The organism is Occallatibacter gabretensis (assembly GCF_001449115.1).
Classification (GTDB): Bacteria; Acidobacteriota; Terriglobia; order Terriglobales; family Acidobacteriaceae; genus Telmatobacter; species Telmatobacter gabretensis.
The window spans coordinates 1-57,671 of record NZ_LAIJ01000008.1; the positions used below are offsets into that span (position 1 = coordinate 1).

Genomic DNA, 57,671 nt, shown 5'->3' on the forward strand with positions numbered 1-57,671 from the left:
TGCAAGCTCGGCATCAAAGGTAAACGCCTCCAGGCCGGATGGGACAATGACTACCTCCTGCAGCTACTCGGCAATTAAGATGCGTCGGCCCTGGAGGAAGAGCCTTGTCGTACGGGTTGTCATCCACTTGCAGATCATGAAGTACTTGACTTAACGGCTCACTGAGGATCTTCGAATAAATTTTCGTGCGGGTGCTGGCGGTCCCGAGCATGGGCGGCGGCGTTTAGAGCGTCGAGCCCCGAGCTTAACGTGGAGGCATTGAACGACTGGTCCGGCGCAGTGATCGGCCCGGCCCAGTCGAAGCCGATCTGGTCGTAGATGTTGCGGTCGTTCTCCCAGATGGAAGACGCGTTCCGGTCTATGAACTCCAGGTAAGTCTGGTCGCCTGTCACCTGGTAAAGAGCGTCCAGGTTACGGACGAAGATGCCTTTGAACTGGGTTTGGTCGGGGTTCTGGCTGGGGCAAGGCGATCCGCAGGGCTCTGTCAGGATGCCGTTTGAGCTGACCAGGGTGCTGATGGCGGCATTCGCGATTCGCCGTGCCTCCGTAAGATACGTCTGGTCATTGGTGGCCTGATACAGGGCGGTGAGACCGCCGAGGATGACGCCCTGGTTATAGGTCCAGGTTGTCTGGCCATTGTTCTGGCAGGACGTGGTGAGGCCGTCGTTGATGAGGTTGGACGAGTTGATGAGGCCGCTGGCGTTGAACCAGGCCAACTCTTTCTGCGCCCACTGCAGGTACGACACCTGGTGGGTTTCGAGGTAGAGGCGGGCGGACAGCTCCAGGAAGAGTTCGTTTGTGACGGAGTTTTGGTAGGCGTTTGTGGTTTGCCATATGAGCCCGCCGCCGCACTGGGAAGGCGTCCAGGCCTGGGTCACGTAGGAGTGTATCTTTTCCGCCATCTGCAGGTAGGCGGGGTTGCGCGTGAGTTTGTAAGCGTTCACCCAGGTAAGCGCCCACCATTGGGTATCGTCGTAAGCGGTGTCGATGAAATTGCCCGGAGTCGGCGGCGGCGCCTCGTTGACGGCCTTTGTGAACGTGTTGGAAACATCGCTCATGTACGCCCGCGAACCTGTGCGCTCCATGTAGTCGATGACCGCATCAAGAGCGTTGGCGGAGTTCCACCAGCCGGTGGTGTTGAACAGCCCGGTCGAAGGGTCATAGTACGTCTGCAGCTCCTGCACGGCTGCCTGCGCTTCTCCCTCATCGCCGGTGAGCTGAACGGTGGAGACCTGTGGGCTGGGGGAGGAGTTACCCTCGGCGCTCGTGGCCACAACTGTGGCGTAGAGAATCCAATTGCCGACGGCTCTGCCGCCGGGGACCTGGACTATGGCGCTGGTAGCGCCGCTGCCGCACCCAGAGACCGTTGCGCTCGGGCGTGAATAGTTCTCAGCAAAAGGTTGAGCGGTGACATAGACGTCGTAGCCGGTGATGGTGGGCAGGCCGGCACCGCTGCACTGAGCGGGAGCGCTCCAGTCGACTTTTACGTTGTCGCCGGACCGCTGCTGGGCCGATACGCCGGTGGGTGGCATTGGAGTCGGTGGCACCTGCTTCCACGTCACGTTCTGGAAGTACAGCGTGAGTGCAGACGAACCGTTGATGGCGGGGTCCACCAACTGGAACTGTGGGGTGCTGGGCGAGACGACGACAGTGTTCGGTGCAAGAGCCAGCACTGTTTCAGTGATCGTCTGAAAATTCGGGGTCAATGTAACTGGCGGCCCGGAGACATTTTCGTTCCCGTCCCATGCATTGATCTCGACGGTCCCACTGCCGGCTACCTGCGCGGAGATCTGGTAGGTGTTCCCCGGCAAAAGCGGTGCGTATGTGTAGATCCAGTCGGAATGGCCTAGCGCTGAGTCCACCTGCCATTCCAATGCCGGCGCATCGTTGTAGGTTGTCGAAGTCAGGGTCGAGTCCTGCCCCCCGTACGCCGTTTGCCACAGCGGGAGACCGCTGGCCGGGCCCACAGGAGACACGCTCGGCTTAGTGAAATAAACATTCACGGCCGATGTAGTGCTATCCGGGTCGAGGATTTGAAACTGCGGGTTCGGCGAAAGGACAGCGACGGTCTCGCTGACCGTCTGGAATGTGGATGACAGCTGGATGGGCGCGGACGTAACGTTCGCCTCCCCGTTCCAGATGTTGAGTGTGGCGGTGCCGGTGCCGGCCAGTTGGACCGTGAACGTATACAGCTCATCCGTGGGCAGCGACAGCGTGTCACTGACCCAGTCCGAATGGCCGAGAGCTGAAGTTACCTGCCATTGCAGGGAAGGTTGACCGGCATACGTGACCGAAGAGAGCGAAGCATCCTGGCCGCTGTAAGCCAAAGACCAGTCAGAGGGCGAGAGCGGCAGAGTTGTGGTAGCTGCCTGACCCCAGATCGGCTGGGGGAGCGAAAGACTCGACAGAAGAAAGATTGCCGTCAGAAAACGGAAGAGCTGCGAATATGGCCCTTGAAGCAAGGTCTTCTTCAATTGCATCGGGCAAAACTTGATGATCCGGCGCATGCCAACCTCCAGAAGGTCCTTATCTCTTGCAACAACTCACCACTGACACAGCGCATTCCCTACGAGAACAGCGCAATGGTAACGTTTCCATATGGGATGGTATCGTTACCATAAACGAGGGAAATTCTGATCCGCACGACTATGAACTGTCAAGCACTTTTTGCGGAGATGTTTGTGACACTGCTCTTGAAAACAGAACACGGCAGTTTTTGGGGGGCGTCAGCCTTACAGCAGGGTTGCTGGCCTCAATCTGAGGATGTCATACCGTGAGCAACGCTGACACGCGAATGCTATTGCTCAGGCAATCTGCACCATGACTAGCGATTCGAAGCCTGAACTTAGTCCGGTATCGGTTTGAAATCGAAGTAACCGAGGTTCATCTGGCCGTTGCTGAGGATGTGCACGGTTAGGACGTTTTTGCCCTTATCGAGATGGACTTTGAAAAGATTTGGGGCGAGGTTCCAATGGTGCCACTGACGCCAGGCTACCGGATCGGCGGAATCGTAGGTGGATGCGATGCCGAGGGGCGCTGTGGCGCTCTTTCCATTGACATCGATTGAGATGGTTGCGCCGCGATTGGATGTGTAAAGGAAATCTGCGGTGTAGGTTTCGGTTTTGGCTGCGTTGACCGTGATGTTGAACCATTCACCGGGCTCGGTCCAGCCGACGTAGAGCATGTCGCGCGGAGGAAGAGCCCTGTCATACGGGTTGTCGTCCACCTGATCCGGCTTGCGGTCGAATTTGACGAAGGAGGTATCGACGCCTTCGTGCATGCGGAATTCGTGCAGGTAGGTGCCATCGGCGGGATTCAGTTCTCCGCTGCCGTGATTCTTCTCGTCGATGTCGTGATATGCGATGCCTTCACCGCCGAGATCGTAGTAGGCGCAAAAGACGCGGCCCGGGATTTTCTGTGGGCCATCCTGATAGCGGCTGTCGCCATAGGGCGTGCCTTTGTATTGACTCTGGAAGGATTGAGGGTGAGCGGCTGCGGTGATGCATGTGGCGATAAGGCATACGGAGAAGATTTTCGTTCTCATTGTTCAGTTCCTTTGAGCAGCGGTTATTTCGTGTTGCCCGGACGCAGGTTTTGCGAGTTCTGCTTCATGTACTCGGCAAGGTCTTCATACTGATCGCTGGCGACAAAGTTCACGCCTGCTGCGATGGCGGCCTTCCAGCGCGGAATGACGGCTTCCCTGCTGCCGTAGTTATAGTAGTTGCCCCAGCCGCGATCTTCACTGGGTGAGAATCCATCGAGCGTGTAGAAGCGAATCCAGTAGCCGAGCTCGTGCGCGTGATTGACGAGTGCGCGGAGGCGCTTGTCATCGGCATCGGTCCACGTGATGGAGCCGTGCTGACCGCCTTCTTCTACTGTGTACCAACTGCTGTTCCACCAGCGACGGTAGTTTGTGGGGCGCTCGCTGAAGAGGTCCTCCACCGGGGCTGTGGCCTCCCAGTGCTGAATTTCTTTGCCGACCAGGCCAGCGGGCGGGTTCTTTGTGTGAGCGGAGCCGAAGACGCGTAGCTTTGCCCCGACTGGCACGTCATCATAGAAGACTTTCTGCTGTGCGTCGGATTCTTCTGTCACGACCAGCACGGGCTTGCGGTCCAGCGGAGAGAGCGCATTTGCATCCTGCGTCTTGATTGCTGTTGAAAGCCAGGGCTCATTTTCGCCGAGTAGCTTCCAGACAGCGGCGAGGATTTCCGGCCGGTTGTCTTTGAAATCAAAATGCAGAACGATTACCGGCCAGCGGTCTTTGTGATTCTCCTGGATTGCCTTCTCAATGACTGGACGGGCTTGATCGAAGAATGACTCCTTGAGAGTGGGCTCAGCTCCGGTGGGCTTTGCTGAGTGCGAGACCACTACGCGGCCTGCTCCTGTGGCGGGATCGACATACCAGGCGAGGTCCTGCTCGATGGATACGGGATAGCCGGAGTTGAGCGCGCGAGGGACGCGGTCGGTCCACTTGCCGTCGTATGGGTAGCAGTTATGCGCGTCGAGGATTGGCTGGTTGTGGTTCAGTAAATCGAGATGCGCGTTGGGATTTTGCGCTGCGGCTGAACCGGCGATGAGCAGGGATGATGCGAGCAGTGCTAACTTCACGAGATTCTCCGGACGGTGATCTATTTATGCTTCGACGGGGATGTCTGCGATGCCTTCGAGGCCGAAGACGCGACGGTAGCGTTCCACTTCTTCCGGCGGTCCCATTGCTTTGCGGTAGTTGTCTGAGAGCTTGACTGCCTGACGGCCATCGACTTCGACCAGCTTGCATACCAGGCTGATGGGATCGAAGCCATCGCCGCCCTGCGGATCGCAGTTGCGGAAGTCATTGGTGAGGAGCGTACCCCAGCCGGCACTGAAGCGAATCCTGCCAGAGAAGTAGGCGTGCAGCTCCAGGATTTTGTCGACATCGAGTGCGTCGGAGGCGATGAGCCGCTTACGGCGTGGGTCGCGGTTGCGCTGCTCCAGCCATGCGATGTATTCATCGCCTGCAACGAACGGGTCTTTGCTATCGATGCGCTGCCCGGTCCAGTCGGCTACCCAGTCGGGCGCGTTCCGGAGGAACTGCGTGGTGCCGAAGGTGTCCGGCAGGAGAATCATCAACTCGCCCTGATAGGTGCGCTGCCAGAGATCGAGCAGACGATACTGCGCGGTGCGGAGGTCGTCGTCTGTGCCGGCCAATGCGGCCAGAGCCATTGGCAGTTCATGCGCGTTGGTGCCGATGGCTTCAAGATCGTGGTTGTAGGCGAGGTACGTGTTGGAGCTGCCGGTGAAGTTTGATCCGAGCACATCGCGCATGGCGATCACTACATATTCGTGCCAGAGATAGCTGTGGCGGCGTCGGGTGCCGAAGTCACTTAGGCGAAGCGAAGGAACGCCGCGGAGACGCTCCATCTTTTCCCAGAGCCGGGTCTTGGCGCGAGCGTAGAGGATGTCGAGATCGAACTCACTCAACTTCTTCATCGCGGCGCGGGTCTTGAGCTCATCGATGGTGGAGAGGGCGTAAATCTCCCACAGCGTTGTCTCCGTCCACAGGCCGTCGAAACGGAGGGAAATTTGCCCATCCTGCACGGAAAGCTCGTAATCGGAGAGGCGGAAATCCTTGTCGAGCCACTCCAGAAACTCCGATTCGAAGATTCCCCGCTTGCCGTAAAAGGAGTTTCCCGCGAGCCAGATCAGCTCCGATTTATGGAAGCGAAGCTTGCGCGTGTTTTCTAACTGCTCACGCAGTTCGTCGAGGACGATGATGTCGCCGAGCCTGACTGTAGTGGTGCGATTCTGCAGTGCAAACGAGGCGCGTGTGCGCGGAAAGTGCTTCCAGATGAACTGCAGCATGAGCAGCTTGTAGAAGTCGGTATCGAGGAGCGACCGCGTGATTGGGTCAAGCTCCCAGTTATGGTCGTGCGCGCGGCGGGAAATGTTGACGATCACGATGCTACTAATTTATGGCATTGGAGCGGGATGTGTCCTGAATGATTGATTACAGAAATCGGCTTTGGCAGTCGTATAGTTCGGCGAAGAATCTTCAACCGCCTTCAATAGGTGATAGAGTGAGCAACCCGAATCAAAGGTATGGGCTAATCGTGCCAGTGGCATAAAAAGTGTGCCATACTACCGGCGCTGCATAGAATTTGCACTGGCAATGTCGAAAGAAGGAAGATGGAACGAGGCCTCGTAAGAGGAAGGTCATCTGAATCCCAGAGCAGCGAGGGAATGGCGGCGCGGATGTCCTGTTTTGATTGCAAGGAGCAACCTAATACGAGCACCGCCGGGTCGAACCGGGCTCTGCGTACGCTTCTTGTTTTAGTCGCAACCATCCTCTTGCCTGCTTCCATCGAAGCCGCTGAACCTCAGCCTCTTACTACGCTTGCCGCCATCCACGCCTTGTCAAACCAGGAAGCCGGCAATGCTCTGCCGGTCGCCTTCGAAGCCACCGTCATCTACTCGCGAGGCTATGCATGGATACTCTTCGTGCAGGACGGCAATGACGCACTTTATGTCAGCGCCGACACAACCAATCCCTGGCAAGCCGGTGATCGCGTCTTCATCAAGGGCAAAACCCAAGGAAGTCTTCGGCCTATAGTCCAGGCCGAGAACATCACACTGCTCCACCACGGCGACTTGCCGCAACCGGTTAAAGCGTCCTGGAGCGAGATGATCCGTGGCCAGTTGGACTGCCGCCTGGCACTGGTTCGAGCGAGGGTACGGGCTGTCGATCTTACGAGGATTCCGGGGGGATCCGTTCGCAGCGGCCGTATTCAATTGTCAATGGATGGAGGGCATCTTGAGGCCTATGTCGACAGTGATGATGGAACGGCACTCAAGAACCTGCTCGACGCCGATGTTGAGATTACCGGAGTCGTCGCGGCCAAATTTGACGACAAGATGGATCAAACGGGAAATACTCTCTATGTTTCTACGCTTAGCCAGATTCGAACTCTGGGGCACGCGAGCAGCAGCCCATGGTCCGCTCCGCTCATGCCGATAGAAGAGATTATGGGCGAGTCCCAAATTCAGGATCAGACGGAACGAGTACACGTTTCAGGCACAATCACCTATTACGAGCCCAGCATGGTGGTGGTGCTCCAGAACGGGTCTAAGAGTTTGTGGGTCTCAACCCAGACGCGAGATCCATTGCGAGTTGGCGACCAGGCCGATGCTACGGGGTTTCCTACGGAGCACAATCGTCAACTCTCTCTCTCCGATGGAGAAATCAGAGATTCTCATATCTGGGCCCCGATCCAGGCTCATGAGGTGTCGTCGTGGCAGGAATTAGCCTCCTGGACCAACCAACCCATCGGACATCAAGGCGATCTGGTTTCACTCAAAGGCCACTTAATAACACATGTTCGAGAGGCCTCACAAGATGAATACGTCCTGAGTTCCGGAGGCCAACTTTTCACAGCCATCTATCGCCATGCTGACGCCAAGCACGCTCCTCCTATACGAAACGTGCCTCTGGGCTCGGAAGTTCGCGTGACTGGCGTATGCACTATTCCCTACATGAATACTGTAGATCCACTAGGAGACGATGTACCCTTTGACATCCTCTTGCGTTCTTTGGACGATATTGAAGTTGTCTCCGGCCCTTCTCTTTTGAACGTCAGAAATCTCCTCATGGTAGCCGGTTCTCTGACCGTTCTCCTGTTTATCGCCGTCGTCCGAACCCTGATCGTGGAGCGCAAGATACGACGCCAGAATGCTGCGGCGGCCTATCTCGAAAGTTGCCGAGCCAGAATCCTTGAAGATATCAACGGCACTCGACCACTGAGCGAAATTCTTGAACAGATTACTACCCTGGTATCGTTCCAGCTCCAGGGTGCGCCTTGCTGGCTGCAGACGACTGAGGGGGTGGAAATCGGGAACCGTCCTCCCGCCAATTTGGCCTTACGAATCGTTGAGCAACCAGTTGCGGGACAGCAAGGGCAGGCTCTCGGAATCTTGTATATTGCAGTGCCCGAACGCGCACAAAACTCAACCGACCAATCCCGGACGATTGCAACGACCGTTTCTCTTATTACTCTGGCGATCGAAACCAGGCGTCTTTACTCGGACCTCCGTCATCGATCGGAGTTCGATTTACTCACGGACATTCCCAACCGCTTTTCGCTTGAAAGATACCTCCAGGAACTGATTGACCGTACCCGGCAAAGCGCCGACGCTTTTACCCTGATTTATGTGGACCTGGACAACTTTAAGCCTGTGAATGACTATTACGGCCATATGGTCGGCGATCTCTATTTGCGCGAGATTGCCGCGCGTATGAAACACCAGCTACGAACGGATGATATGCTGGCGCGCCTGGGCGGAGACGAGTTTGCCGTACTGATTCCAACCGTGCAAACAGAGGACGGCGCGCGTGAGGTCATTCACCGGCTTAAACAGGCATTCGAGCAGCCATTTCAGATTGAGGGACTTACCCTTCGTGGATCGGCAAGCTTTGGCTTCGCCATTTATGCCGACGGCGACACAACGAAAGACTCACTTTTGAGCGCCGCTGATGCATCGATGTACGCGGTCAAGCAAAGTAAAGCTTAAAAAGAAGGGCTTTTCTAGAAGCTATAGATTAATTCCCCAAACGGCCATAACGTCCTAGCTAGAATTGGATTTGGCTGCCATAGTACGCGAGCGATCCTATCCACAGTACCTGCGGGTGAGAAGACCAAGCTCAAGGGCTGATGTACCGGCTGAAGCCCGTACTCTTCACTAAAGCGTTTCTAACCGCACCCACTACCAGGCTTTTGATTCCCCGGTCTGGTCCTTTACACTGGACATTGCGGCCCCTCTGATTCCCCTGATAAGGATTTCCGCAACCGATTCGAATGGCGACCATCCAACCAACTGCAGGAGAGCTCGAACCGCCTCACCCAGACGTTGCCCTTGTTGAAAGGGTACGCGGGGGGGATGTTTCGGCTTACGACGAACTTGTCCGCAAGTACGAGCGGCAGCTTTTTCGCATTGCTCAGCATATTACGCAGAACCGCGAAGACGCCGAAGACGTAATGCAGGACGCATTCCTGAAGGCGTACGAAAAGCTTGAACAGTTCCAGGGAAACTCGAAGTTCTACACATGGCTGGTTCGAATTGCAGTAAACGAGAGCTTGATGCGGCTGCGGAAGCGGCGATCAGGCAGGATGGTTTCGCTGGACGAGGACGTGGAGACCGAAGAGGGCTCCGTTCCGCGCGACCTGGCCGACTGGGATCCCGATCCGGAACAGAACTACTCGCAGACCGAACTGGCCGAGATACTGCGCAAGACCATCCAGGGGCTTCCGCCAGGGTTTCGCGTGGTCTTTACCCTGCGCGACGTAGACGGACTTTCCACGGAAGAAACGGCAGAAACGCTGGGTTTGAGCGTTCCTGCGGTCAAATCAAGACTTTTGCGCGCCCGGCTGCAGCTGCGCGAGAGATTGAGCCGCTACTTTAAGCGGCGCAAAGCATCAACTACTAGTGGAGGCAGCAAGTGACGTGCACTGAGTTTCTAGCAATGCTCGATGATTTGATCGATGACGCAGTGACCCCACAACTGCGCGCCGAACTACAGGAGCATCTGCACGGGTGCGATCACTGCGAGGTAACCCTCTCCACGACGCGCAAGACCATCCAGATTTATCGCTCGCATGAGCTGTATGACATGCCTTCCGGCCTTCGCGAGCGGCTTCATGCGGCGATTATGGCGCGGTGTAAGAAGGGTTGCTGAAGCACCCTGGAAGGGATGCTTCAGCTTTATTTAGAGCAACTACGGATTAAAATTCTTTTCATACCTGAGGTCCCAAGGGAGCAAAGCTGGTCATATTTCCTGGCTTATGCTGTGCAACCGATGGGCAGGCCCCTCCTTGGCCAGTAATAATCGATAGAATGTTGTTGCCATACAAACTACTATGATCGATGACAGCACGAAGAGATACGTCCCGTAACTGAAGATTATTTCGATGGCTCCCATCGACGCCAAGACACCTACTGTCAGTAAAACAACTCTTTTAGCTAAAGCGCTGTTTGACGATGCTCTTTGATATCGCTGAATCACCATGCCAGTTGACGCCAGCGAGAATATGCAAGCCAGACATAAGCCTACCTGCGGAGGCTGAAATGGAGCTGGAGATGGCTTTGGCAAAAAGAATACCCTGAGACCGACTACAAAGATTGGAAGCAGTACATAACAGAGACCATAGAAGAACAGGATTCTGGCTCTGGGGCGTCCAAAGTAGTTGATCGGAATAGATCCTCCCTCCTGTTCTTGACTATCAGCAAATCGAACCACGAAAAAACAGCAGACAACGAAGGCAACGGTGAACAGGTAGCTAAGCGCGAAGATAACAAGATTGCGAGAATAATTCACGGCCCAGATATTAAAGAGGCCTACCGTGGTCAACTGCCAAGCAGTAACAATCAATACATATGCCCTAGTTCGCTTCGCCCAACTAGAAGGCATTGCTATATCCCGATCTCGCCTAACCCGCAGACTGGCAGTCAGCAGTATTGAAGAAAAGCACAAACAACTTGCCAAGACCAGAAACAAAGACCCTTCAACCGTTATGCGAGCCGAACGACTGTACCATACAACTGCGGCGAGAATTATCAATCCAAGAAGCGATCCTGTTCTCTCAATACTCTTTGCCTGCATTCTTCTGTCCTTTGTCAAAAGCATTGCCCACCAGGCTAAGTGCTGTCTGCCCGATAGCAGACCCGCAGCCAGGATTCTTCTTTTCCGGTGAATTACTTGGGGCTGGCTTAGTTCCCTTTCGTCGCGCCGCTTACTTCTCAGTCCATGTTTCCACGGGGGCCAGTTTCAGGTCCTTGAGGCTGCCTTCGATCTTCGCTTTATCTCCCACGGCAATTACCAGCATGTTCGCGGGTTTCACGTACTTTGCCGCGACCTGCTGCGCGTCGGCTGAAGTTACTGCCTCAAGCCGGGCTGGCAGCTTCTCGTAGTAATCGAGCGGGAGTCCGAAGGTCCACAGGTCCTGAATCTGGCCGTTGACGCTGTCGGCGCTTTCAAAGCTGCCCGGCATCGAGCGAATGATCGAGTCCTTGGCCATCCGCAGCTCTGTATCGGTCAACGGCGTGGTGTGGATCCCTTCGAGTTCCTTGAATAATTCATTTGTAGCCAGCGCCGTTACGTCTGTGCGAACCTCCGCCCCGGCGATAAACGGACCAACTCCGCGATAGAACGAGTAAAACGAGAAGGCTCCGTAGGTGTAGCCGTGCGCCTCGCGGAGATTCATATTGATGCGCGAGGAGAAGAGGCCGCCGAGCATGGTGTTCATAACCGTTGTGGCCGGGTAGTCAGGAGAGTTCTTCTCGAGGCCGACGCCGAAGGCCAGCAATGCTGTCTGCGGCGACCCTGGCTTGTCGAGGATAAGAATCTTGCGCTGCGGCAGTGCCGGTGCCGGCGGCAGCTTGGGTAGCATGGCCGCGGAGGTCCATTTTCCGAAGGCTGCTTCTGCCATACTGCGCGCCTCTGCAGGCATTACGTCTCCCGTGATTTCGAGAAGACTACTTTTCGGACCATAGTGGCTCGCGTAGAAGCTGGCTACCTGATCGCGCGTCATGGCCTTGAGTGAATCCGATGTGCCGAGCGAGTCGTACGCGTATGGATTCGATTTTCCATACAGATTCAGCGCGCCCGCGCGGAACGCCATTTGCACCGGACTGTCCTCCTGCTGAAGCAAGGAAGTTAATCGCCCTGTGCGGGTCCGATCCAGATCCTTTGACAAGAATGCTGGACGCTCCGCTGATTCCGAAATTAACTCAAGACCGCCGGGCAGATTGCGTTTGAGTACAGAGATATACATCAGGGCGATATCGGAATCGCTTCCGGAAGAAAGATCCGTGCCGAGCATTGCGGCGCGGATGGCTATTTCGTCAGCCGAGCGTTTGGCTGTTCCTTCGGTGAGCATGGCTGCGGTCATGCCGGCGAGCCCCGGCTGGTCCGCAGGATTGCCTGCTGCTCCAGCGAGCGTGACAAAACGGGTGCTGACGATCGGAAGCTCATGCCGCTCCACGAGGTATACGGTCATGCCATTGTCGAGCTTGAATACATTCGGCTTGGGCAGAATGAGCGCGCGTTCTGGGCCGGGCTTGGGAGCATTGGCGCGCCACGCCTGAGCTTGTTCGAACTCCGCGGTGTGCGACGGGGTGATCTTCACGTTCGCATCGGTATCGTCCGGGCTGCGAGGCACATCGGTCAGCACTTTTTTGCCCGGGACGCCGTAGACCACCACGCGCTGATCTTTGCCGAGCGTTTTACCGGCGAGATCGCGCACGCTTGCGGGCGTTACCGCGTCATAGCGCGCCAGGTCTTTGGGCAGGTAGCCCGGGTCGCCCGTGTACTGGTTGTACTGGTTGAGCATGTCAGCAATGCCACCGAAACCGCCCAGCCGTTGCAGCCCGGAGATCATCTGCGTCTCCGTTACATTGCGTGCAGCCTGGACCTCTTCAGCTGTCGGGCCGTTCTTCACGAAGTCGTCGATGACCTTCTCGGCTTCAGCCTCGAGTTTTTCCGGCGTGACATTCTGTTTGGCGATCATTTCGCACTGAAAATTCGAGGCCAGCGCCTCCGCATCGTCGTAGCAATTGATAGATTGCGCAATCTGCTGCTTCAAAACCAGTTCGCGATAGAGCCTGCTCGCCTTGCCTGATCCCAGGATCAGCGACGCGATGCTTGCGTCCGCGTCGCCCGGTTTATATGCAGGCGGCGCAAGCCACGCCAGCGTCACCTTCGGCAGCTGGACCGCATCCGCGACCGTGGCGCGCCGTTCTGAGGTGATGGGTGGCGTTGTCACCGGTGTGACGTCCACCTTTGGGCCGGTGGGAATAGGCCCGAAGTACTTTTCAAGCAACGACTTGATGGTGGCCGGATCATAGTCTCCGGCGATGGCGATGGTGGCATTGTTCGGCGTGTAGTACTGCGCAAAGAACTCACGGATGTCAGCCAGCCGCGCTGCTTCCACGTCTGCGTGAGAGCCCATCACGTCCGCATAATAGGGATGCGTGGACGGGTAGAGCAGATGAAAGACCGTCTCATCGACGATGCCATATGGACGGCCTTCGACGCTCTGCCGCCGCTCATTGCGCACCACATCGCGCTGATTGGTCAGCTTGGCGCGATCCAGCGTATCAAGCAGAAATCCCATGCGATCGCTCTCAAGCCACAACGCCAGCTCCAGCTCATTTGCAGGCATGGTCTCGAAGTAATTCGTGCGGTCAAACGAGGTGGTGCCGTTGATGTCCGTTGCGCCGGCTGCCTCAAGGTATTTGAAGTGCGACTTCTCGCCGACGTGCTTTGAGCCTTCAAACATCATGTGCTCAAAGAGATGAGCAAAGCCGGTTCGTCCGGCGCGCTCCTTAACAGGGCCGACGTGATACCACAGATCAATCGCCACAATGGGCAGTTTGTGGTCCTCATGCAGAATGACTTCAAGCCCGTTGTTCAGCTTGTAGCGCTCGTACTTGATCTCGGGAGCTGCTTCAGGCGCAGCCAACGCCGGGATGGAAGCGGCGAACAGGCTTATGCAGAGTAACGCTGGAATTGAGAGCAATCGACGCATTGGAATCTCCTTGTAGTGCGAACCGCGATGGGCGAATTGAGAAGCTTTCGGCCTCATCAGAACGAAAATTACCTGGGAAAGATTGCCCCAAAAGCATACATTGCCGAAGGTTACAAATAAATACCCCTCTTTCCATGGCTTTGCGCAACTTCCTGCCAATAGTAGCGTCATCAATAAGTGGCAGGCCGAGCCGCGATATAATCCGGCCCATCCCTTGCGGAGTAGTGAAATGCAGTCACCTGATCGCTTTCTGACCCGCTCGCTGGCCACAGCTATGTGCCTTTGTTTCTGCGCATCTACGCTGCCGCAGCCCGCGTTGGCCGCCTCTGCGGCGTTTGACCGCTCTGCGCCCAAACCCGGTGAGTTGAACTCAGATGAACGCGTTCTGCATGCGCTGAATCGCTTTACTTTCGGTGTACGCCCTGGCGATTTGGAAGCGGTTAAGGCTATGGGCCCGGGTTCCGCGGGCCTTGACCGGTGGTTTGCGCAGCAGCTTCACCCGGCCTCCATCGACAACTCTGCCCTTCAAATCAAGCTTGCCGAATACCCGGCTATGCAGTGGAGCAGCGAGGACATTCTGGCGCGCCTGCCCAGCGGCGCTGTCATCCGCCAGGTTATTGACGGCAAAGCTGCCATGCCGTCTGCCGGAGCAGTCCACACCGTTTATGCCAACCAGGTGGCCCGCGTGAGCTACAAACGCGAGCAGGATAAGGCGAAGCAGCAAAATGCTGCGACGAGTGCCGCACCAGGGCCGAATGCGATGGCGGCGGCGAGTGCAATGTCTGCCGCCCCGGTACAGCAGCCGCAGATGGCCGCAAACTCCATGAATGGGCAGGCCAGCAGCGCACAACCCGCTGCTGTGAATGGCATGGCAGCGCCAGTGGCACAGCCTGCTGAACCGCTCATAGAACCTGGCTTCGTCGACTCCATTCTGGCTCTCCCGCCAAGTCGGCGCGTGCAGGCTCTTACCGCGCTGCCTGAGCCTCGTTTTGACGCGTTTCTCAAGGCGCTTAAAGGGCCTCAGCGTGCCACTCTTCTTGCCGGTCTTTCGCCTGACCTGAGAGAGACCGTCGGCGCGCTTGAAAATCCTGAGAAGGTGGTTGTGGATGAGCTTCTTTCGCAGCGGCTGACCCGCGACATCTACTCCGAGGCTCAGCTGCAGGAAGTGATGACCGACTTCTGGTTCAATCACTTCAATGTCTATCTCCGCAAAGATGAGGCGACGCCTTACTACCTCGTCTCCTATGAGCGGGACGTTATCCGCCCCAACTCGCTGGGCAAGTTTGAAGATCTGCTGGAAGCCGTTGCCCACAGCCCGGCCATGCTGCTTTACCTCGACAACTCATCGAGCACTGGCCCGGACTCAACCTCAGCCGAAAAAGCTGCGCAGACTGCAGCCAAGAAAGGCAACAAAAAGTTCAAGGCGGAGGGTCTGAACGAGAACTACGCCCGTGAGCTGATGGAGTTGCATACCCTCGGCGTGAACGGGGGTTACAGCCAGGCGGACGTGATTCAGGCTGCGCGCATCCTTACCGGCTGGACCGTCGATCGCCCCCAACGCGGCGGAGGGTTTAAGTTCGACGCCAACCGTCATGAGCCGGGCACAAACAAGGTGATGGGCAAGAAGTTCAAGGACAAGGGCGAGCAGGAAGGCCGCGACCTGCTGCATTACCTCTCTACGCGCCCGGCCACAGCGAAATTTATTTCGCGGAAGCTGGCGATTCGCTTTGTCTCCGATGATCCACCGCAATCGCTTGTCGATCGTATGGCCAAGACTTTTCTTCACTCAGATGGTGACATTGCCGCGGTGCTTGAGACTCTGTATCACTCGCCTGAGTTCTGGTCCGCGAATACGTATCGCGCGAAGATCAAGACTCCGCTTGAGTACGTGGTTTCGGCAGCGCGTGCTTCAAACGCGAATATCGCGAGCATGCAGCCGCTCATGAATGCTCTGCGCGATATGGGCATGCCGCTTTATGGATCGATTCCGCCGACGGGGTACAAGTGGGACGCCGCTGATTGGGTCTCTACTGGCGCGCTGGTGAACCGCATGAACTTTGCGCTCTCACTCACAGCCAACCGGCTCAACGGCATCACCACCAAGTGGCCGGAGCCTGTGAATGCAGTTCCTTCGGCTGTCATGCAGCCGGATGCGCAAAGACCGTCGCCTGAATCCGAAGAGGCTCGCCTTGAATCGTTGCTCGTCGGTGGCGGGGTCAGTGAAACTACGCGCTCTGCTGTGCTGCAGCAGTTTGCAGAGCAGGCCGCCACAGTGCAGCCCGCTGCGCCGGACACACCCATGCAAGCTGACAGGCTTCGTACGGGTGGCAAACAAGTTGTAGTGGTGCCTTCCGTCTTCAGGGCGCAACCCAACCATCTGCCGCCTCCGCAGCCAATTGAGAAACAGGATCAGATACTCGCCGGACTGCTCTTAGGATCACCCGAGTTCCAACGCCGATAAGGAGGCTCTCCCTCATGCAGTTCAATCGCCGATTCTTCCTCCATAAAGGCGCGCTCGCTCTTGCCGGAACCACTGCTATTCCGAATTTTCTTGTCCGCACTGTTATGGCGCAGACGGCAACAGCGCCGAAGAAGCGTCTCGTCGTCGTATTTCAGCGTGGCGCGGCAGACGGCCTCAACATTGTCGTTCCGTACCGCGAGCGCAACTACTACGCCATGCGGCCTTCGATCGCCGTCCCGCAGGATAAGGTGATCGATCTCGATGGCACCTTTGGTCTGCATCCTTCGATGAATACGTTCAAGCCACTTTACGATCAAGGGCATCTCGCCATCGTTCATGCTGTTGGATCGCCGGATATGAGCCGCTCTCACTTTGACGCGCAGGACTTTATGGAGTCCGGCACGCCTGGCGTTAAGAACACGGATGATGGCTGGCTTAATCGCGCGCTGCAGGCCGAAGACCTGAACCGCCGGTGCGCAGGGACCTGCGAGCACACTGCTTTCCGTGCGCTTGCACTCAGCGCGGATGTTCCGCGTACGCTTGCGGGCAAAGTTCCCGCAATCGCGCTTAACAACGTGAACAATTTTTCTGTTGCAGGGCAGAAGCCTTCGCCTGCTGCTTCAGCCTTTGAAGCGATGTACGGTTCCAGCGGCGATCAGATTTTGCACGCTACGGGCGAAGAAACCTTTGACGCAGTCAAGATGCTGCGCGCCGCGAATCCCGGCTCCTACAAGCCTTCCGCTGATTATCCCAACACCGAATTCGGCAACAGCATGAAGCAGATTGCGCAGCTTCTGAAAGCGAATCTTGGCGTGGAAGCCGCATTCACAGATATCAACGGCTGGGACACGCATCAGAACCAGGGCTCGGTCAACGGACAGCTTTCCGACCGCCTCCGCGAGTTCTCGAATTCAATTGCTGCTTTCTGGAAGGACATGGGCGACCAGGCCGAAAACGTAACCGTCGTCACTATGTCCGAGTTTGGCCGCACGGCCAAGGAGAACGGCACCGGAGGCACCGACCACGGCCACGCGAATGTCATGTTCGTTCTTGGCGCGGATGTCAAAGGCGGCAAGGTTCATGGCAAATGGCCAGGCCTTGAGCCGGAGCAGTTGAACGAAGGCCGCGATCTTGCCTTGACCACGGACTACCGCCAGGTTCTCGGCGAAGTTGTCACGAGCAAGCTTGGCGCGAGCAACATGGATCTCGTCTTCCCGGGCGCGCGACTGCAGCCGAACGGCTTTCTGAAGCTGGTGTAATTACTCGGCTCGCAGCGCTTCCGTCGGATTCACAGAAGCCGCTCTGCGCGCAGGTAGAAAGCTTGCTGCCAGCGCTGCAACTGCAAGCACAACCATCACGCCTGCAAGCGTTGGCACATCCCACGCCCTCACTCCGAATAGAAGTTTGCGCATCAACATCGACGCGCCTACGGAGCACACCAGCCCCAACGAAAGCCCAACAGTCGTCAACACTGCAGCCTGCCGCATCACCATTCTGTACACTGTGCCGCGCTGCGCTCCCAACGCCATGCGAACGCCAATCTCCCGCGTGCGCTGGCTTACCGAGTAAGCGATCACACCGTACAATCCAACCACGCTGAGTACGAGCGCGACTATAGCAAAACCCGCCACCAGCCACGCCGAGGAGCGGCGGAGATACGTCGACGGTGCATCGTGGATCTTCTGGTCCATGGTCATTGGACTGTAGATAGCCATGCCCTTGTCGATATCGTGAAGCGTAGATGTGAGCGACGACAACATGGCCTTGTCATCCTGCGATGTGCGCGCAAGCACTACAAAGAAATCGAATGGACGCTGGTAAAACGGGGCGTAGGTTGCGCCCCGTGGACCCGCGTCAAGCTGCCCTTCCTGAATGTCATTGATCACGCCGACAATCAGCATGGCATCCTTGTCTTCGTTAAAGGAAATTCGCTTACCAATAGGATCTTCCCCAGGGAAATATTGTTTGGCAATCGTCCGGTTGATGATGACAACCTTTGGCTTTGAATTGTCCTCGTCATCTGTGAAGTAGCGTCCGCTGATCAGACGCGTACGCAGCGTCGTCATATAACCGGCACTCACGTAGCGAACCGCCACTTCTCTAGGCGCTGCGTTGCTCTTACGACCAAGAATATAAAAGGACGAGGTCCAGTCCGCATCCTCGATAGGCATTTTCGTGGTAATGCCTACGGACTTCACGCCGGGCAATGCTCCCACGCGCGCAAGAACTTCACGCGCAAGAGCTGCCTTCTGCTCGTCTTTCGTATATTTTTCCGGTGGCGCGTTCAGATGAACTGTTGCAATGTGATCCGGCTCCATGCCGATATTGCTATGCAGCAGCTGATAAAAACTTTTACCCAACAATCCCGCTCCGGCAAGCAGAACCATGGCCATGGCCAGTTCCGCAATGACCATGTTTGCGCCAAATCGCCGCCACATCAGCCCCGCAGCCGTTCTGCCGCCTTCGCTGAGTCCATCACGAATTGCGCTGAACCGGAAGAGGACAAGCGGCGTGAGAGCAAAAAGCACGCCGGAGAACGCTATCAGCGCTACTGCAAATGCGAGCACGTGTGTATCCAGACCCAGGCCGCTTAGAAACGGCATGGAAGCCAGCATGTCCTTCGGTATCAAAAGCGCAAGCAGCTGCATTCCCTGCTGCGCCAGCACAAGACCAAACGCTCCGCCGATGAGTGCCAGCAGAAGTCCCTCTGTTATGAACTGCAATACAAGTCTGCGCGGAGAAGCGCCGAGTGCGCCACGCACCGCCATCTCACGCTTGCGGCTTTCTGCACGGACCAGCAACAAGCTGGACACGTTAACGCTTGCAATCAGCAGAAGGATTCCAGCGCCGCACAATACCGTCAGCAGGATCGGACGAATGTCGCCTACGATGCGTTCCGTGAGGGGCAGCATGAATGCGTTTTGATCACGGTTTGAATCGGGATATAGCTTTTGAAGATTGTCCGCGATGGTTTTGATGTCTGCGAAAGCTGCGGCGAAGGTCACGCCATCCTTCAGTCGCGCGACGCCGAAGAGAGAATGGCAGCCGCGGCAGGTGTTACCTGACTTTTCAATGGACCAGAATTCAGTGGGCTCAGCCGGAGCAAAACTGAACTCGCGTGGCAACACACCGATGATGGTGGAGCTATTCCCGTCGAGGACTAACGACTGCCCAAGCACATTTGGATTGCCGCCGTAGCGTTGCTGCCATGTGGAGTAACTGAGCAGTGTGGTTCGCGCAGTCTCAGGCTTGTCTTCCCCATCAAAGAAGTCGCGGCCCAGCATGGGCTTGACGCCGAGCGTGCGCAAGAAGCCGGAGCTTATCATTGAGCCGTTCACTTGGCGCAATCCTTCGCCGGTCTTCATCATCATCGGCCCGGCGTCATACACATCCAGCGAGCTGAAGACTTTATTCTCGCGCTTCCAATCAAGATAGTCAGGATACGAAAGATGGAAGCGCGGCCCCAGAGGAATGCTTTCAAAGAGCATGACCAGGCGATTGGGATCGGTATACGGCAAAGGCTTGATGAGCGCCGCATCTACAAATGCAAAGATGGCAACGCTGGAAGCAATACCCAGCGAGAGAATAAGAATTGCGGTAAATGCAAAGCCGGGATTCTTCTTCCACTGCCGCAGCGCAAAGTGCAAATCCTGAATGATGGTCTCCATACGAAATCCCACGACCTCCTCGCTTCGCTCTCTCAATCGTGTCGGATTGCCGAATTGCCGCATTGCAGCGTAATGCGCTTCTTTCGGAGCCATGCCTTCGTTCACAAATTCCTGCTCGGCCTGCTCGCGATGAAACGCCATCTCCTCGTCCAGATCACTGCGGAAGCGATGGCGTCCGAACAACAGCGAAAGCTTGCGAATCAAATGCTGCATTGCGTCTCTCCCAATCTTCAGGAAGCGTCTTTTGTCCCAACGCTACTCTGCCCGCAGCGCCTCCGTAGGATTCACGGAAGCTGCGCGCCACGCAGGAATGAAACTCGCTGCCAGCGCTGCCAGGCCCAGTATCAGAGCCACAGCCAACAACGTAGGCGCGTCCCAGGCCTCCACCCCGAAAAGCAGCTTGTGCATCAATGTTGAAACTCCCACGGAGCAGGCCAGCCCCAACATCAATCCGATTGCCGTAAGCCAGACCGCCTGACGCATCACCAGCTTGTAGACCGTGCTACGTTGTGCGCCAAGAGCCATCCGTACGCCAATCTCCCGCGTTCGCTGGCTCACCGAGTACGCGATCACACCGTACAAACCGATGACGCCAAGCACCAATGCCAGCCCCGCGAAGATGCCTACAAGCCACATGGCGAATTTATGCAGCAACGCGGACTGTGAGCCGTCAATCTGCTGTTCCATCGTCTGTTCGTCGTAAATGCCAAGGCCCGGCTCGACCTGCCGCAGCGTGCTCACCATCGTCGGCAGGAGCGCTTTTTCATCACCGGCGGTTCGAACTGCTATCGAAAAGTAAGTATCAGAGGAGTGATAGATAGGTTCATACTCGGCGGGCCACAGATCCTGCTGCAGGCCACCTTCGCGCACATCGGCAATGATGCCCACAATCTCACGCATGGAATCCGGTGCAAGATCCGTGTTGCCTATCTTCTGACCGATTGGGTCTTCGCCCAGAAAATAATTCTTTGCCAGAGTCTCGTTAATGATCATTACCTGCGGATGCGATGCATCATCCTGCGCTGTGATCATGCGGCCCCGGATGAGTTTCGCCTTTAGCGTAGAGATGAGATAGTTGGGGCTTACCTCGCGCTGATCCGTCTCGTTGTGCTCGCCATGATAGGGCTTACCTGCAATGCGAATCCAGTCCGTATCGCAATTGCATTGCACCGGAAGATCGGTCGTCATACCCACCGACTGTACTCCGGGCAGCGCCATCAACCTGCGTTCGATTTCAAGATAGAGCTGCCGAGTGTCGTCGGTAGTTTTGTATTTGCTGTCCGGCGCAATGACGTTCACCGTCGCCAGATGCGTTGGATCGATACCTGTCTCCACATGCAGCAAGCTATAGAAGCTTCTGCCCAGCAGTCCTGCGCCCGCAAGCAGCACCACCGCAACAGTCAGCTCAACAACCACGAGGTTCGCACCCAGCCGTTGCCAGAACCTGCCTGCGGCGCCGCGACCGCCTTCGCTCAAAGCATCCTGCAAATCTGTGCTCCCAAGACGCAACGCTGGAGTAACGGCCAGAACGAAGGCCGCAAGCGTGGCCACTGCAACGGCGAAGATCGCAGTGTGCGCGTTCAGCCCTACCTGGCGCAAGAACGGCATTCCATCTGCCATGGTCTTTGGCACCAGCTTGCCCAGCAGCGCCATTGTCCACGCTGCTACAAACACACCTGCAGTGCATCCAAATGCGGCCAGCAGCAATCCCTCCGTCACAAACTGCCGCGCGAGCCGCGCCTTTGTTGCGCCCAGTGCGCCGCGTACGGCAATCTCCCGTCGCCGACTCTCAGACCGCACCAGAAGCAGGCTTGCCACGTTTACGCACGCAATCATCAGCAGCAGTGCTGCTCCTCCGAGCAGCGTGAGCAGAATTATCCGCACATCGCCAATGATGAATTCCGTCAACGGTTGCACAACCGCGCCCTGATCCCTGTTCGAGCCCGGATAGAGTGCAGCAAGCTGGTTGGCAATGCGCTGCATCTCCGCACGAGCCGCATTGACGGTCACGCCATCGCGCAGCCTACCTACGCCAACCAGATTGTGGCAGCTTCGCCGACGCTCGCAGCTGCTCTTATCCAGCAATGTCGTAAAGAACTCTGCATTGGCGCGCGGTTGCCAGATGAACTCCCGCGGCAGCACGCCCACAATGGTGTAATTTTCTCCGCTCAAATTCGCTGATTGGCCGATCACATCCGCCCGTCCGCCAAAACGCTTCTGCCACGTGCTGTAAGGCAGCATCACAATCTTTGCGCCGCCCGGCTTGTCTTCGCCGGGAAGAAAATCTCTCCCAAGAATTGGCTTTACGCCCAGCGTGCGGAAGAATCCATCGCTCACCCGTAGTCCCGGCGCCGGCTCCGTTACGCTGCCCACGTGCAGGAGATACCCCTCAAAGGCGTAGACCTCAAGCGAACTAAGAGATGAGTTTATTCGCTTCCAGTCTTCGTAATCGGGGCGTGAAAGATCGGCATGTGGAACCGCAGCCGCGCTCTCGGTTACATCCACCAGCCGATCCGGATGAGCGAATGGGAGGGGCTGAATCAGCGCCGCATCCACAAAGCCAAAGATTGCTACGCTGACGCCTATGCCAAGCGCAAGAATCAGCACAGCCGTCACGCCGAAGCCTGGGTTTTTTCTGAGCTGGCGCAGTGCAAAACCCAAATCCTGTATCACTGTCTCCATACGGAACCCCACGACCTCTTCGCTCTGCTCTCTTAATCGCGTTGTATTGCCGAACTGCCGCATTGCGGCGTAATGAGCTTCTTTCGGCGACATGCCTTCGCTTATAAATTCAGATTCGGACTGCGCACGATGGAACGCCATCTCCTCATCCAGATCGCTACGGAAGCGTCTACGCTGTACAAGCAACGAAAGTTTCTTCAAAAGCCTGGTCAGCATGGCTCACGCCTCCTCCGGCGCGGACAGTACACGGCCAATCGCCGCAATCATCTGCTCAAACTCGGAGATTTCAACACCCAGCTGCTTACGCCCGGTTCGCGTCAGCGTGTAGAAGCGCGCCCGGCGATTCGTCTCGCTCATCTTCCACTCGGCCTTCAGCCAACCTGCCAGCAGCAGCCGCTGCAGTGCGGGATAGAGCGAGCCTTCTTCCACCGTCAGCACATCGTCTGAAGAACGCTTGATGGAAAGCGCAATGCCGTAGCCGTGCAGCGTTCCGCGCGCCAGCGTCTTGAGGATGAGCAAGTCAAGAGTGCCGGGAAGAAGGTCGGATTTTTTCGCCATGCGGCTATATATAGATTATCTATGGATAGAAAGTCAATGGCGATACTCGGGGACAAGAAAAGCCTCGAAGCATTTCTGCTCCAAGGCTTTTCTGTCTTTGTTCTCTGTTTTAGTGCTTTTCCATCATATCCATCACATCTTTGCGCAGCGCCATGCGGCTTGCTTCTCGCGTGTAGAACATGTGTCCTCCGGGATACTCCTTCACCATAACCCGAGCCGGATCGCCCATCACCGGCATCTCGTCCACCGTCAGCACCGATCCCATGAAGGGGCAGGAGAGATCGTTCCATCCATGCACAATCAGCACGCGCAGCTTGGGATCAGCTGCAACCGCTTCGCGCAGGTCCGGCACTGAGCCGCGGCGTAGATCGTCGCCGCGATCCCACAGCCGGCCTACTTCATAGGAGAGCGCGTTGTAGCGTGCATCGATCTTCCAGCCGACAATGCGTGTGTCGAAATCCACCATTGCCGTAGTCAGCGGAGCCACAATGCTGGCGAGAATCGGATCGTTTGCACGCTGCTCGGGCGCAAACGGAAAGGGATCGAAGGAGGTCACATTCGAGTCGTATACAGACGCCAGTTTGCCCTGCTCCCTGTGTGCCTCGCGCAGGTACGCGCCCGTGTCAATTCGCCCGCCCGAGTACTTCACGAAGGAGGGATCGAGCCCGGTCATCTCTGTTACCTTCTGAATCATCTTCTGCTGCCCAGCTTCATCCGAGCGGCCTTTCAGCAGTGCCGTCGCGTATTCGCCGCGCGTGTACGCAATCACTTCGGCCATTGCGTCGGGGGTCAGTTTTTTCTCGCGTTCCAGGTGCGCCGCAGAAATAGAAGGCAGTGTCATCATCCACGGCAGCGGCGACATATCCTCATAGTCGTCCTGACCCGGGTTGAGATACGGCGAAACCAGAATGACGCCATTCAGCGCCACACCAAGCTGCGACTGCAGGTAGTGCGTAACGCGCGGACCGCGGAAGCCGCCGTAGCTCTCGCCCACAAAATATTTGCGCGAGCCAAGCCGAGAGTTCTCCACCAACCAGTCGTAGATAATCCGCGAAAGGTACTGAATGTCCGGTGTCGTCGAATAGAACAGCTTCTTTGCCTGATCCTCCGACACCTCCGAACGGCTGAAGCCCGTCCCAATCGGATCAATGAACACCAGGTCGGTAAAATCCAGCCAAGTTCCCGGGTTGTCCATCAGAGCCACAGGGTCCGACGGGCTATCTCCCTCGTTGCCGGCGTTCATGTGCTTTGGTCCGATTGCGCCCAGATTCAAATATACGGTCGATGCGCCCGGGCCGCCATTCATCGCAAAGGTTACCGGACGGTTTTCGCCTGGCACCGTGTATGCAGTAACGACGACCTGGCCTGCAACCTTGCCATCCTTGTCTCGAACCGGCAGAGCGCCCACGGTTACCGTGTACTTCAGTGGCTTGCCGTTCAACTGAATCGTCTGCTCTGTGTGAGCCGCAGCAGGCAACGGCGGTAGGGCTGTTTTATCGGCCGCAGGCTTGTCTGCCGGCTTTTCTCCCGGCGCCTGTGCCTGCATTGCAGAACAACAACCAAAGCTCAAGACACACGCGAGCACCGCGGCGCGTCCACCTATTCCACGCAACTCTGAAATGTTCATGCGACTACGATACAGCACCTGACATCTCATTTTTGGTAACTTATTCTTCTGGAAGATTGGTTTAAACGGCCGGCCAAGGGGGTGCGATGACGAAGCAGATCTGGTACTGGATTTTCACTATTCTTATGGCCCTGTGGCTAACGCCTAGCGGTGTAGTCGATGCTCTTGGCGCTTCCGTAGCCGTTAAGATTCTGGCTCACCTTGGCTATCCGGCATATATGGGCTACATCCTGGGCGCAGCCAAACTGCTGGCCATGGCGGCCATCTTCTATCCGGGAACGCGGCTGCTGCGCGAGTGGGCGTATGCGGGGCTTACTTTCGAGCTTATTGGAGCCTTCATTTCGCATATCTGCTCACATGATCCGGTTACAACTGCGCTGGCTCCTGTACTGGTGCTGGGCTTTGTTGCAGGGAGCTATCTGCTGCAGCCTGACAAATACAGGCTGCGCGCCGCAAACTGATTGCCAATGGTGTGTCTGATGCTTTCCCGGAAGTGGCAGGCTGCGCGTCCCATGATTTACCCTGAAATACGGCATGAAACTTCGATTTGCCCTCTTTATACCGGCCCTCGCCGCGGTCTTTGCGACCTCGGCATTCGCACAGCAGACGCCATCCACGCCGCCGGTGTCCAAACCGGCTGCCACGGACGACCTGCCTGACGGTCCGCAGCCCACAGCCGCTGCACTCACCCACCCCAACGGTCCCACTGTGGTCATGGATACGTCGATGGGCCGCATCACCTGCCAGTTCTATGAGCGACAGGCGCCCAACGCCGTTGCCAACTTTATCGCCCTCGCCAACGGAACCAAGGACTGGGTCGATCCCGGCACGCAGAAGAAGCAGCACCACAAGCGCTACTACGACGGCACTATTTTCCACCGGGTCATTCCCGAGTTCATGGTTCAGGGCGGCGATCCGACCGGGACCGGCATGGGCGACCCCGGTTACACCTTCAACGATGAACTCGATCCGAACCTGAACTTCGACGCGCCGGGACGGCTGGCCATGGCCAACTCCGGCCCCAACACCAACGGCGGCCAGTTCTTTATTACCGAGCTGCCCTATGACTCGCTCAACCAGCACTACACCATCTTTGGCCAGTGCGATGAATCCAGCGTTCTTGTGGTGAAAACCATTGCCCGCGTAGAGCGCGATGACAAGGACAAGCCTCTTGCACCTGTCATGCTGAACAAGATCACCATCGTTCCTGCTGGCGCGCCATTACCACCTAAGCCTGAACCGGTGGCTCAACCATCGGCCAAACAATAAAAAGCGGATTCAATCACAGATCAGCTTTCTACAGACCAGCTTTCTCCAGAGAGGAAAATTCCATGTCTTTACCCCCCGGCACCTACGCTAACTTCAACACATCGGAAGGAAAGATTGTTGTCCGCCTCTTCGAGTCCGAAGCGCCCATCACCGTCAAGAATTTCATTGAGCTGGCGGAAGGCGTCAAAGAGTGGACACATCCTACGACACACGAAAAGTCCAATAAAAAGCTTTACGACGGGACGGTCTTTCATCGCGTCATTCCCGACTTCATGATTCAGGGCGGCGATCCGACAGGCACCGGCATGGGCGGCCCAGGCTATCGCTTCCAGGATGAAACCAAAGGTTCGCCGCACAGCTTCGACAAGCCCGGCAAGCTAGCCATGGCGAACAGCGGCCCTAACACCAACGGCTGCCAGATCTTCATCACCGTTGCGGCCACGCCCTGGCTCACCGGCAACCACACCATCTTCGGAGAAGTTGTGGAAGGCCAGGATATCGTCAGCAAGATCTCGCTTGTGCCGCGCAATTCACAGGACAAGCCTCACAAGACCGTTGTGCTTGAATCCGTCACTATTGACCGCGTCGCGTGATTTCCGCGCGTCAATGAAGAAAACACGGCGAACAAAAGCCCCGGCACAAACCGGGGCTTTTTGTTTGTGATCGGATGCGGCCGTTAGAACTTCCAGACCACTCCCGCATTTACTTTCCCGAAAAAATTCGGCAATCCGGGAACTCTGTACGGCACCGCAACCTTCAGGCTCTGAATTAGCGCTAAATTCTCATAAACAAAGTCGCCGCCCGCTCGAACGGCAAACCGGCGGCTGATGGGCGTATCCACTCCTCCGCCCATCACGGTGGCGAAAGATGCCGTCATGCCCACGTGCGCGTTGGGTCCCCAATTCTGGTTGATACCCATGTCGCCACCCATCACCTCGCCATACAACGTCTCATGACCAAACTTGTGGCTATATTGAAAGCCGCCGAGAATGTAATAGGCGTTCTGCGGCGCGCCATAATTATTTGCTCTGTACTGCGTGGTGTCCATCTTGAAGCGGAGCTCGTGCCACATCTGCGGAAAAGCGAACGAAAGCTCCCATCCGTTCAGCGATTGCTGGTGTCCCGGAACTCCGTTAAAGGTATTCGACTGGTAAGAGTATCCCCCATACAGCTGATAGTGCTCAGGTCCGCCGGACTCGTGGACAGCAGGAGCAGCCTGTGCATGCGCCAGTACGGAGAAACACAGCAATGTAAGGAACGCGCTGAAACAACGCCGCATAGAAATCCCCTGTCATATCGGATCCAGGAAACCTGGCGGTACGGATTGATTCCATACAGAATGGTAAGTAATACAGCAAAACAGAAGAAATACGGTTGCTACTTATCTGACCAGTCTTGATCCGGCCACGCAATTGAAAAACTATCTATAACCAACAAGATTCTAAACTGGCCATGCGTGGAATGCATAACTTCGGCCCAGCGCTTAGCGTCCGCTGGATGCAATTGCCTGGTCGATGGTCTGCTTAACGGCATCCGGAAGTAAAGGCATTGCGCCGGATTGCGAGGCGACCCATGCACCCCAGCGATTTCCAGCCTCATTCAGCACAGCCAGGCTTGCTCCGCGCAGAAGATAATGCGTCATTGCGGCGGTAAATGCGTCTCCAGCGCCAATCGTATCGACTACATCCACAGCAATCCCGGGATGCTCATGCCAGCCGTCGCGCGCTACAAGCAGACTTCCCTGCCCGCCTCGTGTAATCGCCACCATGCGCAGCCTGGGAAACTCACTCAATAAGCGTTCCGACATACCGCGAAGATCAGCCTCCGGACCGGATTCTGCTCCGAGGCCCAGCAGGTCCATCACAATAGGAACCTCCGTGTCGTTCATCTTTAAAACTGTCGCCAGCTCCAGCGACTCCTCTACCACTTCGCCGGTGTGGAACGGGGCGCGGAGGTTCACGTCAAAGATGCGAATGCAATCTTGCCGGGTCTGCGCGATCAGTTCCTGAATGGTCTGCTTCGAAGTAACATTCCGTTGTGCCAGCGAACCGAAGCAAACTGCGTCCGCTCTCTCCGCCAATCGAACCCACTGATCCGAAAGCAATAAAAAGTCCCATGCCGCCGGCTGATGGATGGTGTACTCAGGCTGCCCGTTCTTGAGCGCGACCGTTACTCGACCGGTCTCATGGGAGGCATCAATTTGTAGAAACTCCGTGTCGGCGCGCAATCCGTCGAGCGACTCAACAGCCCTGCGGCCCAGATCGTCCCGCCCGATACGGCTCAAAATCGCTGCATGATTCCCCAGCCTGCCGACCATCACGGTAAAGTTCGCCGGCGCGCCGCCCAAGCGCGGCCCCTCCGGCAGCAGGTCCCATAGCAATTCGCCAATGCCGAGAATCAAATGCGGCTTCATAGACTTGCTCTCACATCCTCACGGCTTTTCATCTGGAAGAATCAGTTGTCTTTGGCTGGCTCGGATTTCTGTACCAACGAACCCCAGCCCTTGTAGTCGATCCTGAACAATCTGCTCAAGCAAAGCATGAATCCGGAGACACTGAGAATCACGTGCTGAGTAATTGGCATATGAATAAACACAAGTACCCGAAATTTACCATCCTGCATCTCCTGAACTTCGGCTCTTCCGTAGCTTTTCCCATTCACAAATTCTACAAAGTCCTGCGCTTGTTCTCGCGTAGGGCTCAGGAAATCAAAATCAACTTCTCGCACAATGCTGAAAATGTCACCCAAAACATCATTTCGCTGCAGAAGGTCAGTGTCTGAAGCAGCAGTTTCATATAGCAGGTCAAACATGGTCATGAAGGAAGAATAGCGGAGGTATCAATTGGCAAGATGTTTTTGTTTTCTACTCCAAGTTTCCTATCTCTATTCCCTGCTGTGCCACCGCCAGATTGAGCAATCTTCATAATCCGTCGAGGCGTATTCGCCATCCGGCTGATTCGTCAGAATAGCGTGATCGGCCTTTGCATCGGCTCGCGATCGCTTCACCTGCCGCTGAAAGTAGCGTACAAATCCCCTCTGCTGCTCCAGAATGTGCTCCTGCTCATGGTTGACATAGAGCAGATCCAGTTCGCCCGGCCTGTTTTCAAAGCTCTGCGCGCAGTGACGTAGAAACCGCTGCATCACCACTGCACCAAACGGGTTAAACAGAAACGCCACGCATGGCCCCTGCGGAAACGGAAATGCGGTCGCATCCGCCTGAACCAGATGTACCGGAGACCGCAAGCGGTCTGCCTTGCGCCACACCGTCAGGTTTTTCCGCGCGATGCGCACCAGCGCCGGGTGCGTTTCTACGCCAATGACCGCGTGAAACGGAATCTCCGCGGCCAGCAGCATGGCGCGGCCCATTCCCGCACCGATGTCGATAAAAGTGGTCTCTTCCAGCGCAAATGCCGGCCGAATCCGGCGCCACCGGCGCACCAACGTGTAAAAAACTGAAGGCGCAATCCCGTAATACGCCGTCGTGTGCCGATCATGCGGGCTGCCCGTCTTCAGATGCCTTCCTGCCACGAGCCCGCTCGTCCGCACCCCATATTCCAGGTCGAACGGATGCGGCAGAAACCCATCTTTTTTATTCAGGCCGTACAGTCGCGGTCCGCGCTTCGGCTTTTCAATCGAATTCAACTTCCGCCAAGCCTCTCTGTCAACAAAACTTTCCTGCATTTTAGCCGTAGGGATGTTGACAACTGTTTCACAGCTAGTCACCCTATCCAGCCTGAAAGCTCCCGCTGGTGCGTCGGGGGAAACTGGTCCAGCACACGCAAACAACCAGCCACCCCGCTTGCGGCATCTAGCCGATCACATGGAAAGCGAGGGCGCTATGTCAACTCAGATAAAAAAGTGTGGGAATGCAGCCTGTACCTGTACCCTGCCAGATCACAAGTCCAAGTATTGCAGTGCACACTGCGAAGGCATGGCAGAAAAGGTCGAAATCATGTGCACCTGCGGTCATGCCAGCTGCGGCTCGACCGAGGTCATCGCCGCGCCCGCTGAACCTGTGCAACCGACACAGCCGCTGGTTTAGCAAAGCGGTTCCGAAAATGGGAAAATCCGCATCCCGTCGCGTGCATAGGTCTTAACGGTTCCTCGTCACGAGGAATGAGTGACATCTATGCCCTCGGCGCGATACCCTTGTTGGGTATCCGTGTGAACTGCGCGGTGCGAGGAGCAGAAACTCTCCATGCCTATCCAAGCCACCAGTAAAATCTGGCATAACGGCCACCTCATCCCATGGGAGCAGGCCACACTTCACGTCATGAGCCATGTTGTTCACTATGGCTCCAGCGTCTTTGAAGGTATTCGTTGCTATGGACAGCCCCAGGGCGGAGCGATCTTCCGCCTGCCTGAGCACATGCAGCGCCTCATTGACTCCGCCAAGATCTACCGCATGGAAATCCCATACACGCTCGACGAGCTATGTGCAGCGGTCGTGGACGTCACCGAAGCCAATAACGTGTCGCCATGCTACATCCGGCCCATCGTCCTGCGCGGCTATGGCGAAATGGGCGTCAACCCCAAGGGTTCGCCTATTGAGGTCTACGTCGCCAACTTCCCGTGGGGCAAATACATGCCCGGCCACGGCGGCGCGGATGTCTGCGTCTCCAGCTGGAACCGCCTTGCCCCGAACACCATGCCCGCGCTCGCCAAAGCCGGCGCAAACTACATGAACTCGCAGCTCATCCGCATGGAAGCCGATATCAACGGCTACGCCGAGGGCATTGGCCTGGACGTGAACGGCCTTGTCAGCGAGGGCTCCGGCGAGAACATCTTCCTGGTCCGCAACGGCGTTCTCTACACCCCACCGCTCGCGAACTCCGCGCTTTCAGGCATCACGCGCGACTCCGTTCTCACCATCGCGCGCCATCTGGGCCTTACCGTCACGGAGCAGTCAGTTCCCCGCGAGCTGCTTTACATCGCCGACGAAGTCTTCTTCACCGGCACGGCAGCGGAGGTCTCGCCCATCCGCTCCATTGACCGCATCGTGATTGGCAACGGCGAGCCCGGCGAGATCACCAAGCAGATCGCCGATGAGTTCTTCGGCATTGCCAACGGCCTTAAGCCCGACCGCTTTGGCTGGCTCACGCACGTCAAGGTGACAGCACAAGAGCCGGTCACGGCATAGCTGCACATCCTCATCGCGAAACAAATGGGCGGCCTTCTGGCTGCCCATTTCCTTTTCTGGCCTACATGAAAAATCCATGAACCCCGCCTGGAAGTCATCCAGCGCCGCAGCCTGATTCTTTATCATCAGAGTTATGCAATTCAGTTCCCGCTTTCTTCGCGCTCTGTGGTGTGTGTCGCTGTCTCTCCTGATCGCATTTGCGCCCATTCCTGCGCGCGCCCAAGCCTATGTCGGCAAGCCGAAACTCATCGTCATCGTCGTCATCGACCAGTTCCGCGGCGACTATCTCAACCGCTGGCGCAGCGAGTTCAAGGGCCGCGGCTTTCGCCTCTTTATGAATGAAGGCGCCTGGTTTACCGACTGCTACTACGATTACGCCAACACCAAGACCGCGCCTGGCCACGCCACCATCGGTACTGGAGCCTACTCCGACGGTCACGGCATCGAGACCAACGATTGGTGGGACGCCTCGCGCTCGGACGCGCACAAGGTCAGCTCGGTCGAAGACGAGCGCTACCAGCTCGTCGATCTGCCAGCGAGTTCCATCCCGGCCAATGCTCCCGGAGCACCGTCCACGGCTGCGAAGTTCCTCATCGGCTCCTCACCGCGCAATCTCCGCGCCACCACGCTGGGCGACGAGCTGCGGCTCGCGACGCAGGGAAAATCGAAGGTCTTTGGCATCTCGCTCAAGGACCGCGCATCGATCCTGCCCGCCGGCCAGTCCGCCAACGGAGCTTACTGGATCGATCAGTCCAGCGGCATCTTCACCACCTCCACTTATTACATGGAACATCTGCCCACCTGGGCCACGACCTTCAACGCCTCTGACCGCCGTCTGCAGGCTGAAAAGGAAGCCTTCGTCGAGAACACCACGCAGTTCTACGAGCTGGTTGGTCGCACTCCGGCAGCCAACCGCTATGAGCTTGACTTCGCCAAGGCCCTCATTACCGGCGAAAAACTGGGCCAGAACGGCGTCACTGATCTCGTCACAGTCTCGCTCTCCGCCAACGACATTCAGGGCCACCAGTTCGGCCCCGATTCCGACTTCGAAAAGCAGATGGTTGTCTCGCTCGATAGCGATCTCGACGGCTTCTTCTCCTGGCTCGACAAGACCGTCGGCCTCAATAACGTCTGGCTTGCGCTTACGGCGGATCACGGCGTCGCGCCCGTTCCCGGAGAGGCTGCGCAGCTCGGCATCAACGCCACGAACGTGGACATGGAAAAGGTATACGAGACCGTCAACGAAAAACTGAATGCGCGCTATTCGCCGGGCGCAAAGCAGGTGTATCTGATGCCCGGCCCGGACCTGCCTTACATCGTGCTTAACCGCAAGGCATTTGAGAGTGCCAAGGTGGACGAAAAGGCTGCGGAAGAAGTTGTCTCTGCGACCCTGCGAGAGGCTGTCGCCAGCCTGCCGCGTCCGGACGATGGCCCGCTTCCTGCGCAGCATCGGCTTGCTCCCACGCCGCGCCTCCAATATGTCTACACCCGCCTTCAGCTTGCCAACGGTGAGGTTCCACCCTCCGAGTGGGGCCGTCTGCTCTCGCACAGCTACGCAGAGCACGGCAACTGGTTCGTCATGGCAGTATTCAACGCCTACCAGATTGAGGGCTATAGCTCGAACTCCGGAACCACGCACTTCGCGCCCTGGTCGTATGACCGCCATGTGCCGCTCGCGTTTTACGGCGCGCCGTTTGTGCCCGGTGAGTACCACAACCTCGTCGCTCCCGTAGATCTTGCCGTGACCTTCTCCTCGCTCGCCGGAGTCAATCGGCCATCGGCTGCCGTGGGCCGTGTGCTGACGGAGGCCATCAAGCCGATTCAAGTCCAGTAAACTGATACAGAGATCAGTTGTCAGAGCTCAGAGATCAGCAACGCATCCATACGCTGCACAATGCCGCGCTGTGATACGAAAACTGATCTCTGACCCCTGATCTCTGAACCCTGTTATGAAGCCAGATATGAAAGTTCAGTTGGCCGGCATTGAGCTGGCCAACCCCGTCATCGCCGCCAGCGGCACCTTTGGTTATGGCATCGAGTTTGAGGAGATGGTCTCGCTCGAGCGCCTCGGCGGCTTTGTCACCAAGGGCATCTCGATTCAGCCCCTGACGGGCCATGCCGCTCCGCGCATCCTCCAGACCGCCGCCGGCATGATGAACGCCATCGGCCTGCAGAATGTCGGCGTCGATGCCTTCATCGCAGAGAAACTGCCCGCCCTCGCCCGCTATCCCGCCTGCAAAATCTTCGTCAACGTCTTCGGCTACACCGTCGGCGAGTACATCAGCGTCATCCAAAAGCTCAACGAGGCCGAAAACATCGCCGCCTACGAGCTCAACGTCTCCTGCCCCAACGTCCACGCCGGCGGCATGACCTTCGGCGCAGATCCCGGCTCTCTGGAATTCCTCGTCTCTTCCGCGCGCTCGGTTACCAAGCGACCGCTCATCGCCAAACTCTCGCCGAACGTCACTTCCATTGCAGAGATGGCCCGCGTCGCGGCCAACTCCGGTGCAGACGCCATCTCGCTCGTCAACACCTTCCTCGCGCTGTCGATTGATATTGAAACCCGCAAGCCGCGCCTCACCAACACCACCGGCGGCCTCTCAGGTCCAGCCATCAAGCCTATCGCTGTCCGCATGGTGTATGAGACTGCCCGCGCAGTAAACGTCCCTGTCATCGGCATGGGTGGGATCATGACGCCGGAAGACGCAGTGGAATTCATGCTCGCCGGAGCTACAGCCGTCCAGGTCGGCACCGCCAGCTACGCTGATCCCCGCGCTACTGAGCGCATTGCGAAGGGCATGGAATCCTGGTGCCGCAGCCATCATGTGGAGCGGGTAGCAAGTCTGACGGGCGCAATCGATATATCGAAGTAATAATGCTGCGGTTTCGGACGATTCCGGCATGCAGGATGTATGTGGTAAGGTGTCGTCACACGAAAATCTCAAGCTACATTGCTAATGAGGAGAATCATGCGTAGGATCATTGTCGTTTTTGCCATTTTTGTTGTTTCGGTAAGTCTCTACGGCCAGAAGGTACGATACGGACAGCAACTGCCCGACGCTAAGTCAGGCGTAGATTACCCAATCCAGGCGCATATCTACGCCGTACACCTTCGTACTGAGTGTACGCAGTCACCGTGTACGGACGTGGTGTACTCGGATGCGCTCGTGAATGGCAAAAGGCTCGAATTCAGGAGCAATAGCTACCTCCCCTACATTTCTCAGACGATCTCGCTGGGAGACTATCGTGCGCGCATCGTAAAAGCCGCTTCCAGATCAAGCGCAGGTGAGATCGGCGATACATACGAGTTAGTGGTACAGGGAAACAAAACACTTCGTTGCGTAGTCACCGGAATCGCTGAGTAACTCTGCCGCGCTTTGATGAATCTTGCGAAGATAACAGAGCGAACAATGGGTAACCCATTCCACTCTCATGCGTCCTAGATTCCAGTTCCGTACCCATATACACTCATTGCGTCCCTGCATGGAGGCCATCGTGTCCCATAATTTCTTTCGGGCTGGAAGGCGAAATCGCGCCGTTGCCAAGGTTGTGCTTCTCATCGCTCTTCTAACCGCGCCGCTTTGCGCGCGTGCCGACGTCACCATCCCTGACACGCCGGCGGGGCACACATTGCAGGCATTTCTTACGGCAATGAACTCCGGCGACCACGACAAGATTGCGGCTTATGTGAAGGAATTTGACCCGAAGAACAATGCCGATGGGCTCACCGGTTTTGCCGCCCAGACAGGCGGCTTCAATCTTGTCTCCATCCTGAGCAGCGCACCGGACCGGCTCACCTTTATGGTCCATGGCCGCGCAGACAATATCGACGCCTACGGAACTCTGCAGCTTGAAAGCACCGCGCCGCCGCGGGTCAAACAGCTCGGCATCCGCGCGCTTCCCCCGGGCGCAAAAATCGACGACATTCACCTCGACGCCGCCCTCCGGCAGAAGACAATTGACGCCGTCAGCAAGCAGCTTACGGACCATTATGTCTATCCGGATGTGGCGGCAAAGATGATTCAGGCTGTGCGCGACCATCAGGCGCATGGCGACTACAACTCCATCACCAATGGCAATGAATTTGCTGGTATCCTGATGCGCGACCTGCGCGCCGTCAGCCACGACGGCCATCTCTTTGTTGGGTACAACCCCTACATCATGCCCGGCGATTCTTCGGGACCGCATGCGCCAAGCCCCGCCGATGAGGCACGCTTCCGCGCCGAGCTTGAGCATGACAACTGCAGCTTCTCCAAAGTGGAGATCCTGAGCCACAACATCGGCTACGTAAAATTTGGCGAATTCGCGCCGCCGGAGTACTGCGCTTCCACAGTAACGGCTGCCATGAGCTTTCTGGCCCACGCCGATGCCATCATCTTTGACCTGCGCGAGAACCATGGCGGCGATCCGCAGATGGTCGATTTCATGGTTTCGTATCTCTTCCACGATTCGACCCACATCAACGACCTCACGACCCGGCTCGATAACGACACTCACCAGTATTGGACGCTTCCTTGGGTTCCTGGGCCGCGCTTCGTCGATCAGCCTGTGTACGTGCTCACCTCGCACGAAACGTTCTCAGGCGGTGAGGAATTTACCTTCGATCTGAAGACGCAGAAGCGAGCCACCATCGTCGGCGAAACCACAGGCGGCGGTGCGCATCCTGTACGCGGCATGCCGGCAGGAGACCATTTCACCATCGGCGTCCCCTTCGCGCGGCCCATTAACCCGATTACGAAAGGCGACTGGGAAGGAACTGGCGTGGAACCGGATGTAAAGGTGAGTGCGGCAGACGCGTTGACCACCGCGGAAAAGCTAGCTACAGAGAAGCTGGCCAGCAAAAACAAGACCGAATAGGTCCGAATTGTCTTTACAAACAAAAATCCCCAGCAGGGCTTCACCTTCGCCCTGTTGGGGATTTCGTTCGAATGTCTTTACGCGGCTGCCTGGAATCCGTTGCAGCCGCTAATCGGCGTCACCAGCAAATGCAGGGGCACCAATTGGGGATGGCCGCATGTTTCCACCAGGCTCTCCGGAGCCTTGTGTGAAGAACGGATTGAAACCAGCTTGTCATCGCTGTGGCCTTCACCGAAGTGGGTACAGAGTCCGCATTGCCCGTCATGAATATCTGACATAGTCGCTTCCCTCCTGATCGGTCGTTCTTACCTGCACAGTATGATGATCAAATTTCTTCTCAAGATCAAGCCGGAAATAAAAATTCTTTCCTTCAGCCTTCCTAGGGTTTCCTTATCTGATATCCATTGCCATACTCTGCCGCGCAGTAATATATTCATCCAAATACTCTTTGCACGACTGCAAGACCGCTCCCCGCAGCTGCAAATTTCGTTTTGAGAACGACCTGACCCGGCCCGCAGCTCGTCCGCACGGCCCCAAATACACAGCCTTATGTTTGGAGAATCGCAGTTGTCCCGCACACTTCGTCCCGTTTTCGCTGCTTCCGCTCTCGCGCTCTGTTGTCTCACTGCACTTGCGCAACAATCTGCGCCCCCGCCCTCCATCGTCCAGCCCGGAGCGCCCGGAGCCTCCAACAAACCCCTGTCGCCCAGCGCCGCCAACGCCGGCGAGGCGCTCAAAGCTCCATCCAAACCCGACGCCTATTTCATGCAGGGCATGATCATGCATCACAATCAGGCCGTGGAAATGACGGAGCTGCTCAAGACCCGCACCAAGGATCCCGCCATCCAGGAGCTCGGCCACAAAATCGACGTCTCCCAGACTGATGAAATGCGCTGGATGAAGCAGTGGCTCACCGACCGCAGCCTTCCCATCGACCCTATGGCCGGCATGGACATGAAAGACATGAAGATGGACATGCCCATGATGCCAGGCATGCTTACCGCCAAGCAGATGGAGGCTCTTCGTAAAGCCTCCGGCCCGGAATTCGACCACCTGTTCCTCACCGGCATGATCCAGCATCACTCCGGCGCGCTGCAGATGGTAAAAGACCTTTTCGCCAACCCTGGCGCAGGCCAGGACCCCCAATTATTTGATTTCGCCAATGACGTCGACAATACCCAGCAAGCCGAAATCGACATCATGCGTCACATGCTGAAGGAGAGACAATGAGCTGCATCACTTCCCAATTCGCCGCACGCAAACTCACTCTGTTAGCCCTTGCTGCCGCTAGCCTGGCAGTTGCGCAAGGCCCAACCCCCTCTGCGCCTCCAGCGGCAAAAACCCCACCCATTCCGCCGACCGTTTATGTCAATCCCCGCTCCGATTCGAGCGATCCTCGCGTCGGCCTGAAGGGTGGCCTCTATGACGCAGCCACGGCCATCCAGGGCATGGAGCTCGTGCTGACCACGCCCAAGCCCGCTGGCTTCGCGCCGGATATCGATACCATCAAAGCCGTTGACGCCACGCCGCCACCGGCACCCGTCGATCCTGATGCCCCGCGCCAGCGCGGCATGATGATGACTGCGCCCAGCGGCCCGCGCGCCAATTACGGCGGCACCAACTCCGATCTCGCCTTCAACTCGAAGTACCTCTTCAATGGCAATTACAACGGCATCAACATCTACGACATCTCCAACCCCTCGCACATGACGCTGGTCACGTCGATCATCTGCCCCGGCGGCCAGGGAGACGTCTCCGTTTACAAGAACCTTCTGTTTATGTCGGTTGAAGCTGCCAACGGCCGCATGGACTGCGGCACGCAGGGCTTCCCCACCTCCACCCCGGCTCCGCAGCCGCCCGTACCCACCGGCGATGCTGAAAAGGACGCTGCGGCCCGCCGCGAATTCATGATGCGCATGCAACCGCCGCCCAGCAAAGACCGCGTAAAGGGCGTCCGCATCTTCGACATCTCTGACATCAAGAACCCGAAGCAACTGGTTGACGTACAGACCTGCCGCGGTTCGCACACGCACTCGCTTGTCGTCGATCCCAAGGATAAGGACAACGTCTACGTCTACGTTGCAGGCTCTGCGGGTGTACGCCCGGCAGAAGAGCTTGCAGGCTGCTCCGGTGGCGATCCTGACAAGGACCCCTCAACAGCGCTCTTCACCATCGTTGTCATCCAGGTGCCGCTCGCGCATCCTGAACAGGCCAAGGTCATCAACAGCCCCTACATCTTCGCCGATCCGGCAAGCGGCAATGTGAACGGCCTCTGGAAGGGCGGCAATCACGGCGATGGCACACAGAACACCTCCGCCACGCGCGGCTGCCACGACATCACCGTCTACTCCTGGCTTGGCGTTGCTGGCGGCGCATGCTCCGGCAATGGCATCCTGCTCGACATCTCGGACGTTGTGCATCCCAAGCGTCTCGATGCCGTTACTGATCCCAACTACGCTTTCTGGCACTCCGCTAACTTCTCGAACGATGGCAAGACGGTCCTCTTCACCGACGAGTGGGGCGGCGGCGGCCAGCCACGTTGCCGCGCTAGCGATCCCATGGCCTGGGGTGCGGACGCCATCTTCACTATCACGCCGGACAAGAAGCTGAAGCTCGACTCGTATTACAAGATGCCCGCGCCGCAAACCGACAAAGAGAACTGCGTTGCGCACAACGGCTCCATGATTCCCATCCCCGGCCGCAATATCGAAGTGCAGTCGTGGTATCAGGGTGGCATCTCCATCATGGATTACACCGACCCCACGCACCCCTTCGAGATCGGCTACTTTGACCGCGGCCCGGTCGATGACAGCCGTCCCGCCATGGGCGGCCAGTGGTCCACCTACTACTACAACGGCTACATCTACGGCTCTGAGATCGCTCGCGGCACAGACGTTTTCAAGCTTGTCCCGACGAAATACATCACGCAGGCTGAGATCGATGCCGCTGGCCAAGTCTACCTTCCTGAGCTCAACGTTCAGGATCAGCCGCACATCGAGTATCCGGAAAACTTCGTCACGGCCAAGGCTTATCTCGATCAGCTCGCCCGTGGTGACAGCCTCTCGGCAGATAAGATCGCGGCCATCAAAGCCAACATCGATGCCAAGAACGGAAAGAAGCTGAAGGGCGATGCCAAGACCGCCGAAAAGGCTGCCGAAACGGCAAAGACTCCCGCCGATGCAGACCGTCTCAAGGCTCTTGCCAAAATCCTCTCCAACCCCAAAGCCGCCGAAGCTGCACCCAAGACCGGCATGTAGCCCGCCATCAAAAACCATGGGCGAGCTGCATAGCTCGCCCATGACACACAGCCTTACTCTCCGTACTTCCCTTCTTTCAAGAAGTCAGGCCTCGGAGACTCTCTTCAGGCCACGTTTTATGCGTGCATATGCTCCCGGCGTAGTGCCCGTTTGATGCCTGAAGGCCGACGTAAACTGGCTCTGGTCTCCGAAGCCAACCGCAAGCGCGATCTCGACCAGTGGCCGTGCTTGTGAGGTCAACAACGTTTTGGCCCGCTCCACCCTCCGTGCAATCACATACTGATGAACGCTCTGCTCCGTCGATCGTTTGAACATCTTCCCGAAGTGATACGGACTGAGACACGCCACCCCGGCCAAATCCATTACTGAGAGGTCATACTCTAGATATTCCTCAATGTAATCCAGCACACGAGACAGCCGGTCCGGTGTAAGCCCTGACCTATACTGGCTGATCTTTAGTGGAAACACCCCATAGCGTTGCGCCAGATAAACAGCCGTAGCATTGCACAGGCTCTCTACGACCAGTTGCTGGGGTGATGAATCCCTTCCAAATACCTCCTCAAGCGCTCCTACCAGGTGCCCCAGCACAACATCGCGTGCTCCTCCCCGAACCATGATCAGTTCCACAGGCCTTTGGCTGAATGGCTCCGGCATCGCCAACTCCATCATCGGTATGCCAATGCTCATGACGCTCGAGTGAAAAATGCCCTCCCAGCGGATGCCTTTCTGTAAGGTAGCCGTACTCAAAAACACTCCCCCCGGCACGAGCAGGCAATCCTTTTCCAGGCCGCCCTCTTTACAAAAAACCCGGCACGGCTCTGTAACCTTCCCCACCGCAATCATGTGAGTCAGAAATTGGATCTCAGGTAATTCGGTCGGGGGGCTTATATGCTCTTCCAGAATCAGGCCGTCATTCGCGTTGCTCCCGCCCACAAGCCTCGCGGTCCCGTGCGGCGTAAACAAATTACGCAAAATACCTTTGTGCTTTATGACAATCCGTTCAGTCATAAGCAACTCCGCTAGTTTTCGATAAACAACAGCCCGTTTTCACAATCCATCAGTCACAGTGCATAACTACACTGCAACTATTGAAATATCTTTCGAGAACCCGAACCGCACAGCGTACACCAAGGGGAGTGCGGAAAAGCGCGGCAAGCACTCTTCCGACGATATGGTGATGTTTTGCATTGTAACGTTTCGGTCACTCAGAGAGCAGAAGATTTTTTTGCTACGACCTTGAACCCCGGAGACCCTCATGGCAACTCGAGCAAGCGCTGTTCGTATTCCTGCCAAAGCATCGTGCGCATGCGATGTCTCGCTGCCTGCCTCCAGGTGCTCCATTCAGCTCAATCCGCCGCCGTTTCGGCCAGATCCTGCCATCTACACGCAGTCGCAACGGCTGGCCGCCGGCCTTGACGTCACCTGGAATAACCCCGACATCACGTGGTTCCAGCCCCAAGTCTATGCAGATAGCAAGTGGCAATTCAATATGCAACCTGGCATGTCGATTTCCATTCACAACCTGTCTGCGAAGGCGGCCGCCGTGAATACAACGGTCTCTGTCTCACGCAGTGCCCTCGGGATTGGAATGCCGCGCTCTCCCGTCGTCACGCAAGTGCTCTCATTAGCGGCGGGAGAAACCCGCGTGATCAGCGTGCCATTGCTGATAGCGGCTCTCATAATTCCGGGTTTCATCATCATTGATTTCCAGACAGGAGAAGAGACTACGGAAATTGCGGGGACAGAACTCGGCGCCGCAATTTTTGTGGACATCTCCCACCCATACGACTCAGACGCCTCGAATAATCATGGAGAAAGCGTGACAAGCCTCGCGTTTTTGACCATCGAGGCACCGCCAATTCCGATTCTTCTTGGAAACGTGACAGCCGCGCCGCTGGACTACGCGCTATCGCTTGCGCCCAATACCGTCTCTGCCCGAATTGCTCCCGCTCAGGTAACAGTTGCACCGGGAGCCACCGCCATAGCGTATCTCTCTTACACGCTTCCGGCAACAAGGCCGTTCAGCACCAGCGTCACGATACTTGCCCGCGACCAGCAGGGAGATCTCATAGGCGGCCTCACACAGTTTTTGTATGTATGAACTCACCCGGACGGTGACAAACCATGAATTGGCTATCCAATACGATTGCGCGTTCCGGTATCTGTGCCGTCAGCGGAGCCATCGCCGGCGCCATAGTGGGCTATTTCTTTGGATTGCCCTATGCGCTGGCAGGCTCTCCGCACGTGCCCGCCGTTTCATGGCTCTGGTGGATGGCTCTCGGCCTGTCGGTCTTCGCGTGGCTGGTTCTTCTGGTCATCGTCGGCGTCTTTGGCAATTACGGCGTAGTCAGGATTGCAGTCTGGGCATTGGGAACATCCCTGGTCACCGGCATCCTCACTGTTTGGGGCATATACGTTCTGCACATCGGTTTCTTCGGCGCGCTGCTCGGATGGCTCATCGGCTTCCTTGTCGGTAAATCCTTTTGCGCGATGTGCGCCGCTTATCAGAATCGAGGTAATAGTTAATGGCTGGCGCGACCATTTGCGGTGGAACAGGGACAGTATCAGGACCGCCAACATTCTGGGCTACCCTGGCTGGTATCTTTGGAATATTTTTCGGCCCGGTCGCCTCCGCTATCTTTGGCGTCGCGGGTAAACTGGGCGCCATCGATGTTGCCGGTATGACGGCATCTACCTCTGTCCTGGGCAAATTAGGCGCTTCCCTCGGCCTCAGCGGATGGGGTGTTTTGGCTCTGGCAGCCATCATTGTCACTGCCGTAGTCACTGCGCTCTCCATCATCATCTGGGCGAAATCATCGCATGATGCTCTGTGCGGCGTGCCGGTCGTCGGAAAATTCGAATGTGTCACCGGCGTGATCAACACCGTGGAGGCCGGCTTTCATTACGGATACAGCGAACTCGTGGGGTTTCAGAATAATCAGCCCCGCATCGACGTTGTTGTCAAGAGCATTTACTGGCCTATCCTCACTTTGAATAATCCGCCCATGGTATGGTGCGCGGCATGCACCAACTGCCCTCCCAGTGCTGCCGCGCCCGCGCAGATACTTAACCCGAATTCAACCTGTTCGCCCATGATGCCTTGCTACTACCACAACAATCAGGTGTGCTCGGCATCGGCAGGCGCATCGGCAGGCGCGGCTATCGGCGCGGCTCTCGGTGCTGTTGGCGGAGTGATCCTCGCAATCTGGCTCTTTGGCCTCATGGGCTGTTCTTTTACTGCTATTTTTTCCTGGATTTGCATCATTGTCCTGGCAGTGGTCTGCCTGATTGTGGTCGCTGTTGTTGTCATCGCGGCATTGATTGGTTCCACCATCGGAACACAGGCGGGCAAGGCTGCCGCAGGCGGTTCCGCGAGTCCGATGGCGGGAAGCGTCACACTTATGCCCGGCGCATATGTCAGTGTTCTTGGCAACATGGTTCAGAGCCCCCACTCGCTTGGAGCGAACGTCATCTGGTTCGCAGGATGGACGCCTGACGCAAACGGCCAAACTGTGGATGATCTAACCGCGAGCAATATGAACGGAACGACGGTATTGGGCAAGTCAACCGGGCTGCCGCCATTTTGCTTCACTGATCCTGACGGCATGATTCCCGCATCCATGGATATTTGCCCCATGCCATGATTGAGCTGGATGCCAGGTTCCGCTATAAAGTGATTGGGGTTTTACGGCGTACTTATAACCAACATTTCATTTCAGTGCAGCCTCTTCACAAAAAACCAACATAGCTGTGAAATAGATAGAGAATGCACACCAGGCGAAACTTCCTTAAATATGTAGCAATGATGTCAGGCGCGGCCGGGCTCTCCGAACTCACTCCTGAGGCAATTCAGCGCGCGTACGCCATCGAACCCGAGCACGGTTCCACGTATCTCGACGCCGAATACGTCGTCATCCTCATGCAGGAGAATCGCTCCTTCGATCACACATTCGGAACGCTGCAGGGCGTACGCGGATTTAATGATCCAAGAGCGATGCGGCTGGCAAACGGCAACTCCGTCTTTGTGCAAACGGATGCAGCGGGCAACTCCTACGCGCCTTGGCGGCTGAACATTCACGACACGCGCATTACCTGGATGGGTTCGCTGCCGCACTCCCGCGAGAGTCAAGTAGATGCGTGGAATGAAGGCCTTCATGATGGATGGCTTGAAGCAAAGCGCTCCGGAGAGAAAGATTATGCGTATTTACCGCTGACCATGGGCCATTACACGCGGGAAGATCTGCCGTTCTACTACGCGCTTGCGGATGCCTTCACCATCTGCGATCAGAACTACTGCTCTGTCATGACAAGCACTTCGCCGAATCGGAGTTATTTCTGGACGGGAACCATTCGTGAGCAGCAGAACACGGACGCAAAGATTCATATCCGCAATGAACAGATCGATGACGGCGGCATGACATGGAAGACCTTTCCGGAACGGCTCCAGGAGGCAGGCGTCAGTTGGAAGTCGTACCAGAATGATCTGGCCCGCTCCGGGCTCAGCGGTGAAGAAGACGCGTGGCTATCGAATTATGGGGACAACGTTCTCGAGTGCTTTGCTGCATACAACGTTGAAGCATATCCCGGATTTGTCGCCGCTGCAAAACAGTTGAGTGCGGAGCTCGTGATCCGTGCAGACAAGCTCGAATCAGAGATATCCGCGACGCACGATGCTGCCACGAAAGGCGATCTTCATAAGCAGCTTGACGAGATTCATAAGCAGATGGAAGCAGTCAAGGCAGCAGTCGCACAAGGTGGCGAAGTCCGTTATAACCAGCTTTCTGAAGACCAGAAAGCACTGCATCATGCGGCCTTTGTCACTAACGCCGCTGATCCTGATTATCATGCGCTGGAATCATTATCCTTCGAGCTCGACGGGCAGCAGCGAAACATACAGGTCCCCAAGGGCGATGTGCTTCACCAGTTCCGCAAAGATGTGAATGAAGGCAAACTGCCCGCAATCTCCTGGCTCACAGCATCTGAAAGATTTTCCGATCACCCAAGCTCGCCCTGGTATGGCGCGTGGTACATCTCGGAGATCATGGACATTCTCACAAAGAATCCTGAAGTGTGGAAGAAGACCATCTTCATCGTCACCTATGACGAGAACGATGGTTACTTCGATCATGCGCCATCCTTTGTCGCGGCCGATCCTAGGTGTCCTGAAACCGGCCACGCCTCAGAGGGAATCGATACAGGCCTCGAATACTGCTATAAGCAGGATGAACTGCGTATGGGTGTTGTAGAGCATGAAGCCAGAACCGGCCCCATTGGCATGGGCTTTCGCGTGCCATTGCTTGTTGCTTCACCGTGGAGCCGCGGCGGATGGGTCAATTCGCAGCTCTTCGATCACACCTCCACTTTGATGTTTCTCGAGCGCTTCATTCAGGAGAAGTACGGCAAAACAGTGCGCGAAGAGAACATCAGCGCATGGCGGCGCACGGTAGCAGGAGATCTGACCTCTGTATTTCGCCCTTACAATCCTCAGGACCCGCAGCTCGATTACCTCAATCGAGATAAGCATGTTTTGAGCATCGCAAAGGCCCGCTACCGGGAGGTTCCCTCGAACTACGCAAAGCTGACTGCGGTCCAAGTGGAGAAGATTAATCATACCCCGCATGACTCCGAATCGATGCCACAACAGGAGAAAGGCATTCGTCCTGCATGCGCGCTTCCTTATGAGCTGTATGCAGATTGCCGTCTCGGTGACGACGGCACGCAATGTGAAGTGCGGTTAAGCGCAGCTAATCACGTGCACGGCACAAACTCTGCCGGAGCGCCTTTCAATGTGTATCTGCGCAACCTCAAGCAGAAAGGCATGAGGGCGGCAACGTATACCGTCAAGGCTGGCGATACTCTCACGATTCCATATCCGCTATCGCTCTTTGCCGATTCACGTTACGAAGTCGAGATTCACGGCCCCAATGGCTTCTATCGAATGTTGATGGACCGCGGCAGTCCCCTGCCGATAGAGGCGCGAGCGGAGTATGAATCGCGCGGCGGCAAATACACCGGAAATGTTCTTGTGCATCTGCGCAACCGTTCTCACAACGCTGCCAAGGTCGAGATCACGGATAACGCTTATCAGGCAAAGCCTGTGACGAAGCTCGTCAATCCCGGTCAGGAAGTTGCAGTCGTCATGCAGCTGGAGCAAAGCCACGGCTGGTATGACTTCACAGTCACGTCGGATGGCACACACTCGACAGCCCGATTCGCTGGCCGCGTAGAAACGGGAGCCGCCAGCAAAAGCGATCCCGCGATGGGCAGAACTATCTAAGCGGGTACACTCCAAACAACAATCCGATCGCTGCCAGCCGCGATCGGATTGAAATCCCTGCCATCGCCATTACTTCGCGATAGTGATGGCCTGTCTACCAACGAGCAGAGACGTCATGCTATAGGTCACGCTTCAACCAGCGTTCACTGGCAAAGTTGCCAGCGGCGTCGAGCCTATCCACCTTTGACAATCCCCGCAATGCCGGCCGCAAAAAATGTGGCCAGTATCCAGCCCAGCATGATCAATATCCATCGCACCCAGCGTAGCCGGTCAGCTCGAATGAATATCGGATCGATCGTGCGCTGAGCCACCCACTCCCACCCTTGCTTCGCCCGCTCCCGCGTTCTGCCCAGCCAGCTCTTCGCCCTCCCCGCTGGTGCCACAAGCGCGTGCGGATTCTGCAACGGAGCCGAGTCAGGCTGCCATTTGTCGTCCTGTCCCAGCTTCACCAGTGGTATGCAGTTTTCAAGTGAGTAGATCAGCGGATGAAACGGCGGATAGTGATCCGGCAACTGACCGCTTGCATGGTAAGCCTCATAGGCTTCCTTCTCGGATGGAGCCATAGCATTCCGAACCTTGGCCCGCCGGTGAATCACCCACGCCACTCCAGCCATTAAGCCAAGCCCGTACACCGCGCGCAATGGATAGATACCGTAACCCGTGGTCGATTGCTGCAGCAGGTCTCCACCATAGTTTTCAAACTTGCGCAGCGGGCTGAATCTCTGGCGGGTATTCTCGCGTGAATCGGATTCCATCTGCGACAGTACCTCTTTGGCGCCGTCGCCATCCCCCGTCTCCTGAAGAAACTTTGCCAGCTGTGTGTAGGGCTGTTCAGAAAAAGGCGACGAAAGCCGCAGCCAGCCCTTTCGAAAATCCGAATCCTGGAAGCCGCCGGAAACCGATCGATAGGTGAAGCCATCCAGCGAAAGATCCCCCTTTCGCGGCCAGCTCTTCGCATTGTCCGTCTCAAGCGTATCCACCTTCAGATCGCTCAGCTTGAGTTTGGAAATAGATTGGATCTCCGTCCAGTAGAGAGTCTGCTTGATGGTCGCTCCATAAAGACTCACGTCTTGAAAGCTGCCCCGCGTACAGTTCATGTCTCTGCTGATCTGGGCCTCGCTGAAGTCCACCGTCGCATCCGCGCTGAAATCTCCGTCGCGCCCATGAAGAAAGACAGAACCGCCAATGGTGACGCGCTCCGCATCGAGAGCTGTGCCGCTGGAAGCGCTGAACTGGCCGTTCTGGCAGTCGAAATCCCCGGAGATCTGCGCGCCCACGATGCTTACCCTGCCAACCGATGAAAACTTTTTGTTGAGATAAACTCCACCTTTCACCACGACGCTATCTGCTTTAAATGAAACACCGCCCGCGTTTTTAAAGCTTCCGCCATCACAATACAAGTCTCCGCCTATTTGAGCCAGATCAAGAGCGGTCATTCCTTCTGCTGAGAATTTGATATTTAAAAAGATATTGCCGCCAATTACCACATAGGCGGCATTCAAGGCATATTCGTCATCATCGTTCCACGCGAAATGACCTTGGCTGCAATCCAGGTCGTTCCGTATATGCGCCGACCGTACATTTACCTCACCCTTGGCACTGAAATCTTTCCTGAAATAGACAGAGCCTCCGATCGTGGCCCGTTCCGCGTTCAGAGATTCGCCAGCAGAAGCGCTGAACGTGCCGCTCTCACAATCAAGATCCCCATCCACCTGCGCGTTCATAAGGGATACCCTGCCGGTCGCAGAGAATTTTGCACGAAGTATGACACTCCCCTTGATCACAGCGCCTTCTGCCGAAACCGAATCATCGGAAGTATTTTTGAAGTGGCCGTCTTCACAATTCAAATCTCCTCCGATTTGAGCCAGATCGAAACAAACCAATCCTTCCCCGGTGAATCCGTAGCTCAAAAAAACACCACTGCCAATCACCGCCGACTTGGCTTGCAAAGCAGCGGTGCCCTGCTTTCCCGGGTGATCCGTAAAATGCGAGTTATTGCAATCTAACTCATTCCGGATGTGCGCCGCCTTCAGGAGCACTCCGCCGCGCGCCGTGCAGTGATCCAGAAGTGCGGACCCACCAACGGTGATCACCTCGGCATTGATCGCCCAGCTTGAAGAACTGTTGAATTGCCCTGCTTCGCAATTAAGATTCCCTCCAATCTGTGCACCCAACAAATTCACCGTGCCTTGCGCCGAGAACTTGCTGCCAAGAAAAACGCCGCCTTTGACAAAGATGCCTGCGGCGGAAATCGCCTCACCGTCTGGATTGCTGAAGTGGCCTCCATCACACACCAGTTCCGTGCCTATCTGGGCGCTGCCGAGAAAGACCTGCCCCGTCGCGGAGAATCCGCCATCCAGGAAAACCCGACCGCCAACCACTGCGGATTCCGCGTCGAATGCGGCGAAATTCATATCGACTTTCGGGTCATCCTTATTCGCCACAAAACTGCCACCTTTGCAGCTCATGTCATTCTTGATATGAGCCGCTCTCAAGCTAGCTCCGCCCTGGGCATGGAAGCCTTCCGAAAAAAATACGGACCCATCAATGGTGACCTGTTCGGCGTTGAGGGCATATCCGTCATCCGCATGGAATCGACCACCAGCGCAATAAAGATCCCCTCCTATATTCGCGGAATACATCGTGACGCCGGTAGTGCTTGAGAAGCCCGCGTCGAGCGCCAGATCGCCGCGAATCCGCACATAAGAAAGATCCAGCCAACCAAGCGCAGACCCGGAGAGAGCCAGCGACGGAAGCTGGATGTAAGAAAGATCCGCGGGCTCCGATATCTGGCACCACAGGAGCCAGAGCGGAAACGAAAGCTTAACGTTCGCCAAATCCAGCGGCCCTGCGATTCGCGCTGCAAAGAGCCGAATGCCGTGGGAGCCAATTCTGCCGACGGCCGCCTTATCTGTGCATAGCCAGTGGATGAGCTCAGCACGAACCCTCCGGTCTTCCGGCCATGGGTTTGGCGTGTCCGGATTGTTGGTAGGATCATTCACCTGATCGCTGCTGCCGGCGATAGCGCGAGCGCCGGCGGTAATCGCATAAAGCAGACGTTCCTCGGCGGTACTCCAGCCTTGAAGAAATGACTCCGAAAGTATCTCGCGAAATTGCTCGGGGATAGCCGATCTCTTGTCCCTGGCTTGCAGCATGGTCGTCCTGACAATTTTTATGATGAAGTCGGTGTGAACTGACCTGGGTGGGTGCAGAGTATCTGTTTCAAACTAAAGGAGCAAGAGATTTTGGCCGGTAATTCCTCGAATCTCGGTTTTAAAATAAATCTGTTATGCCATTTCCTATCCGTACCTGTGCCGTCTGTGGTGATGAGTTCGAACTGAAGCCGGACAAGCCCGGCTTCGCCAACCGCTGCCCTTCCTGTAGCGAACCCGAAGAGGAAGAATCCTCTAAAGGAGAGCTTTCTAGTGCCGACCCTGAACTGAACGCCGCCCGCCGCAAGACCATGCGTGACATGTTGTATCGCAAAGAGAGTTGAATGCGGGAGTTATCCAGTGCAGCGTTGATTCCCAACTAATTTCTTTCGTTTGAGTTGCGGACTGCTGCACAGTTCTTGAGCAAATCTTTATGCGATCTTCATTCCGGAACTGTGCAATGAAACTGCTTGATACAGATTTATCGAATTGCAGATTCTGACGGCAAGCAGGGGGGTACTGTACTGTCTGTAGAAACTAAACGGCCCGAATCCAGTATGGATTCGGGCCGTTGCTTTCTCTGCTGATTATGAGTAAAGCACAGATTGGGTTAATTGCACGCAAAGTTTCTGAAGAGGCAAGACGGTACGAAAGGACAATGAACTTTGGTAATGAAGGACGACCAGTTATTGGGAAGCGAAGGGAACAACGACTAAACCGGCCTGCCGCGGAAGACATACACCAGCTCGATGAGCAGAATCAGCACCACCATCACCTCAAGGAAGAAGGTGCGGGTCTGGTTGAACTGCTCAACCATGTAGTTATAAAGCTCCTCAGCGGTTTTGAGCTTCTGTTCCACCAGGTCGCGGTAATCCGGCACGCCCACCCTGGCCGCAGCCACCTTGTAGAGCCGGGCGGCGAACATGTCGCTGAGAAACTTGATGGCATTATCAGCGTGTTCGGTCAGCTCCGAGACTTCCAGCAGCACGGAATGGAGGCCGTTGGCGTTACGCGCCATACTCCAGCGGCTGAAGAAACTGTTCTTCTTTTCGAGCTCGTCGTAGACGCGATCCAGGATCTTGGTCAGAAGATCGTCGTAGTGACGAAATTCGAGCAACTGCGAGTTGGCATATTCCAGCAACTGAATGGCAGTCTCCGCGCCGGCAGTTGAGTCATACAGAAACGCAGCGTTCCACGTGATCACAGCCAGATCCTGCGCGTAGTAAGAAATCTGCGACTGAAGAACCTCGGCGATTTCCCGATCGGAGAGCGTGACGCGGTCGCCGCGGACAATCTGTGCGATCTGCGAACCGAAGCGCGTAGTTAAATCCGTAGCTGTGGGCGAACCGGCAGCTTCGCGGACATGGAAGATGAAGTAGTCCTCGCTAAGCCAGCGCGTGTAAGGATTCTCCATCGCCTGCGGAATGCGGCTAAGCTTTTGGCGAACGATCGGCTCTACGCGGGAGGCAAAATCCACGTCCCAGACCCACCGGCTGGAGAGATGCACAAGGCTTTCCCAGTCGCCTGTAAATGGCAACTGATAGAGAATGCTGACGACGCCGTAATCGTAATACTTGATTTCGCCTTCCAGGCGCTCGCCGGATTCGAGAACAAGCGGATCCAGGCGGCCGGTGACGGGCGGGCGCTGGTAGCTGACGTAGGAGGGTGCGGAGTGCTTGAGATTCGGCTGACGGAGAGTGCGCGCCTCGTCTTCTTGTTTGAGAACCTGCTGAAGCACGTCGAGGCGCAGCTCCTCGCAGACATCAAACTGGATGAGCACAAAGACTGAACCGCTGAGCGATGTGCCTACGGAGGATGGAGTTACCGTCGCCATGGCTTATACGCATGGTATCCGATGGCGACGGCAGAAGGATTAAGAAGCTATTTGGAGGCTTGCTGAAGTGGCACGACGGCGCTTAACGGAACCTCCATAGTGCCGACTTTGCGCGAGGTGCGATCAAAGATGCCGGTGCGCAGCCAGTAGTTCCCTTTTGTGGGTACGGCTAGCTGCGCGTGAAGCTGCACGCCGGCTTTCTGCACTGCGGCCCAGGCGTCTGGCGGGAAGCTAAGATCCACCAGATGGCTTTCCTGATTTGTGATGTTTCCGTAGCGGTCATAGACGACAAGCGTTATGTTGACCTTGCCTTTGTGACTTCCGTCGGGAGCAGGTGTAAGGGTGAGATCTGATGTATCGATGGCGAAATCGATCTTGTAGGCGGTCTTATCCTTACCGGGTGTTATGTCCGGCGGTGCGTTTGGAGCGGGATTTGAAGCGGCTGCGGGCGTGCCTGCCTGCGCCGGATAAATACGCAGCTTGTAAAGGATCTGCTCGCTCTGCGGCATTCCGAGGTCCATGAAAGGCAACAGCGGATCGACGGCTCCGGGAGTTTTCTGGTTGAGCTTTTGCAGTTCCTGGCTGCGGACTGCAAGCGAGCTGCCGGGGAGTGCATCGTCTACGGCGAAGTATCCGCGACGATATGCGAGCTGATATTTCGCGCCAGCCACTTTGACTTCAATGTTGCGAAAGCTGCCGTCCATATTTGCGTTCGTTGGCGTGTAGGCGATGGTGTAGAAGTTGCTGCTGGTGGAGGTGATCTTGTTGATGATGTCCGCGAGGCTGTTGATGTTAGCGAAAGCGCGTCCGCCGGACTGATCTGCCATGATCTGGGCATTCGCCTGATCACCGTTACGCGACATATCTTCGCTGTTCAGCTGTTGCACCACGGCGCTGCCGAGACCGGTCATCTGCGAGGGCGAGGAGTTGGACGGAGAGACTATATTTTCCGCAGTGTAGACGCCATTGACACTTGTGCCGGTAGGCTCGACGGGGTAGATGGCGGCGCGTGCCGCAGCCAGCATGGCGAGAGTACGCGACATCTGATCGCCCAGGGCAGGATTGCCGGTCTGTACGCCGCCCATGCCGCCGGAGTTGACGACAAATATGCCAGGTGGCTTTTCCGCAAACCAGATGATGTTCTTTCGCCCGGGAAAGCCCTGTAAAAAGCTTGCGAGCCGTTGGAGATTTTCGAGTGTGACCTGCATTCGATCGATATTCTGCGCGAGATTGTTTTCATTCATGAATTGGTTGAATGCGGAGATCATTCCCGCCGATGCGGCAGTGCCCCCGTTTCCCACAGATTGGCTCATCATTCCGGCCATGTTCTGCTGGTTGAGTACCTCAGAGTGACTGGTCAGTGCGCCGACGTTTGCAACCTCATTGTTCTTTTTATTATTGAGCGCGGCCATGAGGATTGCCGGATCGTCATTGAAACCCTGAATGAAGTGCAGGCCGAGGTCCATGGAGAAGATGGCCATGCGGTTGCCGGGCTTGGCTGTCTTGAGGAATTGCAGAGCTTGCTTGTGGGCCCAGCCCTGGTTATCGGTGTTTGTGTTGAGAGCATCCAGAAGCAGGATGTTGACGACAGGAGGTTCAGGGAATGGAGAGAAGTTGGTGAAGACGTCCGTGGGCATTTTAGGAATCTGCACGGACTGCGGCGGCGCAGGCGTGTTCTCTTCAAAGAAAGAGACAGCCTGCGGCTTGCCGGACTCTGTGACGGTGAAGGCGTCTTTTTTGAGACCGGTGACGGGCTTGCCGTTGTTGGTGACGATCACGTCTAGGACGACGGATCGGGCGGTGACACGGAGCGCTGGCTGATCCGCTTGAGAAGCAACAGGCGCCTGGATCGGCTGCGCAATGGGCTGCTGCGCCTGGAATATCAGATTTGAGCCTGCGAGAACGGTAGAAGCGAGAAAAAGCCGCATGACAACCCCCGCAACAGTATGCTTCCTGAGACGAACGATTGTGTCATCAGGATGCATAGTTCAGCCCTTTTCCAGATTTCTCTGTTGGGCTGATCGCTTAGAAATGTCAGCTGCACAACGCAGTTATCATTTCGATGCTTGTTGGAGCGGAACTACGGCGCTTAACGGGATCTCCATGGTGCCGACCTTATGGGAACTGCGATCCAGGATGCCGGTGCGCAGCCAGTAGTGCCCTTTTGCCGGCACGAAAAGCTGTGCGTGGAGCTGGACGCCGGAGTTCTGGATAGCGGCCCAGGCATCGGGAGGGAAATTGAGATCGACGAGGTGCTCCTCATGGGTGACGACGTTTGCGTAGCGGTCATAGACAGCCAGAGAGATGTTGACCTTGCCTTTGCGAGTGCCATCCGGGGCCGGGGTGAGCGTCAGATCCGAAGCGTCGACGGCAAAGTCGATCTTGTAAGCGGTCTTGTCCTTGCCTGGAGACTTGTCCTGTTGTGGATTTGGCGGTGTGCTTGGCGCAGGACTTGGAGCGGCCGCAACCGTGCCTGCCGGAGCAGGAAAGACTCGCAGCTTGTAAAGCAGTTGCTGGCTCTGCGGCATGCCGAGATCCATAAAGGGCAATAGCGGATCGACAGCGCCCGGAGCCTTCTGATTGAGCTGCTGGATCTCTTTGCTGCGGACGACGAGCGAGCTGCCGGGAAGCGCATCGTCTACGGCAAAGTAACCGCGACGATAGGAGAGTTGATATTTCGCCCCCGATACTTTGATTTCGATTTTGCGGTAATCGCCATCCATATTTGGATTGGTTGGCGTGTAAGCAATGGTGTAGAAGTTGTCGCTGGATGAGGTGATCTTGTCGATGATCTCGGCGAGGCCGTTGGAGTTGGCAAAGGCTCGCCCGCCGGATTGGTCCGCGATGAGCTGCGCATTGAGCTGGTCGGTATTGCGATCCTGATCTTCCTGGCTTATCTGTTGCAGCATGGCGGCAGAGCCAGCACTCTGGGAGGTTGCAGCGGTGCTTCCAGGGGTGGGGTTGCTGGCCCCAAGCATCTGCTGTGGCGAATTGTTGGCCGAAGAGATCACGTTTTCCGCTTTATAGACAGCGTTGACCGATGTGCCGCGGGCATCGACGGGATACAGGGCGGCGCGGGCTGCGGCCAACATTGCGAGAGTTCGGGAAGCTGTAACACTCAAGGAAGGATTGCCGGTCTGGATGCCGCCTATCACACCGGAGTTGATGACGAATATTCCCGGCGCCTTTTCCGAAAACCAGATGATGTTCTTGCGGCCAGGAAAGCCCTGCAGGAAGGTGGCGAGCCGCTGCAGATTTTCGAGTGTAAGGTAGTTGCGATCCACATCCCGAGAGAAGTTGTTCTCATTCATGAAGTTCTGAAGGGCGGCGATCATATCGGGATTCGCCGCGGTGCTGAAAGGCGTGTTTGCGCTCATCAAGCCGATGAGGTTCTGCTGACTAACAATTTCATCCTGGCTTGTTATTGCGCCCACGTTTTCGACCTCATTGTTCTTTTTGTTGCTGAGGGCGGCCGCGAGAACGCTGGGATCGTCGCTGAATCCCTGGATGAAGTGCAGGCCGAGGCCCATGGTGAAGATGGCCATACGGTTGCCAGGCTTGGCGCTCTTGAGGAACTGCAGAGCAGCCTTATGGACCCAGCTCTGATCTTCCGTGAGCGTGTTGAGGGAATCGAGCAGGAGCACGTTGACGGCTGGCGGAGTGGGAAATGGAGAGAAGTTGGTGAAGACGTCCGGGGGCATTTTGGGGATCTGAACGGACTGGGGCTGCGGCGCTGGCGCGTTCTCTTCAAAGAAGGAGACAGACTGCGGCTTGCCGGACTCTGTGACCATGAAGGTGTCCTTTGAGAGTCCGGTGACGGGCTTGCCGTTGTTGGTGACGATGACGTCGATGACGACGTTGCGGGACGTCACACGGAGCCCAGGCTGCTGGTCGGCTGCAGGCGAAGCAGGATTCTGGGCTGGTTGCGCGCCGGGCTGCTGCGCCTGCGGAACTAAAGCTGCACCTGCAAGGATGGTTGAAGCGAGAAAAAGCCGCATAAAAACCCCCGCAACAGTATGCTCCCCGGGACTATGGGTTGTATCACCTGATTTGTCACCTAATTGTATTCTTCAACTGTTTTTTCCGGATTCTTCGGTTTGAGGCTGGTCTGAGACCTCTGCGATGGGGTGAATGGTCTCCACGCGGACCTTGCCGATGCGGCGGCCATCCATTTCCAGGATGATGAAGCGGCGGGAGCCGTAATCGGTGGTTTCTCCGGCGCGCGGTATGTGGCCGAGCTGTGTGAGAAGAAAGCCGGCGAGGGTTTCCACGCCGCCGTCGCGGGGCAGTTTCCACTGCATCTGGGTTTCCAGGTCGCGCAGGTTGACACTGCCATCGAGAAGGAAATCGCCGTCGGGGTTTGCCAGCAGCGGGCGGGCGGGGTCGTCAAATTCGTCTTCAATTTCTCCCGTGAGCTGCTCGATGGCGTCTTCCGATGTGACGAGCCCTACAGTGGAACCGAACTCATCGACAACGATCGCCATATGGCGGCGGCGGCGTTGGAGATCGCGCAGAAGGTCGAGAACGGTCTTGGTTTCCGGAACGACAAGGAGCTCGCGCATGATCTGGCTGAGGCGGAGGTTCAGAAGCGGCATGGGCGCGCCGGGATCGGAAAAACGAGCAGTGGGGCGGAAGTATATGAGACGGGCAAGGTCTTTTGAGTACACGACCCCGATGATGTGCTCTGGGCCGCGGGTCTCATCGTAAACGGGAACGCGTGAGTGCTGAAGATCGATGACGCGGGCGGAAGCTTCTTCGACGGACATGTTTGCGGGCAGGGAGAGAATCTTCTGGCGCGGCGTCATGATCTCGCGGACGGTGACGTCGTTGAGTTCAAGGGCACGATGAACAAGGGTTTCCTGAAAGCGCGGCAGGACGCCTGTGCGGCGGGCGGCGGTGGCAATGAGTTTGAGCTCTTCGGGTGAGTGAGCGCTGGCGCGCTCTGTGAGCTCGACATCGAAGCCGCGAAGAACAATGCCGGCGGAGCGGCTGAGGAGGCGTACGCAGGGACGCACAATGGCCATGAAGAAGAGCATGGGCGGCGCAACAGCGACAGCAAGGGCCTCCGCGCGGCGCAGAGCGAGTGATTTAGGAACGAGTTCACCCAGGACAACGTGAAAATAGGTGATGAGGCAGAAGCCGAGGGCGACAGCGGTGAAAGCGACAGCGTGCGCGTAAAACAACGGATGTACGGGCGGATGCGGGAACCAATCAAAGATGGCAAGAACGACCTGCGCGGCAAGAGGCTCGCCGATCCAGCCTAGGGCCAGCGAGCACAGCGTGACGCCAAGTTGAACAGCGGGGAGAAAGTCGTCGAGATCGTGCTGGAGGCGGCGAACGGCGCGTGCGCCGGGCATGCGGGCGTGGAGCATCTGCTCTACACGGGTGTCACGGATGGAGACCAGTGCGAACTCGGCGGCGACGAAGAAACCATTGGCCAGGATTAACATGCCAACCGCGACGCATTGGAGGAGAAAGAGACCTTGCATCTCGGTGTGAGGATAGCACTTCTGCAATTGAAATACGGCGCGGCGCCCGGGAACTAAAGCGAATCGCAATGCGTATGGGATTGCGAGGCCATACAGAAAGTTTGTGGTCTTCTGAAAGCGGTTGACACCTCGGGATGGAAACAGTCTGAACGGTGGCAATCGTGGCGGCTTTTTTATCTCATACATGAAATTTGCGGCCAGAGATGCCGCTGGAGGATTCATCTTGGCTCCGCGTAAGAAAAGAAGATTGTGGATATGGATTGTTTTGCTGGCCGTGCTGGCAGTTGCCGTCACCGGCGTAGCGATGGCGCGGATGGCGAGCGGCGGAAAGATTGACCCGAACCGGCTGGCAAAGGTGACGCGCGGAGATGTGGCGCGCTCCGTGGTGGCTACGGGCAAAATTCAGCCGATTACCAAGGTCGAAGTGAAGTCAAAGGCGTCGGGGATTGTGGAGAAGCTCTTTGTGGACATCAATAATCGTGTCCACAAGGGCCAGCCGCTGGCGGAGCTGGATCAGCAGGAGATTCTGGCCCAGGTGGAGGCGCAGAAGGCGACCCTTGCCGCGACGGAAGCCAATGTTGGCACCTTTGAAGCAAATATAGAGCAGGACAAAGTGAACGCCGCTGCGCCGGATCTGCCCATGTACAAGCAGACGCTGGACCGCAACGTCGCCATGCAGAAGGACGGCATTGTGAGCCGGCAGGCGCTGGATGACGCGAATCGCGATTACCTGGCGGCTTTGACCAAGCGCGACTCGTCAAGGGCGCAGATTGGCGTGGATACAGCGAAGCTGAAGCAGGCGCGTGCGCAGGTAGAGCAGGCCAATGCGAACCTGAAGCAGCTTGAAGAGCAGCTTTCTTACACGACAATTGTGGCGCCCATGGATGGCGTGATTCTCTCTCGCGATGTCGAAATCGGCGACGCGGTCAGTTCGATCCTGGTACTGGGATCGACGGCCACACTGGTGATGACCGAAGGCGACACGACACAGGTATATGTGCAAGGCAAGGTGGACGAGGCTGATATTGCGCACGTGTATATGAACCAGCCGGCACGGATCAAGGTGGAGAGCTTTCGCGACCGGGTTTTCAACGGCAAGGTCACCAAGATTGCACCTCTGGGCGTGGAAAAAGACAATGTGACGACTTTTGAGGTGCGGGTTTCCATCGACAACTCAGGCGGTGAGCTGAAGGCGAACATGACGGCAAATGCCGAGATCCTTCTCGATGAGCACAAGGGCGTGCTGACGGTTCCTGAATCCGCGGTGATTTACGACAACCAGCGCAATGCATCCGTCGAGATTCCGGACAAGACGCAGAACGAGGGCAAGCGTAAAGTCGCGGTAAAGGTTGGTCTCTCCAATGGCTCCGTGACGGAGATCCTGAGCGGAGTGAAGGAAGGCGACGAAGTAGTGCTGCAGCAGTAGCGGCAGGGATCAGGTGTCAGAGATCAGGGATCAGTTTTAAAGGCGACCGTTGTTCGGGGTCGGACGCGCTGTTCAATTATGGACAGCTGCTCTGGCTTACCAATGATGGCTTGCGCGCTATTTCACGGATTTTACGGGAATTAGCAGAAAGTCAGGTTTGGCCCTTCCCATGCAACAGGGTAGAGCGGAGCTAACCCTCCCCCGTTCTCGATTTGGAGGTACACCATGAAATTTAGACTTGCTGCCGTAGCGATTGCTCTCTCCGCTCTGCCCGCATTTGCCGCCCAGGCCAGCTTTGAACGCAATTTGACTGTGAATGGCCGAGTGGACCTTGCGGTCTTTACCGGCTCCGGAAATGTGCACCTGTCGCGCAGCTCCAGCAGCCAGATTCATATTGTTGGCCACGTGAAATCAAGCT

At 56.6% G+C, this 57,671-nt stretch carries 42 protein-coding genes (1 of these 42 running past the window's edge); 22 read left to right on the forward strand and 20 right to left on the reverse strand.

Annotated elements, in window-relative coordinates; translation table 11 throughout:
- Positions 1–158: 158 nt before the first annotated feature.
- The 4 genes from VO84_RS06235 to pncB all read right to left on the reverse strand — a co-directional run bounded on the left by VO84_RS06235 (position 159) and on the right by pncB (position 5,937).
- Positions 159–2,507 (reverse strand): glycoside hydrolase family 76 protein, encoded by a 2,349-nt coding sequence (locus VO84_RS06235; RefSeq protein ID WP_058186547.1) that lies wholly within the window; start codon positions 2,505–2,507, stop codon positions 159–161.
- A 338-nt stretch (positions 2,508–2,845) separates the two neighbouring features.
- Complete coding sequence (locus VO84_RS06240; protein WP_231737805.1) at positions 2,846–3,544, reverse strand: carbohydrate-binding protein; 699 nt, start codon at positions 3,542–3,544, stop codon at positions 2,846–2,848.
- A 23-nt stretch (positions 3,545–3,567) separates the two neighbouring features.
- Positions 3,568–4,608, reverse strand: coding sequence for a PI-PLC domain-containing protein (locus VO84_RS06245; RefSeq protein ID WP_231737806.1), 1,041 nt, complete (start codon positions 4,606–4,608; stop codon positions 3,568–3,570).
- Between the two features lie 24 nt (positions 4,609–4,632).
- On the reverse strand, positions 4,633–5,937 hold the full coding sequence (pncB, locus tag VO84_RS06250) for a nicotinate phosphoribosyltransferase (RefSeq protein WP_058186549.1): 1,305 nt from the start codon (positions 5,935–5,937) through the stop codon (positions 4,633–4,635).
- A gap of 294 nt (positions 5,938–6,231) precedes the next feature.
- On the opposite strand from pncB, the gene VO84_RS06255 reads away from it, so the two are divergent.
- The 3 genes from VO84_RS06255 (at position 6,232) to VO84_RS06265 (ending at position 9,706) form a co-directional block, all read left to right on the forward strand.
- The gene (locus VO84_RS06255; RefSeq protein WP_197413925.1) at positions 6,232–8,544 is read left to right on the forward strand and encodes a GGDEF domain-containing protein; all 2,313 of its coding nucleotides are present in this window, start codon (positions 6,232–6,234) and stop codon (positions 8,542–8,544) included.
- A gap of 284 nt (positions 8,545–8,828) precedes the next feature.
- Positions 8,829–9,473 carry a sigma-70 family RNA polymerase sigma factor gene (locus tag VO84_RS06260; protein ID WP_058186553.1) on the forward strand — a complete coding sequence of 215 codons (645 nt, stop codon included), beginning with the start codon at positions 8,829–8,831 and terminating at the stop codon, positions 9,471–9,473.
- Positions 9,470–9,706 carry an anti-sigma factor family protein gene (locus tag VO84_RS06265; RefSeq protein WP_058186556.1) on the forward strand — a complete coding sequence of 79 codons (237 nt, stop codon included), beginning with the start codon at positions 9,470–9,472 and terminating at the stop codon, positions 9,704–9,706. The genes VO84_RS06260 and VO84_RS06265 overlap by 4 nt, the downstream gene beginning before the upstream one ends.
- Positions 9,707–10,760: 1,054 nt before the next feature.
- Here the strand turns inward: VO84_RS06265 and VO84_RS06275 are convergent.
- The gene (locus tag VO84_RS06275) at positions 10,761–13,556 is read right to left on the reverse strand and encodes a M16 family metallopeptidase (protein WP_058186560.1); all 2,796 of its coding nucleotides are present in this window, start codon (positions 13,554–13,556) and stop codon (positions 10,761–10,763) included.
- A 229-nt stretch (positions 13,557–13,785) separates the two neighbouring features.
- Between VO84_RS06275 and VO84_RS06280 the strand changes: the two genes are divergently transcribed.
- Together VO84_RS06280 and VO84_RS06285 are read left to right on the forward strand one after the other, a co-directional pair.
- On the forward strand, positions 13,786–16,017 hold the full coding sequence (locus VO84_RS06280; protein ID WP_058186562.1) for a DUF1800 domain-containing protein: 2,232 nt from the start codon (positions 13,786–13,788) through the stop codon (positions 16,015–16,017).
- Positions 16,018–16,031: 14 nt separating this feature from the next.
- Positions 16,032–17,276, forward strand: coding sequence for a DUF1501 domain-containing protein (locus VO84_RS06285; protein ID WP_058186563.1), 1,245 nt, complete (start codon positions 16,032–16,034; stop codon positions 17,274–17,276).
- Here the strand turns inward: VO84_RS06285 and VO84_RS06290 are convergent, their stop codons facing one another.
- From VO84_RS06290 to VO84_RS06305, 4 genes are all read right to left on the reverse strand, one after another.
- Positions 17,277–19,898 carry an ABC transporter permease gene (locus VO84_RS06290; RefSeq protein WP_058186565.1) on the reverse strand — a complete coding sequence of 874 codons (2,622 nt, stop codon included), beginning with the start codon at positions 19,896–19,898 and terminating at the stop codon, positions 17,277–17,279.
- Between the two features lie 42 nt (positions 19,899–19,940).
- A complete protein-coding gene (locus VO84_RS06295; protein WP_058186567.1) occupies positions 19,941–22,583 on the reverse strand; it encodes an ABC transporter permease in 2,643 nt (880 codons plus the stop codon).
- 3 nt (positions 22,584–22,586) lie between these two features.
- Complete coding sequence (locus VO84_RS06300; RefSeq protein WP_058186569.1) at positions 22,587–22,925, reverse strand: PadR family transcriptional regulator; 339 nt, start codon at positions 22,923–22,925, stop codon at positions 22,587–22,589.
- 109 nt (positions 22,926–23,034) lie between these two features.
- Positions 23,035–24,552 carry a S10 family peptidase gene (locus VO84_RS06305; protein ID WP_082661778.1) on the reverse strand — a complete coding sequence of 506 codons (1,518 nt, stop codon included), beginning with the start codon at positions 24,550–24,552 and terminating at the stop codon, positions 23,035–23,037.
- A gap of 86 nt (positions 24,553–24,638) precedes the next feature.
- Between VO84_RS06305 and VO84_RS06310 the strand changes: the two genes are divergently transcribed.
- The 3 genes from VO84_RS06310 to VO84_RS06320 all read left to right on the forward strand — a co-directional run bounded on the left by VO84_RS06310 (position 24,639) and on the right by VO84_RS06320 (position 26,414).
- Positions 24,639–25,013, forward strand: a complete 375-nt coding sequence (locus tag VO84_RS06310) for a DoxX family protein (protein ID WP_058186571.1) — start codon at positions 24,639–24,641, stop codon at positions 25,011–25,013.
- A 73-nt stretch (positions 25,014–25,086) separates the two neighbouring features.
- Positions 25,087–25,821 carry a peptidylprolyl isomerase gene (locus tag VO84_RS06315; protein WP_058186572.1) on the forward strand — a complete coding sequence of 245 codons (735 nt, stop codon included), beginning with the start codon at positions 25,087–25,089 and terminating at the stop codon, positions 25,819–25,821.
- Between the two features lie 62 nt (positions 25,822–25,883).
- Positions 25,884–26,414, forward strand: coding sequence for a peptidylprolyl isomerase (locus tag VO84_RS06320; RefSeq protein ID WP_058186574.1), 531 nt, complete (start codon positions 25,884–25,886; stop codon positions 26,412–26,414).
- A gap of 83 nt (positions 26,415–26,497) precedes the next feature.
- Here the strand turns inward: VO84_RS06320 and VO84_RS06325 are convergent, their stop codons facing one another.
- The 4 genes from VO84_RS06325 to VO84_RS06340 form a co-directional block, all read right to left on the reverse strand.
- The gene (locus VO84_RS06325) at positions 26,498–27,100 is read right to left on the reverse strand and encodes a hypothetical protein (RefSeq protein ID WP_058186576.1); all 603 of its coding nucleotides are present in this window, start codon (positions 27,098–27,100) and stop codon (positions 26,498–26,500) included.
- A gap of 204 nt (positions 27,101–27,304) precedes the next feature.
- Positions 27,305–28,234, reverse strand: coding sequence for a carbohydrate kinase family protein (locus tag VO84_RS06330; protein WP_058186578.1), 930 nt, complete (start codon positions 28,232–28,234; stop codon positions 27,305–27,307).
- 41 nt (positions 28,235–28,275) lie between these two features.
- The gene (locus tag VO84_RS22065) at positions 28,276–28,638 is read right to left on the reverse strand and encodes a ribonuclease E inhibitor RraB (protein WP_082661779.1); all 363 of its coding nucleotides are present in this window, start codon (positions 28,636–28,638) and stop codon (positions 28,276–28,278) included.
- A 66-nt stretch (positions 28,639–28,704) separates the two neighbouring features.
- Positions 28,705–29,463 carry a class I SAM-dependent methyltransferase gene (locus tag VO84_RS06340; protein ID WP_197413926.1) on the reverse strand — a complete coding sequence of 253 codons (759 nt, stop codon included), beginning with the start codon at positions 29,461–29,463 and terminating at the stop codon, positions 28,705–28,707.
- A gap of 556 nt (positions 29,464–30,019) precedes the next feature.
- On the opposite strand from VO84_RS06340, the gene VO84_RS06345 reads away from it, so the two are divergent.
- The 5 genes from VO84_RS06345 (at position 30,020) to VO84_RS06365 (ending at position 35,818) form a co-directional block, all read left to right on the forward strand.
- The gene (locus tag VO84_RS06345; RefSeq protein WP_058186583.1) at positions 30,020–30,961 is read left to right on the forward strand and encodes a branched-chain amino acid transaminase; all 942 of its coding nucleotides are present in this window, start codon (positions 30,020–30,022) and stop codon (positions 30,959–30,961) included.
- Between the two features lie 133 nt (positions 30,962–31,094).
- The gene (locus VO84_RS06350; RefSeq protein WP_058186585.1) at positions 31,095–32,795 is read left to right on the forward strand and encodes an alkaline phosphatase family protein; all 1,701 of its coding nucleotides are present in this window, start codon (positions 31,095–31,097) and stop codon (positions 32,793–32,795) included.
- Positions 32,796–32,922: 127 nt separating this feature from the next.
- Positions 32,923–33,834, forward strand: a complete 912-nt coding sequence (locus VO84_RS06355) for a dihydroorotate dehydrogenase (RefSeq protein WP_231737807.1) — start codon at positions 32,923–32,925, stop codon at positions 33,832–33,834.
- A 96-nt stretch (positions 33,835–33,930) separates the two neighbouring features.
- Positions 33,931–34,326, forward strand: a complete 396-nt coding sequence (locus VO84_RS06360; protein ID WP_058186588.1) for a hypothetical protein — start codon at positions 33,931–33,933, stop codon at positions 34,324–34,326.
- 130 nt (positions 34,327–34,456) lie between these two features.
- Positions 34,457–35,818 carry a S41 family peptidase gene (locus VO84_RS06365; RefSeq protein ID WP_197413927.1) on the forward strand — a complete coding sequence of 454 codons (1,362 nt, stop codon included), beginning with the start codon at positions 34,457–34,459 and terminating at the stop codon, positions 35,816–35,818.
- 77 nt (positions 35,819–35,895) lie between these two features.
- Here VO84_RS06365 and VO84_RS06370 read toward each other — a convergent pair whose 3' ends face one another.
- Positions 35,896–36,096, reverse strand: coding sequence for a hypothetical protein (locus VO84_RS06370; protein WP_058186592.1), 201 nt, complete (start codon positions 36,094–36,096; stop codon positions 35,896–35,898).
- Positions 36,097–36,385: 289 nt separating this feature from the next.
- Here VO84_RS06370 and VO84_RS06375 point away from each other — a divergent pair, with 289 nt between their 5' ends.
- Entirely contained in the window at positions 36,386–37,048 is a 663-nt protein-coding gene (locus VO84_RS06375; RefSeq protein ID WP_231737808.1) for a DUF305 domain-containing protein, read from the forward strand.
- Positions 37,045–39,075: an LVIVD repeat-containing protein gene (locus VO84_RS06380; protein ID WP_058186596.1), complete on the forward strand. Its 2,031-nt coding sequence runs from the start codon at positions 37,045–37,047 to the stop codon at positions 39,073–39,075. The genes VO84_RS06375 and VO84_RS06380 overlap by 4 nt, the downstream gene beginning before the upstream one ends.
- 84 nt (positions 39,076–39,159) lie before the next feature.
- On the opposite strand, the gene VO84_RS06385 is transcribed toward VO84_RS06380, so the two are convergent.
- Positions 39,160–40,083, reverse strand: coding sequence for a helix-turn-helix domain-containing protein (locus VO84_RS06385; protein ID WP_058186598.1), 924 nt, complete (start codon positions 40,081–40,083; stop codon positions 39,160–39,162).
- Between the two features lie 247 nt (positions 40,084–40,330).
- On the opposite strand from VO84_RS06385, the gene VO84_RS06390 reads away from it, so the two are divergent.
- The 4 genes from VO84_RS06390 to VO84_RS06405 all read left to right on the forward strand — a co-directional run bounded on the left by VO84_RS06390 (position 40,331) and on the right by VO84_RS06405 (position 45,352).
- Positions 40,331–41,176, forward strand: a complete 846-nt coding sequence (locus VO84_RS06390; protein ID WP_058186599.1) for a hypothetical protein — start codon at positions 40,331–40,333, stop codon at positions 41,174–41,176.
- Positions 41,177–41,199: 23 nt separating this feature from the next.
- Positions 41,200–41,601, forward strand: a complete 402-nt coding sequence (locus VO84_RS06395; RefSeq protein WP_058186601.1) for a hypothetical protein — start codon at positions 41,200–41,202, stop codon at positions 41,599–41,601.
- On the forward strand, positions 41,601–42,719 hold the full coding sequence (locus VO84_RS06400; protein WP_058186603.1) for a LytS family sensor histidine kinase: 1,119 nt from the start codon (positions 41,601–41,603) through the stop codon (positions 42,717–42,719). The genes VO84_RS06395 and VO84_RS06400 overlap by 1 nt, the downstream gene beginning before the upstream one ends.
- A gap of 122 nt (positions 42,720–42,841) precedes the next feature.
- The gene (locus VO84_RS06405) at positions 42,842–45,352 is read left to right on the forward strand and encodes a phosphocholine-specific phospholipase C (protein WP_058186605.1); all 2,511 of its coding nucleotides are present in this window, start codon (positions 42,842–42,844) and stop codon (positions 45,350–45,352) included.
- Between the two features lie 173 nt (positions 45,353–45,525).
- Here VO84_RS06405 and VO84_RS06410 read toward each other — a convergent pair whose 3' ends face one another.
- Positions 45,526–48,507, reverse strand: a complete 2,982-nt coding sequence (locus tag VO84_RS06410; RefSeq protein ID WP_058186607.1) for a hypothetical protein — start codon at positions 48,505–48,507, stop codon at positions 45,526–45,528.
- 134 nt (positions 48,508–48,641) lie between these two features.
- Between VO84_RS06410 and VO84_RS22070 the strand changes: the two genes are divergently transcribed.
- Positions 48,642–48,848 carry a hypothetical protein gene (locus VO84_RS22070; protein ID WP_082661781.1) on the forward strand — a complete coding sequence of 69 codons (207 nt, stop codon included), beginning with the start codon at positions 48,642–48,644 and terminating at the stop codon, positions 48,846–48,848.
- 368 nt (positions 48,849–49,216) lie between these two features.
- Here the strand turns inward: VO84_RS22070 and VO84_RS06415 are convergent, their stop codons facing one another.
- The 4 genes from VO84_RS06415 to VO84_RS06430 all read right to left on the reverse strand — a co-directional run bounded on the left by VO84_RS06415 (position 49,217) and on the right by VO84_RS06430 (position 55,827).
- On the reverse strand, positions 49,217–50,338 hold the full coding sequence (locus VO84_RS06415; protein WP_058186609.1) for a hypothetical protein: 1,122 nt from the start codon (positions 50,336–50,338) through the stop codon (positions 49,217–49,219).
- A 47-nt stretch (positions 50,339–50,385) separates the two neighbouring features.
- Positions 50,386–52,266, reverse strand: coding sequence for a VWA domain-containing protein (locus tag VO84_RS06420; RefSeq protein WP_197413928.1), 1,881 nt, complete (start codon positions 52,264–52,266; stop codon positions 50,386–50,388).
- A 126-nt stretch (positions 52,267–52,392) separates the two neighbouring features.
- Positions 52,393–54,336 carry a VWA domain-containing protein gene (locus VO84_RS06425; protein WP_058186613.1) on the reverse strand — a complete coding sequence of 648 codons (1,944 nt, stop codon included), beginning with the start codon at positions 54,334–54,336 and terminating at the stop codon, positions 52,393–52,395.
- A 72-nt stretch (positions 54,337–54,408) separates the two neighbouring features.
- A complete protein-coding gene (locus VO84_RS06430; protein WP_058186617.1) occupies positions 54,409–55,827 on the reverse strand; it encodes a hemolysin family protein in 1,419 nt (472 codons plus the stop codon).
- Between the two features lie 223 nt (positions 55,828–56,050).
- Between VO84_RS06430 and VO84_RS06435 the strand changes: the two genes are divergently transcribed.
- Both VO84_RS06435 and VO84_RS06440 read left to right on the forward strand, forming a co-directional pair.
- Positions 56,051–57,253 carry an efflux RND transporter periplasmic adaptor subunit gene (locus VO84_RS06435; protein ID WP_331458397.1) on the forward strand — a complete coding sequence of 401 codons (1,203 nt, stop codon included), beginning with the start codon at positions 56,051–56,053 and terminating at the stop codon, positions 57,251–57,253.
- A 225-nt stretch (positions 57,254–57,478) separates the two neighbouring features.
- Positions 57,479–57,671, forward strand: the 5' end (the start) of a protein-coding gene (locus tag VO84_RS06440) for a DUF4097 family beta strand repeat-containing protein (protein ID WP_058186618.1). Its footprint extends 635 nt past the window's final position; 193 of the gene's 828 nt are visible here — the first part of the coding sequence; it begins with the start codon at positions 57,479–57,481; its stop codon lies off the right edge, out of view.

What these genes read in the sequence shown, in the direction of transcription:
- VO84_RS06255 (WP_197413925.1), top strand. Translation starts at nt 6,232, where the DNA reads ATGTCCTGTTTTGATTGCAAGGAGCAACCTAATACGAGCACCGCCGGG.
- VO84_RS06370 (WP_058186592.1), bottom strand. Translation starts at nt 36,096, where the DNA reads ATGTCAGATATTCATGACGGGCAATGCGGACTCTGTACCCACTTCGGT.
- VO84_RS06430 (WP_058186617.1), bottom strand. Translation starts at nt 55,827, where the DNA reads ATGCAAGGTCTCTTTCTCCTCCAATGCGTCGCGGTTGGCATGTTAATC.
- VO84_RS06235 (WP_058186547.1), bottom strand. Translation starts at nt 2,507, where the DNA reads ATGCGCCGGATCATCAAGTTTTGCCCGATGCAATTGAAGAAGACCTTG.
- VO84_RS06360 (WP_058186588.1), top strand. Translation starts at nt 33,931, where the DNA reads ATGCGTAGGATCATTGTCGTTTTTGCCATTTTTGTTGTTTCGGTAAGT.
- VO84_RS06350 (WP_058186585.1), top strand. Translation starts at nt 31,095, where the DNA reads ATGCAATTCAGTTCCCGCTTTCTTCGCGCTCTGTGGTGTGTGTCGCTG.
- VO84_RS06345 (WP_058186583.1), top strand. Translation starts at nt 30,020, where the DNA reads ATGCCTATCCAAGCCACCAGTAAAATCTGGCATAACGGCCACCTCATC.
- VO84_RS06385 (WP_058186598.1), bottom strand. Translation starts at nt 40,083, where the DNA reads ATGACTGAACGGATTGTCATAAAGCACAAAGGTATTTTGCGTAATTTG.
- VO84_RS06405 (WP_058186605.1), top strand. Translation starts at nt 42,842, where the DNA reads ATGCACACCAGGCGAAACTTCCTTAAATATGTAGCAATGATGTCAGGC.
- VO84_RS22070 (WP_082661781.1), top strand. Translation starts at nt 48,642, where the DNA reads ATGCCATTTCCTATCCGTACCTGTGCCGTCTGTGGTGATGAGTTCGAA.
- VO84_RS06380 (WP_058186596.1), top strand. Translation starts at nt 37,045, where the DNA reads ATGAGCTGCATCACTTCCCAATTCGCCGCACGCAAACTCACTCTGTTA.
- VO84_RS06240 (WP_231737805.1), bottom strand. Translation starts at nt 3,544, where the DNA reads ATGAGAACGAAAATCTTCTCCGTATGCCTTATCGCCACATGCATCACC.
- VO84_RS06260 (WP_058186553.1), top strand. Translation starts at nt 8,829, where the DNA reads ATGGCGACCATCCAACCAACTGCAGGAGAGCTCGAACCGCCTCACCCA.
- VO84_RS06275 (WP_058186560.1), bottom strand. Translation starts at nt 13,556, where the DNA reads ATGCGTCGATTGCTCTCAATTCCAGCGTTACTCTGCATAAGCCTGTTC.
- VO84_RS06320 (WP_058186574.1), top strand. Translation starts at nt 25,884, where the DNA reads ATGTCTTTACCCCCCGGCACCTACGCTAACTTCAACACATCGGAAGGA.
- VO84_RS06425 (WP_058186613.1), bottom strand. Translation starts at nt 54,336, where the DNA reads ATGCGGCTTTTTCTCGCTTCAACCATCCTTGCAGGTGCAGCTTTAGTT.
- VO84_RS22065 (WP_082661779.1), bottom strand. Translation starts at nt 28,638, where the DNA reads ATGACCATGTTTGACCTGCTATATGAAACTGCTGCTTCAGACACTGAC.
- VO84_RS06315 (WP_058186572.1), top strand. Translation starts at nt 25,087, where the DNA reads ATGAAACTTCGATTTGCCCTCTTTATACCGGCCCTCGCCGCGGTCTTT.
- VO84_RS06300 (WP_058186569.1), bottom strand. Translation starts at nt 22,925, where the DNA reads ATGGCGAAAAAATCCGACCTTCTTCCCGGCACTCTTGACTTGCTCATC.
- VO84_RS06395 (WP_058186601.1), top strand. Translation starts at nt 41,200, where the DNA reads ATGAATTGGCTATCCAATACGATTGCGCGTTCCGGTATCTGTGCCGTC.
- VO84_RS06290 (WP_058186565.1), bottom strand. Translation starts at nt 19,898, where the DNA reads ATGCAGCATTTGATTCGCAAGCTTTCGCTGTTGTTCGGACGCCATCGC.
- VO84_RS06355 (WP_231737807.1), top strand. Translation starts at nt 32,923, where the DNA reads ATGAAAGTTCAGTTGGCCGGCATTGAGCTGGCCAACCCCGTCATCGCC.
- VO84_RS06280 (WP_058186562.1), top strand. Translation starts at nt 13,786, where the DNA reads ATGCAGTCACCTGATCGCTTTCTGACCCGCTCGCTGGCCACAGCTATG.
- VO84_RS06285 (WP_058186563.1), top strand. Translation starts at nt 16,032, where the DNA reads ATGCAGTTCAATCGCCGATTCTTCCTCCATAAAGGCGCGCTCGCTCTT.
- VO84_RS06400 (WP_058186603.1), top strand. Translation starts at nt 41,601, where the DNA reads ATGGCTGGCGCGACCATTTGCGGTGGAACAGGGACAGTATCAGGACCG.
- VO84_RS06295 (WP_058186567.1), bottom strand. Translation starts at nt 22,583, where the DNA reads ATGCTGACCAGGCTTTTGAAGAAACTTTCGTTGCTTGTACAGCGTAGA.
- VO84_RS06410 (WP_058186607.1), bottom strand. Translation starts at nt 48,507, where the DNA reads ATGCTGCAAGCCAGGGACAAGAGATCGGCTATCCCCGAGCAATTTCGC.
- VO84_RS06415 (WP_058186609.1), bottom strand. Translation starts at nt 50,338, where the DNA reads ATGGCGACGGTAACTCCATCCTCCGTAGGCACATCGCTCAGCGGTTCA.
- VO84_RS06330 (WP_058186578.1), bottom strand. Translation starts at nt 28,234, where the DNA reads ATGAAGCCGCATTTGATTCTCGGCATTGGCGAATTGCTATGGGACCTG.
- VO84_RS06305 (WP_082661778.1), bottom strand. Translation starts at nt 24,552, where the DNA reads ATGAACATTTCAGAGTTGCGTGGAATAGGTGGACGCGCCGCGGTGCTC.
- VO84_RS06325 (WP_058186576.1), bottom strand. Translation starts at nt 27,100, where the DNA reads ATGCGGCGTTGTTTCAGCGCGTTCCTTACATTGCTGTGTTTCTCCGTA.
- VO84_RS06310 (WP_058186571.1), top strand. Translation starts at nt 24,639, where the DNA reads ATGACGAAGCAGATCTGGTACTGGATTTTCACTATTCTTATGGCCCTG.
- VO84_RS06390 (WP_058186599.1), top strand. Translation starts at nt 40,331, where the DNA reads ATGGCAACTCGAGCAAGCGCTGTTCGTATTCCTGCCAAAGCATCGTGC.
- VO84_RS06420 (WP_197413928.1), bottom strand. Translation starts at nt 52,266, where the DNA reads ATGCGGCTTTTTCTCGCTTCTACCGTTCTCGCAGGCTCAAATCTGATA.